Genomic DNA, 56079 nt, shown 5'->3' on the forward strand with positions numbered 1-56079 from the left:
CGGGTGGGGGGGGGGGGGGGGGGGGGGGGGCCCGGGGGGGGGGGGGGCCCCCCGGGGGGGGGGGGGGGGGGGGGGGGGGGGGGGGGGGGGGGGGGGGGGGGGGGGGGGGGGGGGGGGCCCCCGGGGCCGGGGCGGCCGGGGGCGCGTCGGGTATGGAGGGGCGCTCCCGGCCGCATCTCATGCAGAAACTCCCCTCGTCCGGGCCGGGGGTTCCGCAGTACGGGCAGTAGGACGCCATGGGCACGCTCCGAGTCCGGGGCCGGTCGGTGATCCCCCTGCTACGGGCGCGATCACGCAGTGAACGGACACATCTTCGATGCAGTCGGTTCCCGTCATCCAGACGTCCGGGCAAGGAAGTTCACCTACCGGTCGATCCGCACGGACACGCGGGCGTGCCCGCCGGCGCGCGGTGCCCCTGCCCACCTGGCGCGCGCCCGAGCGCGCGCCGGCGTTGTCAGTCCTGCTTGAAGCCCCGGTGCAGGGACACGATCCCGCCCGACAGGTTCCGCCAGGCGACCCTCGACCAGCCCGCCTCGACCAGCATCCCGGCCAACTCCGGCTGGTCCGGCCAGTCCCGGATGGACTCGGCGAGGTAGGCGTACGCCTCCGGGTTGGAGGAGACCGCTCGGGCCACCGGCGGCAGTGCGCGCATCAGGTACTCGGTGTAGACGGTGCGGAAGGGCGCCCAGGTGGGGTGGGAGAACTCGGCGATGACCACCCGCCCGCCGGGGCGGGTGACGCGCAGCAGTTCGCGCAGGGCCCGTTCGGTGCCCTGGACGTTGCGCAGCCCGAAGGAGATCGTCACCGCGTCGAAGGCGTCGTCACGGAAGGGCAGTCGGGTCGCGTCGCCGGCGGTGAACGACAGCCAGGGGTGGCGCCGCTTGCCCACCCGGAGCATGCCGAGGGAGAAGTCGCAGGGCACGACGTAGGCGCCGGCGCGGACGAACGGGAGGGAGGAGGTGGCGGTGCCGGCGGCGAGGTCCAGGACCTTCTGCCCCGGCCGTGCGTCCACCGCCCGGGTGACCTCCCGGCGCCAGATCCGGTCCTGCCCGAGGGACAGCACGTCGTTGGTGAGGTCGTAGCGTTCCGCGACGTCGTCGAACATCGAGGCGACTTCGTGCGGCTGCTTGTCCAGGGATGCGCGGGTCACGCCCCCATTGTGGCAGGGTCGCCGCGGGCGCTCCGGGGCAGGGGCGCGCCCCGCGCGGGTTCAGCGCCTGCGGTGGACGATGCGCCCCGCGCACACCGTGACGAGGCACTCCGCCCCGCCGCCGGGGGCGTCGCCGAAGGCCGTGAGGTCGGCGCGGCCCCCCTCGACGAGGACGGCGGTGCCGGCCGCGTGGTCCGGGGCGACGGCGTGCACCAGCACCCCGGCGCGTGCGGCGGCGGACCGGAGCGCCGGATCGGTGACCCGGGCGGCCAGTACGCCGGTGGCGCCGGTGGTGAGGACCGCGTGCACCCGCTCGCGGGGCGAGGGCGCCGGCGGGAGTGCGCCGGTGTGCGTCCGGCCCGGGCCGAGCACCCCCGGCCAGGAGCGCACCCGGGCCCCGGGGAACCGTTCCCGCAGGGCCTCCAGCGGGCCGACCGCGGCGATCCGGTCCCCGCGCACGGCGACCGCGCCGTCCGGCAGTGCCGGACCGGGGCCGTGCCAGGCGAGGACCAGCTCCCGACCGGTGTGCAGGGTCAACACGGGCGGCTCAGTTGGTGCTGAGGAGCTTCAGCTCGGGGTGCGCGGTGCCCCCGGCGATGGCGGTGGAGGAGATGTGCGACTGCACCCGCTCGTCCACCGGGTCCTGGGCCGGGTCCTCGTGCACGGCCAGGTGCTCGTAGGTGGTGGAGCGCTGGGCGGGGACCCGGCCGGCCTTGCGGATGAGGTCGATGATCTCCAGCCGGTTGGAGCGGTGCTTGGCCCCGGCGGAGGAGACCACGTTCTCCTCCAGCATGATCGAGCCGAGGTCGTCCGCCCCGTAGTGCAGGGAGAGTTGGCCGACCTCCTTGCCGGTGGTCAGCCAGGAACCCTGGATGTGCGCGACGTTGTCGAAGAACAGCCGGGCCACCGCGATCATGCGCAGGTACTCGAAGAGGGTGGCCTGGGTGCGGCCCTTCAGGTGGTTGTTCTCCGGCTGGTACGTGTACGGGATGAAGGCCCGGAAGCCCCCGGTGCGGTCCTGCACGTCCCGGATCATCCGCAGGTGCTCGATGCGCTCGGCGTTGGTCTCGCCGGTGCCCATCAGCATCGTGGAGGTGGACTCCACGCCCAGGCCGTGCGCGGTCTCCATGATCTCCAGCCAGCGCTCGCCGCTCTCCTTCAGCGGGGCGATCGCCTTGCGCGGGCGGGCGGGCAGCAGCTCCGCCCCGGCCCCGGCGAAGGAGTCGAGCCCCGCCGCGTGGATGCGGGTGATGGCCTCCTCCACGGAGACCCCGGAGATCCGCGCCATGTGCTCCACCTCGGAGGCGCCGAGGGAGTGGATCACGAGCTGCGGGAAGTCCTTCTTGATGGCGGCGAAGTGCTTCTCGTAGTACTCGACGCCGTAGTCGGGGTGGTGACCGCCCTGGAACATGATCTGGGTGCCGCCGAGCTCGACCGTCTCCGCGCACCGGCGCAGGATGTCGTCGAGGTCCCGGGTCCACCCCTTGGCGGTGTCCTTGGGGGCCGCGTAGAAGGCGCAGAACCGGCAGGCCGTGACGCAGACGTTGGTGTAGTTGATGTTGCGCTCGATGATGTACGTCGCGATGTGCTCGGTCCCGGCGTACCGCAGGCGGCGGGCCGCGTCGGCGGCGGCGCCCAGGGCGTGCAACGGCGCGTCCCGGTAGAGGTCGAGGGCTTCCTCGGGGGTGATCCGGCCACCGGCGGCGGCGCGGTCGAGGATGGGCTGGAGGCCGGCCTTCTCGGTCACCGGGTCGTCCCTTTCGGCAGGCGGTGGGCGGTCCGCCCCAGCCTACGCCCCGGTTTTCCGGCGTGACGGACAGGCCCCGTGCGCCCGGCGCACGGTCCGGCGCGACCGGACCGGCGCGCCGGGGCCGGGCTCAGGCTGCGCGCCCGCCGAGGAGCACGCCCACCAGCGCCCCGACGATCAGGAACGGGCCGAAGGGGATCGCGGTGCGGCGGGTCGCCCGGCGCAGCAGCACCAGCCCCGCCCCGTACAGCGCGGCCAGCAGGAACCCGGCGAAGGTGCCCACGATCACGGCGCCCCACCCGTACCAGCCGAGCACCGCGCCCAGCGCGAGGGCGAGTTTGACGTCCCCGAAGCCCATGCCCTCCGGGTTCACCAGGAAGAGGAGGAGGTAGCCGGCGCCCAGCACCAGCGCCCCGAGCAGCGCCCCCGGCCAGCTGCCCGCGTGGCCGGGCAGCAGGGCGACGGCCCCCAGCAGGGCGAGCGCGGCGGCGGCGAGCGGCAGGGTCAGCACGTCGGGGAGCCGCTTCACCGCGAGGTCCACCAGGGCGAGCAGCACCCCCGGCGGCGCCAGCAGCAGCCACACCGCGAGTTCCGGTCGGGGCCCGGTGGCCGCCCCGAGCAGCCCGCAGACGACGGCCGTCACGCCGGCCACCGCCGGGGTGCCGGGGCCGAACCGGTCGCCGTGCGCACAGCGCGCCGGGCCGAGCCAGCCGCGGGCGCCGGCGGCCAACGGCCGCCCGTGCGGGCACTCCCCGCGCCAGGGCTCGCCGGGTTCCACCGCGAACCGGTACGCGGGCCGCGGCAGGAGCACCCCGACGGCCAGGCCCCACACCACCGCGACCGCGGTCAGGACCGCCTCGCCCGTTCCCATGTGCTTCCCCGTCCCCCGTTCCCGCCTCCCGGGGTCCTTCCCCGCTCCCCGGACCGCGACCGCCGTGGCCGGTGGCGGAGCCCCCGTTCACCCTGCCACCCGCCCGTCGCACCGCCCCGAACGGGAGCGGACCTTGGCCGAAACCGCACTGTCGCGGCCGGACGCAACCGAGTGGGCCCCGGTGACGTCACCCTGCACGGAACGAGCCGGACGGGGACGGACGGCCCACGGGGCGAGGAGGGGCGCATGCGCACGGTGACGACGGAACCGGGCCGCCGGGACGGCGGTCGGTCGACGGGGCGCACCGGACCACGGGCCGCCGGAGGCGTGCTGGCCGCGGCCCTGCTCCTGACGGGCTGCGCGGGCGCCGACGGCGACACCGGGGACGCCGGCGCGCGCACCACCACCCCGGCCCCGTCGGGTGCGCCGGCGACCTCGATCGCCACCCCGAGCGCCCCGCGGCACCTGGCGCGCCCCGACGTCCGGCTCCCCCGTGACCTCACCGAACGGTTCGACGAGTGGTTCACCGAGGAGCCGGAGAAGGATCTGGTGCTGTCCGATGCCGGCCAGGCCCAGGGTGCGGTGCTGGACGCGCTCGTGAGGGGGTCGGCGGACACCGCAGCGGTGCGCTTCTTCTTCACCGGCGAGGCCCGGTCCGCGGTGGGTGCGTATGTGCGCGACCACGCCCGCACCAGGAACGTGCCGACCGGTTTCGTCCGTTACCACAGCCCCGAACTCGGCTTGCCGGACGCGCACTTGGAGGTTCCCACGGAGGGACGCGCCTCGCTGTCCTTCTGCGTGGACGAGTCACGCCTGCACACCAAGGACCTCGCCGGCGAGGTCGACCGGACCCCGCGGGGGGCCGAGGCCCACGTCCGTTACGACACCCGGCTCAGGTTGAGCGCGCGGGGGGTGTGGCAAACGTACGAACTCGCCACGGAACGCGGAACCGGGAAGTGCCGGCCGTGACGGCACGGAAGGCCACAGCGCCGGTCGCGCCGTCAACTACCCCGTCGGAAGAAACGGGTTGACACCCGTGGGCGCTTCGCCCCGCAAATGATCCGTGCAATTGCCGGGGTCCGTATTGCACGGAGAACGAGACCGACCGATCCTCCGCACCACCGCCCGAGAGCGGAGAAGACGGGCAGGGCGGAATTCCGGTGACGATTCGTTGAATTCCCGGGTGCTCCGATCCGATCAAAGCCCCTTCCGGGGAATCCGCCCGCCGCTCTCCGTGAATTCGGTACCACTCAGTTCCATCGGGTGGACGGTCCCGACTCAGGGCTCCAGGAGGCGCACCCGGACGTCCGCGGGGAACCCGGTCGTCGGCCCGACCCGACGCGCGAACTCGGCGACCGCCGCCAACTGGGGCGCCGCGAAACGGAAGTCAAGGGTGCGGAAGTACCGTTCCAGCACCTCCGCGTCGAACTCCTCCCAACGGGCCGCCTGCTCGGCGACCTTGGGCACCTCCTCCAACGACAGGTCCCGGGAGGCCAGGAACGCCTCGTGCACCTGGCGCACCACCTCGGGCTCGCGCTCCAGGTAGTCGCGGCGGGCCGCCCACACCGCGAACACGAAGGGCAGTCCCGTCCACTCCTTCCACAGCGTGCCCAGGTCGTACACCCGGAGCCCGAGGCGCGGCGCGTAGTGCAGGTTCGCCCGCAGCGCCGCGTCCCCGATCAGGACCGCCGCCTCGGCCTCCTGCATCATCACGCCCAGGTCCGGGGGGCAGCTGTAGTAGTCAGGGCGGACGCCGAAGCGCTCGGCCAGCAGGAGCTGCGCCAGGCGCACGGAGGTCCGGGAGGTGGAGCCGAGGGCGACCCGCGCCCCGTCCAGCCGGTCCAGCGGCACCTGGGAGACGATCACGCAGGACATGACCGGGCCGTCGCAGCCCACGGCGATGTCGGGCAGGGCCACCAGGTCGTCCGCGTTCTTCAGGAACTCGACCAGGGTGATCGGCGCGACGTCCAGCTCCCCCGCCACCAGCCGCTCGCTGAGCTTCTCCGGGCTGTCCTTCAGCAGCTCGAAGTCCAGGAGCGCCCCGGTCCGCGCCAGCCCCCAGTACAGGGGGACGCAGTTCAGGAACTGGATGTGCCCGACGCGGGGACGGGTCCGCCCGGCCGCCGGCCGGGCCGGGTCGTCCTGGGACGGCAGGGGTACCGCGGGAGAATTGTCCACATCGTGAGGCTAGCCCGCCCCCGCCGGCGGGCGGCGCAGGGGGCACCCGGTACGGTGAGCCGGTACCCGCGGCGCGGAGCCCAGCGCCCGGGCGGGCCCCCGTCGACGGGCCGCCGCGAACGCGCACCGAGCGGCTTATCCCCGTCCCTTCGCCCCCTTATCGGGACGCGTGCGTCAAGGACGGCGCCCGGACTCAAACATCCGGGTGACGTGATCTTGACCTCTATCGCTTTCCCGCGCCCGCGTGCTAAGCTCGACGCAAGTTGCAGTTTGGTTTCCCTTGCAGTACAGAGCCTGCGGAGCATGTGACCCGCAGGCTTTCGTCGTTTTCAGACTTTTGCAGTTGTTACAACAGCAGGTTCTGGAGCAGGGCAACCCTTTGGCCCAAGGAGGGCTTATGGCTACCGGAACCGTGAAGTGGTTCAACGCCGAAAAGGGCTTTGGTTTCATCGCCCAGGAAGGCGGGGGCCCCGACGTCTTCGTCCACTACTCCGCGATCAACTCGTCCGGGTTCCGCTCCCTTGAGGAGAACCAGGCCGTGTCCTTCGACGTCACGCAGGGCCCGAAGGGTCCGCAGGCGGAGAACGTCACCCCGCTGTAGCGGGGCTCCCGGGGCGACCCGGGAACCGACGATCCGGAACGGATAGCAGTACCCAAGGAGCCCCGCTCCCCCGCGCCACCCGCGCGGGGAACCGGGGCTCCTGCCTTTTCTCCCGCCCTCCACCGGGGTCAGCCGGTGCGGGGCGGGATCGCCGTTTCCGGCCCCCCGCCCCGGCACCCGCGGCGCCCCGGCGGGTCTCAGTCGGGAGTCGTCCGCCCTTCCGCGCGCTCCGCCTCCTCGGCGTCCTGGGCGTCGGCGGGACACGAACCGCCGCTCCCGCCGCCCGGCAGGTCCCCTTCGAGGAAGAACGCGTCCACGGCCCGCCGCACGCACTTCGACGAGGTGTAGCCGCCGTGCCCCTCGCCCCGGTTGTCCAGCACCACCGCCGAGTCACCGAGCCGCCGTGCGGTCTCCACCGTCCAGCGGTACGGGGTCGCCGGGTCACCGCGCGTGCCCACCAGCAGCATCTTCGGCGTCGGCACGTCGTGGATCGACCGGATGAAGTCGCTGCCCGGCGGATACCCCGCGCACAGCAGCACCTGACTCAACTGGGCCGGCCCGAAGATCGGCGAAGCCGCCGTGTACCGGGCCAGCAACCGTTCGTAGGCGGCCGGGGTGAGGTCGGCCGCGGTCAGCCGGTCCGGGTCGTCGGCACAGTTGACAGCGGTCAGCGCGACCAGCATGTTGTCGGCTGGCACGGGGGGTGCGACGGGTCCGGTGCGGGTGGTCCGCGGATGCGCCGCCGCCCCGGTCCCCGCACGGGCCCCGGGGGCCGGGCGGACCGCGGTCACCGGTACCGGCATCGAGGTCGCCAGCAGCGGAATCGGGTCGTCGTCCTCGATCAACGAGGCCAGCGCCAGGGACAGGGAGGGCCAGTTCGCCCGGCTGTACAGCGCCGCCGACAGCGCCGCCACCAGGGTGTCGACCGTGAACTGCGAACCGTCGTAGAGGGTGATCGGGTGCTCCGACACCCGCTCGACCAGCCGCGCCACGTTCCGCTTGGCGTCCCGCGCGTTGTCCCCCAGCGGACAGTCCGCACGGGTGGCGCACCAGGTCGCGAAGTCGTCCAGCGCGGTCTGCCGGCCCTCCGCGGTCACCAGCCCCTGTTCCACCAGCGGCTCCACCAGGGTGTCCACCCCGTCCAGGACCATCCGGCCCACCCGGCGCGGGAACTCGGCCGCATAGGCCGCACCGAGCCGGGTCCCGTACGAGAACCCCAGGTAGTTCAACCGGTCGTCGCCGAGGGCGGCCCGGATGACGTCCAGGTCACGGGCCACGTTGACGGTCCCGACGTACGGCAGCACCGGGCCCGAGGCGCGCAGACAGCGCTGGTAGTGGGCCTCCGCCTCGCGGAGGAACGCCTCCGGATCCGCCCCGGTGAACTCGGGGGGCGGGGCGTGGTCACAGGTCACCGGGGAACTCCGACCCACCCCGCGCGGGTCGAAGGTGACCACGTCGTAGGCGTTGGTGAAGGTGTTGAAGGTCCGCCCGAACCCGGCGAGGTTGACGATGCCCGGGTCCCCCGGCCCCCCGAAGTTCAGCAGCACCGAACCCTTGGGGTCGCCGGTGGTCGCCGCGATCCTGGCCAGCGCGAGGCGCAGGGTGCCCCGCTCGGGCGCCGCGTAGTCCAGCGGCACGGTCACCTCGGCGCAGGTCATGCCCTCCGGGTTCTGCGGCAGGTCGGCACACTCGCCCCAGGTGGGGCGCTGGTCGTAGAACCGCCGCAGGTCGGGCTGGGCCGCCGCCTCGCCGGCCCGTCTGCCGGCCTGCCCGGTGCGGGTGCCCTCGCCCCTTTCGGTACCGGGGGCGGAGAGGTGCGGGGCGGTCGGCTCCGGCCCGGTGGGGGCGGTGGCGGTGGGGTGCCGGTCGGGGGGTGGCGTGGGCGGCGAGGTGGTGGCGGGCGGTGCGGTGAACGCCGGGAGGCGGGGTGCGCCCGGCGGGTGGGTCAGGGGGGCGGCCACCGCTGCGGGGTCCCCGTCCCTGTCCCCGGCGGCGGTGCTGCGGCTCGGGCCGGTGGGCGGTGCGGCCCCGGTGCGGGTGGGTGACCCCGTGGCCGGCCCGGCCGCCGGGGCGACCAGGGCGAGCAGGGCCACCGCCACGGCCGCGTACCGTGCTCGCCCACGCGGCACGGCCCGCCTGTCCGTCGCGCCCATCGCGCCCATCGCGCCCTCCAGGGCCAGAGGTGCACCTCCGGCCACGATAGGCCCGGGGTTGCGGGGGGCGCTTGCCGGGCGGGGCGGGCCGGGCCCGCCGCCGGCCGGGTCTCAGGCGATGGCTGCGATGTCCCCGTCGTCGAAGTAGATGGCCTGATGCAGCCGCCCGCCCAAGGCCACCGCGAAGCGGGCAAGGACGTCCTGTCCCGAGACGTGCCCCCGCTCGATCTGCGACACACGCCCCTTGGTGACGCCCATGCGGTCGGCCACTTCCTGCTGGGTCAGCCCTCGCGCACGCCGCAACTCGGCGAGGCGGCGGCCGGTCATCTCAGCGAGCAGCTCTTCCTTGCCCGCCCGCACGGCCTCCTCGCCTCCGGCACGGGCGACATGCTCAGCACGGATGTCCTGCCAACGCGTGTAGCCGCTCACGATCGTTCTCCTTCCACCCGGGATCGTTCCTTCACATAGGTCTCGTAGCGCTCCTCCGCCAGGGGAATGGCCTCCCGGTACCAGTCGTTCCACCGGCCTGCCTTGTCCCCTGCCACCAACAGGATGCTGCATCTCCACGGGTCAAAGGCGAACAAGATGCGCACCGTACCGGGGCGCAGTTCCTTCAGATTCGCCATCGATGAGCCGTGGATGGTGTCGACCAGCGGGCGCCCGAGTCCAGGTACCCCCTCTGCCAAGGCATCCAGCGCCTTCACCACCCGAGCATGTGCAAGGTCATCAAGGTCTGCGATCCAGTCGCGGACCTCGTTGACCAGGAAGATTTCCCACTCGCCGTCCACAGCAGCGAGTATAGCGTTCGCTACACTCGCTGCTGTGGACAGCCCGGTCACCCCGTGACGAGGCGGTCCCCCGCGATCCCCGCCCGGTCGGGGCGGTAGTAGTCCCGGATGCCCTCCGCCCACACGGCGACGGGGACCCGGTCGCCCTCCACCGGGCCGAAGGCGTCGAACAGCGCCTCGATGTGGGCCGGTGCGAAGCCGATGGCGATCATCAGCGCGAGGAAGTCGGGCCGCTCGACCAGCCCGTCGCCGTCCGTGTCGCCCATCGCGGACAGGGCGACTGCGAACGCCTCGACGGCCGCGTCGAACCGCTGCGGGTCGAGGACGACCGCGGCGAACTCCTCCGGGCTGATCCGCCCGTCGCCGTCCGTGTCCAACTCCGTGGTCAGGGTGGCGCCGTATCCGCGGAAGGCGTCGAGCAGCGCCTGCCCGGCCTCCTCCCGGGCGGCCGGCAGGGCCGCGACCGTCCGGCGACCCATCAGGTCGAAGTCCGTCGGTTCGAGATAGCCGTTGCCGTCCGCGTCGAAGAGGGTGAACACGAGTTGGGCACGGGCGGCGGCCTCGGTGGTGGGCATGGCGGAACACCTCTGTTTCCGAGTGGGGACGAGGGAGGACCGGGGACGTGTCCCGGCGGTCGCCCCACTATCCGGCGGCCCGCCTGCCCGGTCCGTCGAAAGCCCCGCGGCGCCACCCGAACGAGGGCAATCCCCCGGTGCCGCGCATGGCGCGCGGGACCGGGGGAAATGCGGGCGCCCGACCGGACACAGGTCACGAACTGCTGGCCCCGTCACCGATCGTCTCGAAAGCCGACGCTGCGGTGAGGGTGTTCGGGGCCGGGGTCGAGTTCGTCGCGTATCGGGGCCGGGGTGAGGCTCACCGCGCAGTGGGGGCAGGCGTTTATGGTCGTGGTGCTGCCGCCGGGGCGTCGCGGGACGCGGACGGGGAGGGGCGCGAGGGTACGGCGGTGGCAGGCGCAGCAGGTGGCGTCACGGTCCACGGGGCGGGGCGCGGTGAGGGCCTCGGGGATCACGCGGAGGCTCCCACCCGGGGGCGCGAGTCGGCAGCGGAGTACGGGACCGTCGTCCGCACGGGGAGTTGCTCCGCCCAATCCGCTTCCTGGCGGGCGATCCAGTCGCGGAGGTAGGGCGGGACGCGGTGGCCCCAGGGGGACGGGGCGGTACGGGCCAGGACGTGGGGCGGGAGGGGGAGGCGTGCCGTGCAGATGACCGTGGGCGGGAGCGCCGCGGGGGGTGTGAGGTGGGCGCACGTGTGGCGGCCGGGGCGGGGGCGGGGGCGGCGGGTCAGCGGGAAGACGTTGAGCATCCGCACCAGGGCACGGGAGATACGATCGCGCATACGTCGGGTCAGCTCCTCGGAAGCTGGTTCGGTGAGCCCCAGTGGACCGTTGGCGCGGTCCACCGGGGTGCTTTGCGTCCGTGCGGGAGGGACCGTGGTGCTCCCTGACGGGCGGGAGGCGCGTGCAGTCGTCAAGGAGGGGGCGCGAGGCGCAGCGCGACACCGAATCGGGGAAGGACGTCGATGGCCTCGACCGCTTCGGTGATCGTCGGCAGGGGCTGGCGTCCTCGGCCGATGCGGCGCAGGCACTCCACCTGCCAGCCCTCCGGGAGGGACGCGAACCGTTGGACGGCTTCGCCGCCCTCTCCGGTCGGGGACTCCTCGCGGCCGATGCGGCGTTGGACGTCCGCGAGGGCGTCCCAGACGCAGGACGGTTGGGCCCAGTCGGCCGGGCCCGGGTCTGCGACCGGACACGGGTCGACGTCCAGGACGTGGAAGACCTCGGCGCGCCAGGCGGGGCGGAGGTCGTGGAGCCAGGCCAGTTGGTGGTGGGCGGCTTCGCGTTGCTCGTGTCGCCCCTCGGCCTCGGGCCAGCGGTCCGGGCGGTGTGGTTCGCCGTGGGTGGCGAAGTACGCGCAGTCCCGCACCAGTTCGGTCAGAGCCGGCCGGCGGACGGCCGGCTCGGGGGGACGGCCGGCGTGGAGGCGGTGGCCGGAGGCCAGGGCCCAGTACAGGGCGGCCCGGTCGGCGGGGGTCAGCTTGTCCCACGCACCGGTGGCCTTCAACTCCTCCCACGCCAGGGGGACGGCGCGGCCCGCGAACTGCCGCGCCTCGGACCAGGGGAGGTCAGCGGAGGGGTCGGCCAAGGCGTCGAGCACGGTACGGAGTTCGCCCAGGCCCGGCCGGATGGCGATGGATCGGTTGGTCATGGTTCCCCGTGGATGAGGGTGGCGGGTGTCGATCGGTTCCCGAGGGGGCAGCGGCTCGGTCAGGTGGTGGTGCCGGGCAGGGTGCCCGGGTCGACGTCCCGGGGCGGGTCCCACTGGACGGTGTCGAACAGGACCCGGTCGTAACGGCGGTGGCCGGTCGCCCGTAGGTGGCCCTCCACCCAGGCGAGGGCCTCCTCCGGGGTGCGGTTCTCCAGCCCGGACGGAGGGGTCTCCCGACACGGCGGCGTCCCGGAGACGCACTGCACGTGCGCCCTGATCCCCAGGGACTCCACCTGCTTCAAGGTCCACTCGATGTGACGGAAACGCCTGGTCATTCCCATGCCGCGCCCCGTCCGCCGCACGGCCCGGAGTTGGTCGACACGGGTCGGACCCGACCGGTGGTCGTCCCCAGACGGACATGCGCAAGGAACGCGTCCGATGCAGCTCCCTCGCCTTGCGACAGGAGCCACCAGCGGCCTCCGACCGCGTTTCGCAACGCGCCGAGTCTGCTGGAGGCCGCATCGCGCAGCAGCGTCACCACCTCCGCTGGGGCATTCTCCGCAGCGTGCCGCCCGGTTGCGGCATTGCTGATCCTTCTGCGAGGGGATCTGTCCGCGGCGGTGGATCTGGTGGTCATCGCGCTCCCCAGTTCGTGTGGCGGGTCACGACGACCGTAGATCGATGACCAAGCATCAGACCACGGACGGAGCACGAGACTTCACTCAGCGTAGTCATGCAACTGTCGCGGAGCGTGGTACTTACTCGACGACGCCCAGGTAGTTCGCCATCTCCCGCATCTCCCGCGTCAAGGTCCTCTTGCGGGACCTGAGGATGTCCGTGGTCACGCGCCGTGCCATGGGCTGGTGCTTGATCCACTCCGAGCCGGACACCCGAATGCCCGTGAGTTCGTCCATGGCTTCCTGGTGTGCGCCCAGCAGCGTGTGCGCACGGGCCACGTCCAAGCGGTGACGGAACCAGTCGGCCCCCTCGGCGGGGTGTCCGAGCTTGGCGAGTGCCTTCGGTTCCAGCACTCCCTGACCCGTGCGTCTGAGCACTTCCCTCGCGTCTGCCTTGCCGTGGCCCAGGACCAAGCAGTCCTCGATGGACTTGACCGCTGCCTTCACCGGCCCGAAGCCACCCCAGGTCGTCGGGAACGTCCGGTCCTCCCGGTCCATGCCGCCGGCCGCCCGCCCGACCATCCTCCTGGCGTGCCGGGCGTCATCGGGACGGTTGTCCCGGACGGCCGCTGCAGCCGCACGCATCCACAACTCACCCCAGAGTCCGAGGCGGGCGCCGTCCGCATCGGAGAGCCGCGGCTCCATCCGCTCTGCGGTCGTCACAGCCAGGCGGTAGCACTCGTCGAACCTGTCCTGCCGCAGCAGGAGCCAGCCGAGCCCGACGATGCCCGTTCCCACGACCTGTCGGGCGTCCACGTCCCTCGCGAGGCGGATTCCCTCGGCGAGCGCGTGGTAGGCCATGTCGTACTGACGCATCTGGGTGAGGTACTTGCCTGCCACCAACAGCGCCAGCGCGCGCGTCACGGTGGCGGCGCGTCGATCCGCGCCGCCCGCCGTCAACCTCGTGGACTCCGTCTCACGCAGAAGGTCGGGGAGCCCCGCGGCCACCGAGCCGAACTCGTCGGCGCGGTAAAGCGTGTGCGTGTCGAGAACCCGCCGCCGCAGGCCCGGGCCGTTCGGCTCCGGATCGACCGCCGGCGGGCACGGGCCGTCCAACCCCACAGGGGGCATGAGGGCCCTGCGGATGGGGACGAGGTTCTGTCGGCTCGCCGCGTCGTCCGCGACCGGGGCCGGCGAGTCGGCGACGAACAACACACTCGTAGGGACGTTGAGCCCTCGGGCGACCGCATGCAGGGTCTCGGTGCGCGCGGCGCCGCCCTGCTCGATCTTCCGTACCGTGGAGACGGACAGATCCGAGGACTCCGCGAGTGCCTCCTGGGACATTCCCGCCTTGCGCCGGTACCTCTTGACGTTCTTCGCCAGCTCCGACATCAGTACACCACCTCTCGCACCACGGTACGCCGTGCGACGATCCGTGCACGTACGGTTCCCGTCCGCTGTCGATCGACTCCGCCGGGGCGGGACCGATCACCCTGCTTGCCTGGCACGATATGGGGACCGGACACCGAAGAGCAGGGGGAGTTGCTCCCATGCCGACCCGCGAACCGAACGAACGCCTGACCCTCCTGTTCCGGGAAACCGGTTGGACGGAACGGCAGTTGGCCCAGGCCGTGAACCGTGTCGGCGTCGAACTGGGAGTGCCGACCCGGTACAGGCAGTCCTCCGCCCACCAGTGGTTGAACGGCTGCTTGCCCAAGGCGGTGGCCCGACCCCTGATCCTCGAAGCGCTCGCCCGTAGGCTCCGGCGGCCCGTCACCCGCTCGATGGCGGGGTTTCCGGAGGGCGAACCACCGGAGACCGGCGCGCCGAGCCCCATCGACGGGATCGTGGATCTGGGTCTTCAGGACCTGTCGCCCTCGCGGCGCGCGGTCGTGGGAGCGACGCTCTTCTCGGTGGCGCTGTCCGTCCCCGACTGGCCCGAAGTCGCCGGTCGTACGAGCCTCGTTCAGCAGGGTGACGCCCGCCGCATCGGCATGCCCGAGGTCGACATGGTCGGCCAGGTGACCGAACGGCTCAATGCGCTCTACGACGATTTCGGTGGGCGGCACGCCCGACCCATGGCGGCTGCGTTCCTGGTGAACACGGTGACGCCGTACCTTCGGGTCGACGCGACCGAGAGTGTGCGGAACGCGATGGTCTCCGCGGCAGCCCTGCTCTGCTGCCTCACCGGCTGGATGGCCGTGGACGAAGGGCTGCACGGCCTGGCCCAGCGCTACTACGTCAAGGGCCTGGAACTCGCCGGGGCGAGCGCCGACCACACCACGTACTGCCACATCCTGCGGGGCATGTCGGTGCAGGCGGCCGACCTCGGGCACGGCGCGCCCGCCGTACGCCTGGCTACCGCCGCCTCCGCCGCCGCACCTGCGAGGAGGAGTGCGCCGTGAAGCCCACCCAGGACATCACCGTCGAACCGCTGGACGGAGCGGGGGCGGCACGCGCCGCCGACGCGTTCACGCTCGTGTACGCCGAGGCCTTCGCCGAGCCGCCCTACCGGAAGACGGCGGCCGAGGTGCGGGCGAACGCCCAGCGGTTCGGGGTCCAGACGCGCAAGGCGACGTTCCGGGCGGCCCTCGCCCGGGCCGCCGACGGCACGCCCGTGGGCATCGCCTACGGGATCCGCTCGGCCCTCGAACCGGCTGGTGGGACCGGCTGACCACGCCGGTCCCCGCCGACCTGCGGCGGGAGGACGGGAGCCGCACCTTCGGCCTGATCGAGTTGGCGGTGCGGGCGCCCTGGCGTCGGGGCGGCGTGGCCGCCCGCCTCCACCGTGCGGTGCTCGACGGGGCCGCAGAGGAGCGCGTGCTCCTCAACGCCCGTCCCGAGGCCGGAGCCGCGCAGGCCGCGTACCGGTCCTGGGGCTACCGCAAGGTGGGCGAGGCCCGTCCCTGGGACGGGGCAGCGCTCCACGACGTGCTGGTGCTCCGGCTCGGTCCCCGGTAACGCACGGGCCGGGGGCGGCCGTTGACGTCGTTAGGGACGTGAACGGCCGGCCCCGGTGCGGTCAGAACGACCCGCGGTAGCCGGTCAGGTCGGCCTCCGCGCAGGCGATGCTGCCGACCAGGCAGCGCGCGTCGGCGTACTTGCGGGTGTAGACGTTGGTGACCCGGCCGCCGTCGTAGAGGTAGATGTGGTGGTTGGGCATGAGCCGGTGCTTGCCCGAACGGATGGCGTAGTTGCCGCTCTTGGTGAGGTTCATGGTGAGGGCGCCGCTGATGGCGCCCTTCACCCCGCCGAGTCCGCGGCAGAACGGGTTGGTGGCGTGCAGGGTCATCCGGATGTCGACGTGGTTGGCGCCGGACCCGAGCTTCTTGACCTTCATGCCGCCGGTGCCGGCCGTCTTCGTCGCGATCTTCCGGCCGTCGCTCTTGCGGTAGACGGTGGTCGAGCCGACGCTCTGGTGACCGGACACCGCCTTGGAACGCCAGGTGACGACGGCGTTGAGCGAGGTGCGGTACTTGCTGGAGCGCCAGTCGAAGTTGGAGCGGCCGTCGCCGCCGAACTGGAAGTTGGGCCCGTAGTCGCAGCCGGCCGTGGGGGCGGCCACCTTCGCCTGCGGGATGAAGGTGGTCCAGGTCAGGGTGGAGGTGGCGGCGGTGCCCGCGGCGGCGGCCAGGGCGGACGCCTGCTTGCGGAGGCCGGTGAGGGAACCGGAGGCGGGCACGGACGCCTTCACCCCCCACAGTCGGGCCCGGGGGTCGCCGCCCTCCGGCAGGACCGGGGCGACCTGGTAGTGGTGGACGCGGCCCGACCGCACGGTCGTGTCGCGGAACGAGACCGCGCCGGGCGGCAGTTGGGCCACCGGGCGGCCGTCACGGGTGACGACGTAGCGGGCGTCCGCGGCATAACCCTTCCAGGACAGTTCCACGAAGGACGGGCCGGTCGCCGTGGTGATGCCTTCGTGGGCGCTGGAGCGGTCGACGACGGCCGTCCGGCCGGACGGCGCCTTCATGACGGCGAAGCCCTGGGCCTTCAACTGCCGGCCGGTGGCGCTGTCCGCGGCGACGCCCGACACGTCGGTGAGGGCGCCGGCGGCCAGGAAGGAGGCGGCGGCGGGCGTGGCGGGCGTGCGGTCCGCTGCTGATGCCGGCAGCACGCCCGCGACGAGCGCGAGCGTGGACGCCGACAGCACGGTGGTCATCCCCCCGGACTTCTTCATGTGTGTGTTCCTCTCCCCGTGTTGCCCCGTGACGGGACGTGGTGCGCCCCGGTGACGGGGCACGCGTCGCCGGACGGCGGACACGTGTCAACACGCTCCGACCGCCTGGCAGGTCTGCGTCAATTGTCGGAGACGAAGGCACTGTGGATCAAGGGGAATTCGGCGCGGACCCACGGGGGCCCGCCCCGCCGGGAACGCGGCGGGCCCCCGTGGGTGGGGGACGCCGGGCTCAGGCGGTGACGAGGGACATCAGGAACAGGGGGTAGAGCACGCTCAGCGCACCGGTGACGGTCCCCACCAGGCAGGCGGGGCGGCTGAGTCCGCGCCCCAGGCCGAGGAGGCCGAAGGTGACCGCCAGGACTCCGGCGAGCACCGGGATGGCGGCCCCGATGTACCCCGCGAACACCGCGGAGACGACGCCGATCACGCCCAGGAAGGCCGAGGCGGGCCCGTACAGGGTCGCGGGGCTGTCGGCGGGTTCGACGGTCATCACGCAGTCCTCGTGGTGGGGGGTCGGGTGCCCGGCCGCCGGACGGCGGCGGGCAGGGTTACTCGTGCCTCATCATCGCACTCCCCTTCCGGCCGCTCCGCGGCGCTCCCCCGTGCGGCAGGCCGAAGGCCCCGCGACTCCGGGGGGAGTTGGCGGGGCCTTCGGGTCGGACGGGAACGGCGGGGGCGTCAGCCCGCGGCCGGGACCGGCACCGCGTCGCGCGGGGCGGCGGGCTCGTCGGCGTCGATCGGGGACGCGGAGGCGTTGTCGTAGGCGTCGTGGTCGAGGATCTTCTCGCGGGCCGAGACGATCACCGGGACGAGCGCCTGGCCGGCGACGTTGGTGGCGGTGCGGATCATGTCGATGATCGGGTCGATCGCGATCAGCAGGCCCACGCCCTCCATGGGCAGGCCCAGGGTGGACAGGGTCAGCGTCAGCATGACCGTGGCGCCGGTGAGGCCGGCGGTGGCGGCGGAGCCGACCACCGAGACGAAGGCGATCAGGATGTAGTCACCGACGTTGAGGTCGACCTTGAAGATCTCGGCGACGAAGATCGCGGCGATGGCCGGGTAGATGGCGGCGCAGCCGTCCATCTTGGTGGTGGCGCCGAACGGGACGGCGAAGGACGCGTACTCCTTGGGGACGCCGAGACGCTCGGTGACCCGCTGGGTGAGCGGCATGGTGCCGACCGAGGAGCGGGAGACGAAGGCCAGCTGGATCGCGGGCCAGGCGCCCTTGAAGAACTGGATCGGGTTGACCTTGGCGACCAGGGCGAGCAGCAGCGGGTAGACGCCGAACAGCACCAGGAGGCAGCCGATGTACACGTCGGCGGTGAACACGGCGTAGTCGCCGATCAGGTCCCAGCCGTAGGTGGCGATGGCGTAGCCGATGAGGCCGACGGTGCCGAGCGGGGCGAGCCGGATGACCCACCACAGGGCCTTCTGGAGGAGTTCGAGGACGGCCTCGCTGAGGCTGAGGATCGGCTTGGCGCGGTCGCCCAGCTTGAGGGCGGCGATGCCGGCGACGGCGGCCAGGAAGACGATCTGGAGGACGTTCAGCTCGGTGAACGGGGTGATGACGTCGGTCGGGACGATCCCGGTGAGGAAGTCGATCCAGGAGCCGGTGGCCTTCGGCTCGCCGCCGTCCGCGCTGGTCAGGCCGGTGCCCGAGCCGGGGTTGGTGATCAGGCCGATGAACAGGCCGATCGCCACCGCGATCAGCGAGGTGATCATGAACCAGAGGAGGGTGCGGGAGGCCAGCCGGGCGGCGTTGTTGACCTTCCGGAGGTTGGTGATCGACACCAGGATGGCGAAGAACACCAGGGGGCCCACGGCCAGCTTCAGCAGCCCGACGAAGATGCCGCCGACCTTCTCCAGCGTGGTCACCAGCCACGAGACGTCGAAGTGACGGGCCGCCCAGCCCAGGGCCACGCCGAGCAGGAGACCGATGAGTATCTGGGCCCAGAAGGGCACCGGGAACTGCCGCTTGGCCGGGGCGACCGGCTGCGACGGCGTGTTCGTGGCGGGGACGGACACGGGGGACACACTCCCTTGGGGGGTGAGGGGGACGGGGGGTCGGGCTGAGGGGGGGTGCGCTGGTGCCCGGGAGCGGGCACCCGGGGGTCCGGATGAACGGGGCGGGGTCGCCGGCGGTGCGGTGCCGGTTCGCGCACGGGGTGCCGGACGGGCCCTGGGACGGGGCGTTGGGTCCGGCGGGGGCGTCAGAAGCGGCGACAGACCGCGAGGGGGGTACGACACGCCGCGGAGAGGCAGCGGCACAGGTCCACGTGCAGGCGCGCCACGAGCGGGAGGCCCATGGTGGTCATGGGCCTCGGACCCATGACGGAGCGGCGCGCGGCGGTGGACTTCATGCCGCACACGCTAACACTTGTACTTTGAGGTCCTCAAAGACCCACTTTGACCCCGGAGCGGGGCGGCGCGCTCTCGGTTCCATGCCTTGATGGTCCCCAACACCCCGTGCACGCACACCACATGGAACCGGCCGGCCCCACGCGTTCGACGAGGGGCCGGCCGGTTCGCCGGAGCGTTCTGAGACGTACTTCACGCCCTGCCGGGGCAGGGGCCGGGTGGAATTGACCGGCCCGGGATCAACCCTGGGTCGGTGTGGTGGGGGTGTGGGCGCGGGCGCGGCCACCGGTCGTCCTGGTCGCGGGCTGGGCGGCGGGCGCCTCGGCGGAGTCGAGGAGGTGGTCCTCCTGGCTCGCGGACTTGGCGAACCCGACCTTGGCGCGGTCGACGCGGGTGACGATGTTCTCGGAGGCCGCGTCCCGCTGCTTGCGCAGGGCGACGAAGCTGATCGGCGCGGAGATCACCAGGGAGAGCAGCAGGACCCACAGGCCGTTGGACTCGCCGAGCCCGCGCGGGAGCAGGCCCGCGTAGACGAGGGCCCAGACGGCCGCGAAGCAGCCCACGAAGATCGCCAGGCGCAGCAGTGTGTAGCGGAGCATGATCCGACTCTTCCGTTCCGACAATGGGCGCATATCAGTGAAGCACCTCGTGCGGCGCGTCCCTCAGCCGGGTCGCTCGGCGGTCTCCGGGAGGCCCTCGCGGGAACCCGACCGGCGCAGCGGAAGCAGCATGAGGACCTCGTCGCGGTCGTCCCCGGGGGCGACCCGGACGGCGGCGGGGACGCGGCCCACCTCCCGGTAGCCGCAGGAGGCGTAGAAGCGTTCGAGGCCGAGGCCGCCGCGGCAGCTGAGCCGGACGGCTTCGATGCCGGGGGTGTCGCGGGCGAGGTCGGCGGCGGCGGCCATGAGGTCGCGCCCGCGGCCCCCGCCCTGGAGCTTGGGGTGGACCATCACCGTGTAGAGCGAGGCCCAGTGGGCGGTCAGCGGGTGGGAGTCGAGGGAGAGGAAGGCGGTGGCGGCCGGGCGGCCGTGTTCGTCGCGGCCGAGCAGCAGTCGGGTGCGGCCTTCGGCGAGCGCGGCGGCGTAGGCGTCCACCGCGGGCCGGATCTGGGCGGCGGCCACGGGGGCGAGGAAGCCGACCGCGCCGCCGGCGTTGGTCACGTCCACCCACAGGTCCACCAGGGCGTCGGCCAGGGCGTCGTCCATGGCCGGATCACGCTCAAAGGTAAGGGTCATTCATGAATCTTACTTATTACTCCCAGCGGGGTTCGCCCACCGCCGGGGGCGCCTCGGACGGCCGGCGAACGGGCGCGGCCCCCGACGCTCGACTGCGCACGGGGGCCACGGAGCCCGACCGCCCCGGACCGGCGGGACGGAAACGGGAACGGGAACGGGAACGGGACGGGACGGGGACGGGAACGGGACTCAGACCCGCATCGGCTGCGGGGACTCCCGGCGCCCCGCGTCCGGGCCGTCGTACTCGCGGATGACCTCGTAGCGGGTGTTGCGCTCCACCGGGCGGAAGCCGGCGTCCCGGATCAGCTCCAGCAGGTCCTCGCGGGTCAGCTTGTTCGGCGTGCCGAAGTCGTCGGCGTCATGGGTGATCTTGTACTCGACGACCGAGCCGTCCATGTCGTCGGCGCCGTGCTGGAGGGCGAGCTGGGCGGTGTGCAGGCCGTGCATCACCCAGAAGACCTTCACGTGCGGGACGTTGTCGAAGAGCAGCCGGGAGACCGCGAAGGTCTTCAGCGCCTCGGCGCCGGTGGCCATCGTGGTCCGCTCCTGGAGCCGGTTGCGGACCTTGCCGTCCTTCACGTCCACGAAGTCGTGCTGGTAGCGCAGCGGGATGAAGACCTGGAAGCCGCCGGTCTCGTCCTGGAGTTCGCGCAGCCGCAGCACGTGGTCCACCCGGTGCCGAGGCTCCTCGATGTGGCCGTACAGCATCGTGGCGGGGGTCTTCAGACCCTTCTCGTGGGCCAGCCGGTGGATGCGGGACCAGTCCTCCCAGTGGGTGCGGTGGTCCACGATGTGCTGGCGCACCTCCCAGTCGAAGATCTCCGCGCCGCCGCCGGTCAGCGACTCCAGGCCGGCGTCGATCAGCTCGTCCAGGATCTCGCTCGCGCTCAGCTTGGAGATCGTCTCGAAGTGGTGGATCTCCGTCGCGGTGAACGCCTTCAGCCCGACGTTCGGCAGGGCCTCCTTCAGCGCCCGCAGCGACCGCGGGTAGTACCGCCACGGCAGGCTGGGGTGCAGCCCGTTGACGATGTGGAGCTCGGTGAGGTTCTCCGACTCCATCTCCGTGGCGAGCTTCACCGCCTCCTCGATGCGCATCGTGTACGCGTCCTTCTCCCCCGGCTTGCGCTGGAAGGAGCAGTACGCGCACGAGGCGGTGCACACATTGGTCATGTTGAGGTGCCGGTTGACATTGAAGTGGACCACGTCACCGTTCTTGCGGGTGCGCACCTCGTGCGCGAGGCCGCCCAACCAGGCCAGGTCGTCGGACCCGTACAGCGCGATCCCGTCCTCGCGGGACAGCCGCTCGCCGGCGAGGACCTTCGCCTCCAGTTCACGCTTCAGTCCGACGTCCATGTCCTGCCGCCCTTGCCTCTCTCGTCCGACGGCCGTGCTCGCCACGGCCTCGACTCCCACCGGTTCACCGTAGCCGCGCGGGCCCTACAACTCCTCGGGGAGGTCCCCGGAACGGTTCTCCCACTTGGTGGAGAGCACGATCGTGGTGCGGGTGCGGGAGACCCCCTTGGTGCCGGACAGCCGGCGGATCGTCTTCTCCAGCCCGTCCACGTCACCGACCCGGACCTTCAGCATGAACGAGTCGTCGCCCGCGATGAACCAGCAGTCCTCGATCTCGTGGAGGTCCCGCAGCCGCTGCGCCACGTCCTCGTGGTCGGCCGCGTCGGAGAGCGAGATGCCGATCAGCGCGGTGACCCCGAGGCCCAGCGAGGCGGAGTCCACGGTCGCCCGGTAGCCGGTGATCACACCGGCCGCCTCCAGCCGGTTGATGCGGTCGGTCACGCTGGGACCGGAGAGTCCCACGAGGCGCCCCAGCTCGGCGTAGGAGGCCCTGCCGTTCTCGCGCAGGGCCTGGATGAGCTGCCTGTCCACAGCGTCCATAGGTCCAAAGCCTTTCATTATTCAGAAGTCCCGCGAGTTTACGTCTGGGATCGAAGGCGCGTGCGCCGGACACCCTACGATCTCGCCCCTTGGACGTCTGGTGGGGGATGCGCCCGCCCGGGGCGCGGAGGGGGGTCGTTCAGGCGGTGCCGGGGGCGGGACGGGCAGCGGCCCCCAGTTCCCCGTCCCAGCGCCGGTACAGCCGGTGCGGTACGCCCACCGCGTCCAGGGCCCGCCCGGCGACGAAGTCCACCAGGTCCTGGATGTGGCGGGCCCCGGCGTAGAAGGCGGGCGAGGCCGGGAGGACCACCGCACCCGCCTCGTCCAGCGCCACCAGGTGCCGGAGCGTCTGCCCGGCCAGCGGGGTCTCGCGCACCGCGACCACCAGCGGCCGGCCCTCCTTCAGGGTGACGCTCGCGGTCCGCTGGAGCAGGTCCTTGGAGAGCCCCAGGGCCACCCCCGCCACGCACGCCGTGGACGCCGGCACCACGATCATGCCGCGGGCCGGGTACGAGCCCGAGGACGGACCGGCCGCGAGGTCCCCGGCCGCCCAGTACCGCACGTCGTCCAGGGGCGGCGGCGCGAAGGCGTCGGGGCTGCCGTCCGCACCGCGCGCCAACCACCGGGTGAGGTCGTCGCGCCAGTGGGCGTCCCGGAAGGAGATGCCCGTCTCGTCGAGCAGGGTCAGCCGCGAGGCCCGCGACACCACGAGGTCGACGCTCTCGCCCGCCGCGAGCAGCGCCCGCAGCACGGACGCCGCGTACGGCGTGCCCGACGCGCCCGACACCCCCACGATCCAGGGGCGCCGGCGGCTCTTCTCTGGCTGCTCCACACCGTCGAGCCTATCCGGCGGCCCTCCGGCCGCCCGCGCCCGGTGGGCTCACGCCGCGGGAACCGGGAACGCACGGCCCGCCCGGGGCGTTGCACGTGCACGGACGCGCCCGGCGGGGCAGCCTCCGAGGGACCGCGCACCGGGGGACGGCACGACGGTCCACGGGGGCCGAGCGGCCGAACGACGACCGGAAAGCACGGGGAGGAGTCGTACGCATGGCCGTCGACACGCCCAAGACCGAACCGGCGTACGCCGGTGCACTGCCCGCCGCCAAGCTGATGCTGTGGTGGGTGGCCTTCCTCTGGGTGCTGGAGGCCGTGGACACGGCCCTCGGCCACTCCCTGGACTCCTACGGCATCACCCCGCGGATCGGGGGCGAACTGCGGGACGTGGTCCCGGCGGCGTTCCTGCACGCCGGCTGGGACCACCTCGCCTCGAACACGGTCCCGCTGCTGGTCCTCGGCTTCCTCACCGCCGCCGCGGGGCTGCGCACCTTCCTCGGGGTGGTCCTGACGATCATCGTGGTCAGCGGGCTGGGGGTGTGGCTGGCCTCCCCGCCGAACACGGTCACCCTCGGCGCCTCGGGCGTGGTCTTCGGCCTGCTGGGCTACCTGCTGGTGCGCGGGCTGGTCGACCGCCGGCTGTGGGACCTGGCGATCGGCGTGGTGGTCGCGGTGCTGTACGGCTCGCTGCTGTGGGGCGTGCTGCCCACCGACTCCGGGGTCAGCTGGCAGGGCCACCTGCTCGGGCTGGTCGGCGGCGTCCTCGCGGCCTTCCTCTTCCGCCGCAGCCGTGCCGCCTGACCCCTCCCCTCCTACGGGGTGAGCCCGCGCACCACCAGGTCGAGCAGGGCGAAGCCGAAGAGGGCGATGCCGATGATCCCGTTGACCGTGAAGAAGGCGCGGTTCAGCCGGGACAGGTCGTGCGGGCGGACCACCCGGTGCTCGTAGCCGAAGGCGACCACGACCAGCAGCAGGCCCAGCCAGAGGAAGGGGCCGCCGTCGACGAGGACCGCGTACCAGGCGAACAGGGCCGTGGTCACCGCGTGGCAGACCCGGGCGCCCCAGAGCGCGGCGGGCACCCCGAAGCGGGCCGGGAAGGACAGCACGCCCTGCTCCCGGTCCGACTCCACGTCCTGGCAGGCGTAGATCAGGTCGAAGCCGCCGATCCAGATGCCGACGGCCAGGCCCAGCACCACCGCGTCCCAGGACCAGGCCCCGGTGACGGCGAGCCAGGCGCCGATCGGGCCCATCGCCTGCGCCAGGCCCAGGATGGCGTGCGGGAAGTGGGTGAACCGCTTGCCGTACGGGTACACCACCATCGGCACCACGGCGACCGGGGCCAGCGCCAGGCAGAGCGGGTTGAGCAGGGCCGCCGCGCCGAGGAACACCACCAGCGCGACGGCCGCACCGGTCCACGCGGAGCGCACCGACACCGCGCCGGTCACCAGTTCGCGGCCGGCGGTGCGCGGATTGCGGGCGTCGACCTCGCGGTCGATGATCCGGTTGGCGGCCATCGCGAAGGTCCGCAGCCCCACCATCGCCAGCGTGATCAGCAGCAGCGTCAGCCACTGCACGCCCCCGCCCTGCTGGAACATCGCGGTCAGCGCCGCCATGTACGCGAACGGCAGCGCGAAGACCGAGTGCTCGATCATCACCAGCCGCAGGAACGCCCGGACCCGACCGACCTCCGCGGGCCCGCGCCCGTCGAGGACGCCTCCGGCCGCCGACATCAGCGGTCCCCGCCCGGGCGGGGGGTGCGCACGGGGGTGCTCACAGCCCGTACTCCTTCCAACGGCGGTCGACCTTGGCCGCGGTCTCCGGATCGGAGGAGACCATCTCCGGCCAACCGCCGTCGCGGGTGTACCCCTCCTCGGGGAGCTTGCGGGTGGCGTCCAGCCCCAGCTTGCCGCCCCAGAACTTCTGGTAGGAGGCGTGGTCGAGGTGGTCGACGGGGCCCTCCACCAGGCTGATGTCCCGGGAGTAGTCGACGTTGCCCAGCGCCCGCCAGGCGACCTGTTCCAGGTCGTGGACGTCGCAGTCGGCGTCGACCACCACGATCAGCTTGGTCAGCGACATCATGTGGGCGCCCCAGATGGCGTGCATGACCTTCTGCGCGTGCTTCGGGTACTTCTTGTCGATCGCGACGATCGCGCAGTTGTGGAAGACGCCCGCCTCCGGCAGGTGGTAGTCCACGATGTCCGGCACGACGATCTTCAGCAGCGGCAGGAAGAACCGTTCGGTGGCCCGGCCCAGCGGACCGTCCTCGGTCGGCGGGCGGCCCACCACGATCGACTGGAGCAACGGGCGCTTGCGCATGGTGACGCAGTCGATGGTGAGCGCCGGGAAGTCCTCCTGCGGGGTGTAGAACCCGGTGTGGTCGCCGAAGGGGCCCTCCGGCAGCATCCGGCCCGGCTCCAGCCAGCCCTCCAGCACCACCTCCGCCTGCGCGGGCACCTGGAGCGGCACCGTCTTGCAGTCGACCATCTCCACCCGCTTGCCCTGGAGGAACCCGGCCAACAGGTACTCGTCGATGTCGCCGGGCAGCGGCGCCGAGGAGGCGTACGTCACGGCCGGCGGACAGCCGAAGGCAATGGCCACCGGCAGCCGTTCGCCGCGCCGGGCGGCCACCTGGTAGTGGTTGCGGCTGTCCTTGTGGATCTGCCAGTGCATGCCGATGGTGCGCTTATCGTGCCGCTGGAGCCGGTACAGGCCCAGGTTGCGCACCCCGCTCTCGGGGTCCTTGGTGTGGGTGAGGCCCAGGTTGAAGAAGGAGCCGCCGTCCTTCGGCCAGGTGAACAGGGCCGGCAGGGCGTCGAGGTCCACCTCGTCGCCGTGCAGCACGACCTCCTGGACGGGCCCCTCCTTGACCTTCCGCGGCGGCACGTGGGTCATCGCGCCCAGCTTGCCGAACGCCTCCCGCACCCCGACGAACCCGTTGGGCAGCTCGGGCTTCAGCAGCCCGCCGATCTTCTCGGTGATCTCCGTGTACGACTTCAGCCCCAGGGCCTTCAGCAGCCGGCGGTCCGTCCCGAAGACGTTCATCGCCAGCGGCATCGACGAGCCCTTGACGTTCTCGAAGAGCAGGGCCGGACCCTGGGCCTTCTGCACCCGGTCGACGATCTCGCCGACCTCCAGGTACGGATCGACCTCCGCCTTGATCCTCTTGAGATCGCCTTCGCGTTCGAGCGCCCTGAGCAGAGACCGGAGATCGTCGTAAGCCATGCTGTCCAGTATCCGGTACCGGTTACCCTGGCCCCGTCACCGGGGCCGCTACCACGGCTCTCCGCCGTTCGATGGGGATTTCGCCACATGCTCAGGTACCTGCCGTTCCTCCTCGTCCTGGCGCTGTGGATCTACGCGTTCATCGACTGCCTGAACACGCCGGAGGAGGAGGTCAAGCACCTCCCCAAGGTGGTCTGGGTGATCATCGTGCTGCTCTTCGGTCAGGTGCTCATCGGCCCGATCGCCTGGTTCGCGGCGGGCAAGGTCCGCAAGGGCGCGGGCGCCGGCGGCGGCCCGGGGCTGCGGGGGCGCGGAAGCCGCCCGCAGTGGGTGGCGCCCGACGACAACCCCGAGTTCCTCAAGTCCCTCGGCGAGGAGAACCGCCGCAGGGAAGCCCAGGCCCCCCGTGAGGAAGACACCGACGAAGGCACTCAGGACCCGGACGGCGACGCCCCCGGCAAGGGCAAGTAGTCACGCGGCCCCGGCGGGGCCGGACGGGGGTTCGGGGCCGCTCGCATCGGCTCCGAGCCCCCTTCCGACCGGCCGCCGGGGGACTCCCCTCAGGGGTCAGGGGCGCTGCTCCACCTTGTCGACGACCTCCCGGTCGAGGACCGCGGCGGTGCCCGTCACGTCGCCCTCCTCCAGCCCGTCCTCCGTCTCGCGGGTGGCCACCACGCGCTCGCCCAGGTACTCGAAGGTCTTCGGGTTGAAGATCAGCTGGGTCTGGAGGCCGTGCTCGTCCTCCCGGCTCACCGCGACGCCGGTGCGGCCCGCGGCGTCCTTGACGTCCTTGACCACCTCGACGGCCGGCAGCTTGGCGGCGGCCCGGTAGAGCGCGGCGCCCTGCGCCGGCGGCACCAGGGACTCGCGCACCAGGTCGCCGAAGGTGATGAACGCCTGGTGGTCCTTCTGGTTGTCGCCCTGCCGGTTCTTGTAGAGCCACTTCAGCATGGCGTCGGGGTCGGTCGGCAGGGTCGTCAGGTTGCGGTAGCTGGTGTTGGTGGCGAGGCCCGGCTTCTCGGCCTCCAGCTCGGTGCGGCCGTTGCGGTTCTCCTCGACGAGCAGCCCGGGACGCTTGCCGTCGACCGCGAACCACACCTCGCGGTCGTGCACCGGGTCCAGCTCGGGCTTCGAGGGCTTCTGGTCCGAGGCGGTGAGCTGCTGCGAGGAGTAGGCCACCCGGCTCTTGACGTACACGTACTGGTCGTCGCGGATCTCCGGGGCGTCCCGCTTGGCGGTCGCCAGGGCGATGTCCTCCAGCAGCGCCACCGCCTCGTCGGAGGTGTGCTTCACCGCGGTGTTCTGCTCGGCGCCGGAGGGCAGCGCCACCAGCACCCCACCGGCGACGGCGGCGGCTGCCGCACCGACCAGCACCGGTCGCAGCCAGGGGCGGCGGGCACGGGCGGTGCGCTCGGCGCGCGGGGTTTCCTGCCGGATCTCGGTCATCAGATGCTCCTTGAGGAGTCGGTGACGGCCCGGCGGAAGGTCCTTCTCGGGAAGTTCGCTCATCGGTTCCCCTCCTGGGTGGGCCCGGCCGCGGAGACGCGGCCACCTCTCATCTGTCCGTGGCGCACGAGGGGTTCCCGCGGTGCGGGAACCTCCGCGCCGACCTCGCCGACCGCCGCGGCGAGCTTCTTGCGGGCCCGCGACAGCCGGGACCGCACGGTCCCCACCGGCACCCCGAGGGCGGCAGCGGCGGAGGCGTAGTCGAGGCCCGACCACACGCACAGCGCCAGCACCTCCCGTTCCGCGCGGCGCAGCTTGGCGAGGGCGGCCCGCACCAGCGCCAGTTGCCGGGCGTCGTCGATGCGGTCGGCCAGCTCGTCGGCGAAGTCGGGCACCGCCTCGGCGCGCGGCAGCCGGGCGACGGCCGCCGCGTGCCGGCGGGCGGTGCGCCGGGTGTTGCGGGTGACGTTGGTGGCGACGCCCAGCAGCCAGGGCCGCAGGGAGCCGCCTTCGGGGTCGATCTTGGAGCGCAGTCGCCAAGCCTCCAGGAAGGTCAGTGAGACGACGTCCTCGGCCGAGGCCCAGTTGCCCGTCAGCCGGAATCCGTGGTTGTAGACGGAGCGGGCGTACGCGTCGAAGAGTTCGCCGAAGGCATCGGCGTCCCCCTCCCGCACGCGGGCCCGCAGCCGCCGCGTGTTGGTGTCCACGTCCCCTCACCTGTCCGGGCGCCGGCCCCGGGTTCCCGCACGGACGGGGCCGTGCCCCGTGAGCTGGGTCACGGGTTCCGAACTGGCGGCCCCACGCGACGGAAGGCGCCCCCCGTGGCGGGGACGCCTTCCGTACCGTTCCCGGTGGGTTACGCCGACCCGTCCTCCCGGCGGAGGCCCGCGACGAACGCGGACCAGGCCCCGGAGCCGAGCGAGAGCATCGGGCCGGTGCGCCACTTGGTGTCGCGCACGGCCACCTCGGTCGCCTCACCGGTGGGGTGGCGGGAGCACCGGGCCTCCACACAGTTCTCGTCCGGCATCGAGTATGACGACACGGCCCACGTCTCAGTGATCATGATTCCTTGTAGCCCTTCGCTGCATCGGCCAAGGCTTGACGGGTCGCGTCCTCATCAAGCGCAGCTGACAGGATTCCCTCGAACGCCTCCTCATACTGCCGCACCTCGAACGGCTTGTCGTGGTACCAGCTACCGGCGAAGCTCTCCACGAACACCGTGGTTGGCTCGTGGATCGCGCCGCCGGGGGTCGCCGGAAACCGCAGGATGACGAAGTTGCCGCTGTAGAGCCCCGGGTGGGGACCCGCTCCCAGCGGGATCATCCGCACCGAGATGCCGGGCAGTCGGGAGACGTAGACGATGTGGGCCAACTGCGTCGCCATCATGTCCGGCCCGCCCATGGGGGTCCGGACCGCCGTCTCGGACAGCACGACGGAGAAGGCGAACGGGGGCAGTCGGCGCGTGAGGATCGCCTGCCGCGTCAGACGGAAGGCGACACGTCGTTCGACCTCTTCGGTGGGCAGCTCCGGGCGGTGCGACCGGATGACGGCCGCCGTGTAGTCAGCGGTCTGGAACAGCCCGGGGATGAGGGAGTCCTCGTAGGTGGAGATGTGATCGGCGCTCTGCTCCATCCCCGCGTAGACCGCGGTGACGCCAGGCACTTTGCTGCTCTGCCACCACGCCGCCGCGCGACTCTCCCGGGTCAGGGCGACCAGCGCCTCCATCACCTCCGGGGTCGCGCCGTAGAACCCGCACAGGACTTCCACGTCGGGTGTTTTCATCGGGGTCTGTCCGGTCTCCATCCGCCAGACGGTGACCTCGGCCTTGTCGATCCGTTTCGCCGCCGCCCGCAGGGTGATTCCGGCTGCCTCCCGTAGCGCTCTGAGGTTCCGCCCCACCTGGCGCTGCGGTACCGACGATCCCCGCATCCCGCGCCCTCCTCTTCTTTCCTTGCGTTCGCCGTGAAAGGTCGGCGCCTTCTTGGTGAAAGGCCAACCCCGTCACAGCGAAAGATCGCACTCACTTTCGGTCACTTTTCCATGGCCGACAGTCACGGAGTCTTGCACGGAGTTGAGGCTCGCGGAAGGGTGAAATCACTGCACGTGAGCAGGTGTTGACCATACGCGCACGATCAAGGGAGACGAGACGCATGGACGACGACGAAGCACGCCACGTCTTCGCGGACGCCCGGCGGAAGGAGGCCGAGGAGGTCCGTCGCCTCCTGAACACCGAGGCAGCCGCGGCCGGCGTCCACGTCCGGGCCACCGTCCAGTCCGAGCCCGGCGGCAACCGCCTCTGCATCAACCCGGGTTGGCTCAGTCTCACCGAGGCGCAGACCCTCGCCCAGGCGCTGAGCGTCTACCGCGAGTCCCGGAGGGTGAGGTGAACAGCCGCCGTCATCCGGCCGGCAGCGGGGCGCCCGCCCGTCGGGGGCCTCGTGGCGGACCGGCGGGAGCGGGCAGTTCCTCGATCTGGGCTGCGGCATTCCGCACCAGCCGAACCTTCACCACCTGGTCCCGCACGGCTCTCCCGTGATCTACGTCGACCGCGACCCCGCCCGCCGTGCAGCCCCCGACGAAGTCGCGGACATCAGCCGGGTGCCTTTGCGTGACGTTCTTCCACTACGTCCCCGACGGGTTCTATCTGCCTGTTCAGCAGTACCTCGATACCAGGTCCAGCCGTCCGGAACAGGCTGCTTCGGCGGCGGCACAGCCCTCAAGACGGGCCGATTCATGGGCGGTCCTCTGGAGGGTCGCGTTGATTTTGGTGAGGGACAGGGACCACGAAACGAGATCGGTAGGGTGACGAAGTGACTACGGTACGAGACAAGAACATTGATGAGGAAGCTGCCTCGTTGCGGGCGGCCATGGTGCGAGAGCTGCGCGATCTGGGAGCGATCACCTCTGACTCCGTCGCTGGCGCGGTAGCCGCCGTGCCCCGGCATCTGTTCGCCGTGGGTGAGCCGCTGGAGGCCGCGTACGCTGCCAACCAGGCTCTGGTGATCAAGCGCGATGAGGACGGCACGGCCCTCAGCTCGCTCTCGGCCGCCCACATTCAGGCGGTGATGCTGGAACAGGCCGGGATCGAAGCCGGTATGCGAGTCCTCGAAGTCGGCTCCGGCGGCTACAACGCCGCGCTGATCGCCGAACTCGTCGGCAAGGGAGGCGCGTCGATCTCGGTAGACATTGATGCGGAGATCGTCGAGCGCGCCCGCACGTGCCTGGACGCGGCAGGGTACGAACAGGTCGAGGTAGTGCGGGCCGATGCCGTCGCCGGGGTGCCGGAGCTGGCGCCGTTCGACCGCATCATCGTCACTGCCGGGGCCTGGGACATCCCGTCGGCGTGGCTGGACCAGCTCTCCGAGCGGGGCCGGATCGTCGTCCCGCTCCGGATGCGCGGGCTCACCCGGTCGATCGCGTTCGACGGCCCCGACGGCCCCGAGGCCGAGCTGGTCAGCGACAGCTACCGTCTGTGCGGCTTCGTCCCCATGCAGGGGGCCAGCGCGTACACCGAGCGGCTCGTCCACGTCACCGAAGGACTTGCGCTGCGGGTTGATGACCAGAAGCAGGACTTCGACATCGACGCCTTGGCCGCAGCCGTCCGCTCGCCCCGGCTGGAGGTGTGGTCGGGTGCAGCCTTCGATCTGCCGGACGAGCTGGAACTGTTCCTGGCGACGAGCACGCCGGAGATGGTGATGCTCCACGGAAGCAAGGACCTGGTCGATCAGGGCCTTCTCGCGCTGTCGGTGACGCGTGGTGTGCCGGCGCTGGTCAGCGGAGGCAGCTTCGCGTACCGCACCAAGCGGCGGAACGAGGAAACCGGCGGGTTCGAAAGCGGCGTGCTCGCCCACGGGCCCGAAGCCGAACTGGTCGCGGCTCGCTACGTCGAGTTGCTGCGCCGGTGGGCGTCGGACCATCAGCGGCGCGGCGCGGCGCGCATCTCGTACCGGCCGCTGCCCGCCGGTACGGCTGAACCGTCCCAGGGGATCGTGGCGAAGCAGCTCGGAGCCGTCGCCTTCTCCTGGTCATAGACTCCCCGCCCTCCTGCGGCATCGCCACGGGGCACGGGGCATTCGCACCACCCATCTATCAGGGAGGTTGTTGTGTCCGTTCAGCAGATAGAGAACGCCGAGGTTGCTCCGCGCCCGCAGGAGGCGGGCGAGCAGGAGAGCTTCGGGGACTGGGATCTGGATGTCTCGATCGTGGAGTCCGGCCCGTCGGCCGACCGGCTCATCAGGATGACCGACGACGGCTGCGGTGTGACCTGCGAGTCCGCCTGCTCGACCACCTGCCCGTAGCGGTCCACCGAGGTACTGAACGCGGCGCCCGGCCAGCTCGGCCGGGCGCCGCCCTCCACGATGGGAGTTGGCGGTGTACGCGCACGTCGATGCCGCGCTTCTGCGGGCCGGGGCCTGGCCTCCGGATGATCTCGTTCAACAGTGGCCCGACCCTTCGGGAGACACGAATTCCTGGCGGGCGTGGCTGGGGCACACCCTTCGGATACCCGGGTTCGCGGAGGCTCTGGAGCAGGCCAGTCCGGTGCTGGCTCGCCGTGTCCGGGACATCTGCGAGGGGCGCCACCTGCCCGGCCCCGCGGCGCGGAAGGCGACGTTCGCCGTCCTGCGGTACCTGCTGCGGGCGTCCAGCAGGGCTACCCCGTTCGGTTTCTTCGCCGGGGTGGCAACGGTGCGATTAGCTGACGCGGCGGCCGTGCGTATCGGCTCTGAGCACCGTGCAGTCGTCAGACCCGACGCGGTGTGGCTGAGCACGGTGATCGAGCAGTTAGAAGCGGATGGTGATCTCCTGCCGCTGCTGACCGTCCAGACTCATACGTTGGTGGCGGAAGAGGACGGACACCTGGTGCTCGGACACCGGGGAACCGGTGGCTCGGGCGGCGCTCCGGCCCGGGTGCAGATCCGTGCCACCCCACCCGTCAGAGCGGCCTTGGGTGCTGCCCGCCGTCCCATACGGGTCGCAGACCTCGTCTCCGAGCTGACCGGCGACTTCCCCCGCGTGCCCGCCAAGGTCATCGGCAAGCTTGTGGTGGATCTGACGGCCCAGCGCTTCCTGGTCACCAACCTCCGCTCTCCGAGCACCGTGGCCCACCCGCTGGACCACCTCCTGACCGCCCTCGACATGGCGGGAGCCGAGGACAGCCCCACCGTCACGCGGCTGCGGTCGCTGACCAACGCTCTGGCCCGGACCTGCACCACCTACTCCGAGGGTGCGGGACACCGGGCCCGGCTCTCCACCCAGATGCGGGACATCGCCCCCAGTTCTGCGGCAACGCTAGGGGTCGACCTGCGCATCGACGGAGAGGCAACGGTCCCGTCCGTGGTCGCCGACGAAGCGGCACGCGCCGCAACAGCACTCGTACGGCTGGCCCGCCAACCCTTTCTCAGCCGCGCGTGGGCAAGCTGGCACGGCCGCTTCCTGGAACGCTACGGTCCCCGTGCCTTGGTGCCGGTACTGGACGCGGTGAACGGAGATACCGGCCTGGGCTTCCCGGCCGGGTTTCTCGGCGGACCGCCCATGCCAACGAACCCTCCGTTGTCCAAGCGGGACGGGAAGCTGCTCGCACTCGCCCAGAACGCGGCCCTGCGCCGTCAGCACGAGGTCGTGGTGGACGACGCCATGATCACCGATCTCGCGGTGACCACCCCCGATACCGGTGTCCAGCCGACGACAGAGCTGATCACCCGGGTCAACGCCTCCAGCATCAAGACCCTCACGGACGGGGAGTTCACACTCGCGGTCACCGGAGTATCCCGGACAGCCGGGACGGTGACGGGACGGTTCCTCCACCTCCTCGACGCCGACGACCGCGACCGGATGACGAAGGCGTACGCGACCGCGGCGACCGCGACCGACGGTGCCCTGTCCGTACAGATCTCCGCGGCCCCGCTCCACTCGTCCACCGAGAACGTCTCCCGCGTACCGATGGTGATGCCCGCGGTCCTCGCCCTGGGCGAGTGCAGCAACCACGACGGTGAACAGGTACTCGTGGACGACATTGCGGTGACCGCCGATGTCCACCGCCTCTATCTGGTCTCGCGGTCCCGGCGCCGCCCCCTGGAATTCGTGACGCTCAATGCGGTCGAACCGGTGCACCGTACGCATCCGCTGGTTCGGTTCCTGACCGAGGCTACCCATGCGATGAGCACACCGTGCGCGGTCTTCGACTGGGGCGCCGCGACGACGCTGCCGTTCCTCCCCGCAGTGCGCTATGGCCGCACAGTCCTGTCCCCGGCCCGGTGGCTGCTCACGGCCGCCGACCTCGCCGCCCACGAGAGCGACCAACCGCAGTGGGACATTTCCCTGACCGAGTGGCGGGATCAGGTCGCCGCTCCGAGCACGGTGTACGTCGGCGACGGTGACCAGCGCCTCCGACTCGACCTGAACGAACCCGCGCACCGAGTGCTACTCCGCGCGCAAATGCAGGGTTCCGGCACCGCTGTGCTGCGCGCGGTGGCGGCGCCGGATGCAGGATGGATCGGCGGCCGGCCCCACGAACTGGTCGTCCCCCTTACTCGTACCGGACGAGGGGAAAGGGCACCGTGGTGGCTGGGAGGTGAACCGGGCCCAGGGAACAGGGACGGTCATCTTCCCGGCTGTGGCGGCCGGTTCTTCGTCAAGCTCTACGCCCGTCCCGAACGCCACGGCGGCATCCTGCGTCGGCTGCCCGAACTGTTCACAGAAATCGGGGGCACACCGCGGTGGTGGTTCCTGCCCTACCACGACCCCGACGAACACGTGCGGCTCCGCCTCGTCGTGCCAGCCGACCGTGCCGCCGACGCCCCGGAGGCGATCGGCGGCTGGACCCGCGAACTGCGCCAGGTCGGGCTGCTCTCCCGGGCACAGTGGGACACCGACTTTCCCGAGACCGCCCGCTTCGGCGGTACCACGGCGCTCGACGCCGCCGAGGCGTTCTTCGCGGCGGACTCCGAGGCCGTCATCGCACAGATCGAGTCCGGCACGGCGAGCGGTGGCCCCTCGCCCCAGGCCCTGACCGCTGCCAGCATGCTCGACCTCACCATCGGCATGGTCGGGAGCCCCGCCGACGCGATGGCCTGGCTGATCAGCCACACCCACACCACCAGCACCCCGCCCGCCCGCAGTGTGTACGAGCAAGCAGTCACCCTCAGCAACCCGTACGACCAAAGCGCCCTGGCCCGGCAGCCCGAAGGTGGGCGAATCGCTGCCCTCTGGGCCCGGCGGCGCACGGCCCTGACCCACTACAGGGCCGCGCTCGCTCGGGCAGGCATGGCCGATGCGACCGTATTCCTGCCCGAGCTGCTGCACCTGCACCACACCCGCGCCGCCGGGATCGACCTCACCGCCGAGGGTCGGTGCCTGCACCTCGCCCGTGCCGCCGCGCTGAGCTGGACCGCCCGCGGAAGGAAGGTGTCGTGAGACCGATGTCCAAGGCGCTCGCCGCCGCAGACGACCTCGCCGCCGAGCTGGCCGACCCGCGCACGGTCGGCCCTGAGACCGGCCCGGGACGTGCATGGCCACAGTCGCTGGCCGGTGGCGCGGCGGGCATCGCCTTGCTCCACGTCGTGCGGGCCCGCACCGGGCACGGCGACTGGAACGCCGCCCGCATCTGGCTGTCCCGGGCGGCTTCCGACGACCTCACCGCCGCCCCCAACGCGGGCCTCTACCTCGGCGCCCCCGCGCTCGCCTTCGTCCTGCACACCGCCGCAGGCTCGACCGGCCGCTACCGCAACGCGCTGGAAAGGCTGGACGACGCCACCATCTCGATCACCAGGCGGCGTCTGGCTGAGGCCCACGCCCGTATCGACCGTGGCGAACGGCCCGTCATGAAGGAGTTCGACCTGATCCGCGGACTCACCGGGTTCGCCGCCTACCACCTTGCCCGCCACCCGGATCACGAGATCACCGCCGACGTGCTGGCCTACCTTGCACGGCTCACCGAACCGCTGCCGGACCGGCCCGCCCTGCCCCCGTGGTGGACCGACGTGTCCCCCGACGGCGAGCCGGCCCCGGAGTTGCCCGGAGGCCACGGCAACTTCGGGATGGCCCACGGCATCGGCGCAGCCCTGTCTGTCATGTCGCTGGCGCTCCTGCACGGCTCCGGCACACCGGAACTGGCTGAGGCCGTTGGCCGGATCTGTGCCTGGACCGACCAGTGGCGGCAGTACGGCCCGACCGGGCCTTGGTGGCCTGGGTTCATCTCGGCCGAGCAGGCGATCAGGGGGCACGTCGAAGCGGGCCTCCGGCCGCGGCCATCATGGTGCTACGGCGTGAGCGGCACTGCCCGAGCACAGCAACTCGCCGGTCTCGCAATGGGCGAACCCGCCCGCGTGCGCGACGCTGAGAAGGCGATGCTCGCCGCACTGCGCGACCCGGCCCAACTGGACCAGGTTTCCGGCATCGGCCTGTGTCACGGGACGGCCGGGCTGCTCCACGCCGCGTGGCGGATGGCCGACCAGACCGGAAACCCTGCCATCACAGCCGAACTACCGCAGATCGTGCATCGGTTGACGGCCGCACTCGACCGGCCTGACCGCGACTCCGAACTACTCGACGGCACCGCCGGCGCGGCCCTGGTGCTGCACACCGTCGGCACCGGCACCGCCTCAGCACCGTACTGGGACACCTTCCTCGCTTTGGCCTGATCCCCTGGAGACGTCATGGACACCCCCGTGTGGCAGCAGGTGAACATCGCCTTCCCCGACTGGACCCGCGCCGAGACGACTGCCCTCGCCCACCTCGTCCCGCTGATCCTCACCGCTGAGGACGAAGGCTCGGTCACCGCGTGGTTCCACATCCGCAAACGCCCCTGCTGGCGCCTCCGCTACCGGCCGTCGGCCCATGCGCCCCTGCGGATCGGCCAGGGCCTGGACGCGCTGACCGGCGCCGGGCACGTCACCGGCTGGACTCCGATCGTCTACGAACCCGAAGTCCACGCTTTCGGAGGCGCCGAAGCCATGGAGACGGCCCACCGCTTCTTCCACCATGACAGCCGTGGCCTGCTCACGTACCTCCGCAACGAGGACCAGGCCGCGGGCGGGCACCGCCGGGAGAGGTCCCTCCTCCTGTGCAGCATCCTGATGCGCGCGGCCGGCCTGGACTGGTACGAACAGGGCGACGTCTGGGCACGCGTCGCAGCCCACCGACCCCTACCCGCCGGCCAGCAGCAGAGCACAGCCCGACAGCGCGCCGCCGTACACCGGCTGATCACCGTGGACGCTGAACGCGACACCGGCGAAAACCGGCTCCTGGCCCACCCCGCGAAGTGGGCTCGCGCCTACACCACGGTCGGCCAGGAACTGAACCACCTCATGGCATCCGGAGCACTCCACCGGGGACTGCGCGAAGTCGTGGCCCACCACATCATCTTCGCGTGGAACCGGATCGGGCTGCCCTACACCGCCCAAGCCGCCCTCGCCGCCACCGCCAAAACCGTCGTCTTCGGCCCGGCCCCTACCAGTGCAACCGCCACCGCGCCCGGCTCCGCCTCGACCCCCCGCTGACCAGCCTCGGCCCACCCAACCACCGAGGGGAACCCATGGACCCGTACGGCCGCGTCGCCCAGCGATTCCCGCTCGTCGCCCGACCACGTCCCGCCTGCCTACCACTGGTCGAACGTGTCCACACGCTGTGCGACCTCGCCCAGACGGCCGCCCGGCGCGACGACCCGTCGCGGGCCTCCGCCGTCTACAACCAGTCGGCTCTTCTCGCCTCCGACGTCGGCCTCCCCACCCTCGCCCGAGATCTGTGCCGCCACCACGCCGACGCCTACCTCCACGCCGGCCCGCTCCCCAGCCGAAGCGCCATCCGAGCGCTCGAACCTGTCGTCAACCTCGCCCGCCTCCACATCCGTGCCGGCAGGGGGCACACCGCCCGACAGCACCTCCTCACCCTGTACGAAGCGGTCGGAGCGAACTCGCACGCACACATCGACAGCGTCACCGTCCCCGCACACCTCACGGCGACCGCGGAAGACCGCCGCGAAGTCCGGAACTGGCTGTGGACCGTACTCCTCGCTGACGGCGCACGAGCGCTCACGACCCAAGGCCGGTGGACTGACGCACTCACCCATGTCGAGGAACACCGCGGGGTGGGCAAACGGATGCTCGACGGCCGACAGATCTCCGTTCTCGCCGCGCTCACCGCAGACGACCCGACCCGAGCCGCCGCCCTCCTCCACCGCACCATGCCTGGCGAACCCTGGGAACAGGTCGTGACAGCGTGTCTCACCGCGCTAGGTCACCGCGCCACCCGGCAAACCGCTCACCACGATGAGGACAGGCTCGTGAGCATGTACGAAGCGCTGGAACCCGGCCCCGGCACGACCGTGTTCAACATCCGCCTGGGACTGACCGTCCTGGACATCATCGGGACCGACGCCTCCACCGCACGTCGCGTCACAGACGCGCTGTATCGCCGGACAATCAAACAGAACGACGGGTACGCCGCCCTTGAGAATCTGCAGCACCCCGGCTTCACCGCTCTCGTCACCGTAGGACAGCGAGGGGAGTGCCGAGAGATCCTGGACACGTGCGCCCTCGGGGACGGCAAGCTCCCCAGCGAGCTTCGCGCACAACTCACAGCAGCACTCCATACGAGCGACCACACGATCCGGAACAGCGTCCCGACACTCAAGGTTGGCGGGCTGCGGCTGCAACGACCGTCCGACGGCTGAACCATGCCGAGCCAAGGCGTTGTCGCTGCCGGGGAGAGACAACTGACGTGTCCGCCCGCCGAGCCCCGTCCCCCGGACCTACCCTCGCTCGAATGGAGACCACCGTGACACCCGATTCCCCCTCCACCACCCTGCGCGAGGCCCTGACGGACCGCCTGGTCGACAGCGGTCACCTGCGCAGCCCTGCTGTGATCGACGCGTTCCGCACCACCAACCGCCACGAGTTCCCTGCCCGGCGTCGACCTGGAGGCGGCGTACAAGGAGGACGCGGTGCCGATCAAGCACGACGAGGACGGAGAGATGATCTCCTGCATCTCCGCGCCCTCGATCGTCGCCACCCAGCTCGAACAACTCGGCGCGCAGCCCGGGCACACGATTTTGGAGGCCGGGGCCGCCACCGGGTACAACGCCAGTCTGCTGGGTCGGCTCGTCGCCCCGGGCGGGCACGTGTGGACCGTGGACGTGGACCGGGACCTGGTGAAGGGCGCAGAGAAGAACCTGGCTCGGGCGGGGGCCGACAACGTGACCGCTGTGCTGGGTGACGGTGCCGCAGGGCTTCCTGAGCACGCTCCGTTCGACCGCATCCAGTTCACCGTGGGCGCCGGCGATATCCCGGTGAAGCTCCTCGACCAGCTCGCCCCCGGCGGCCGGCTGGTCCTGCCGATGCGCATCCGCGGCAGCATCTTCCGCAGCTTCGCCTTCGAACGCGACGGGGACGTCTGGAAGACCGTGTCCTGCGAGATGGCGACCTTCATCCCGCTGCGCAAGGGCGTCTGCGACGACATCTACACCCGCGTGCGCATGGAGGGCGAGGGCAACGTCCACCTGGAGACCTTCAGCGAACAGGAAGTGGACCGCGACGCGATCCGCACCGTGCTCGACCAGAAGCAGTCCAAGGTCTACACCGGGGTGAAGCTCCGCCAGGGCGACCCCTTCGAGTGGATGTACCTCTACCTCGCCTTCGTACTGCCGAACGGCCTGTCCCGCTTGCCCGGCTCCCGCCCCGGTTTCACGCCGCATTTCGGCTGGGGCTCCATGGCCGCGCTCGACGGTGACTCCCTCGCCTACCTGACCATCCGGGAGGGCGAGGACGACACGGGCCGGTTCTGGGAGATCGGCGTCATCGGCCACGGCTCCCGCGCCGCCGAGCTGGCCGAACACCTCGCGGGCGCGATCCGCGACTGGGAAGAAGGCTGGGGCAACACCGCACCGGACCCCACGTTCCGCATGGCCGTCGGCGACGCCCGCCACCAGCTCACGGCCGCAGACCCACGGTTCGTCATCGACAAGACCTACAGCCGCCTCACCGTCGACTGGCCCCGCAAGGGCTGACCAGCAACTCAGCTCGGTAGTCACCATTGCAGGGCTCGACAACAAACCACTCTCCGCCCGGCATGTCCACAGCATCACGAATGCCGTCGAGAAGGCCGAAGACAAGCTCGGCCGTCTCATCTGAAGGCGAACCGCCCCGAGTGAAGTGGAGACTCGATTCGAACGGGGCCGGCCCGCATGACCTGGGTCATGCGGGCCGGCCCCGGTGGCACTGTCGGCGGGTCAGACGCCCGAGTACGAGTGCTTGCTGGTGACGAAGATGTTGACGCCGTAGTAGTTGAACAGCCAGCAGCCGAAGGCGATCAGCGCCAGGTAGGCGGCCTTGCGGCCCTTCCAGCCGGCGGTGGCCCGGGCGTGCAGGTAGCAGGCGTAGGCGACCCAGGTGATGAAGGCCCAGGTCTCCTTGGGGTCCCAGCCCCAGTAGCGGCCCCAGGAGTCACCGGCCCAGATGGCGCCGGCGATGATGGTGAACGTCCAGAGCGGGAAGACGGCCGCGTTGATCCGGTAGGCGAACTTGTCGAGGGAGGCGGAGGCGGGCAGCCGCTCCAGCACCGACCGCGCGAAGGAGCCGGGCTCCCCGCCCTTGGCGAGCTTGTTCTCGTAGGAGTCGCGGAAGAGGTACAGGACCGTCGTCACGGCGCCCAGGTAGAACACGGCGCCGCAGAGGATGGCGGTGGAGACGTGGATCCACATCCAGTACGACTGGAGGGCGGGCACCAGCTGCGCGCTGTCGGTGTACAGGACGGTGACGGCGACCCCGAGGTCCAGCAGGACGACCGTGGTCAGCGGCAGTCCGATCCAGCGCACCTTCTGCCGCGCGAGCAGGAACGCCAGGTACACCCCGGTGGCCACGCAGGAGAACGTCACGTTGAACTCGTACATGTTGCCCCAGGGGGCGCGCTGCACGGAGAGGGCGCGGGTGACCACGCCGCCCGCGTGCACCAGGAACCCGACGACGCTGAGCGCGATCGCGATCCGCCCGTAGAGGTCGCCCTTGTACGTGCCGCCCGCGGCGCCCGGCCCGTCCGGGACGTCCCGGGTGCCGGCGGCGACCCGGGTGACGACCTTCGGCCGCTCCAGGGTCGTGGTGGCGCCGGCGGACTTCACGGTGACGGCGGGGGCGGCGGAGCGTGCCGTGGTGGTGAGCGAGGCGGCGGTGCGGCCGACCTTGCTGCGACTGCCGAAGATCCACTCGGCGATGTAGGTGAGGAAGGCCAGGGTGTAGACGGCCATCGCCGAGTACACCAGCACGTTGCTGGTGCTGGCGAGGTCGTGGTTGGTCGCGGCGAGGATCACGGGTTGGCCCCTTCGGCAGGATCGGCGGGGGAGGTGGCGGAGGCGTCGGCTGGGGGGTCGGTGCGTTCGGGGGCGGTGGGCGCGCGGTCGTGCAGCGCCCCGGTGAGTTCGGCGAGTTCCTCGGGGACCTTCGCGGACTCGCTGCGACCGAGCCCGGCCAGTTCCACCACGGTCACCCCGTCCGGGCCGGTGGCGGCCCGCACCCAGACCCGGCGGCGCTGGATGAACAGCGAGCCGGCGAGGCCGACGATCGCGGCGATGGAGCCGCCGAGGGCCCAGCCGCTGCCGGGCTCCCGGGTGATCTGGAACCCGGCCCACTCCTGGATCTCCTCCTCGAAGGTGATCGAGCCGGCGCCGCCGGGGAGCTTCATGGTCTCGCCGGGCCGCAGCATCTGCTTGAACAACTCGCCGTTCTCGTCCTTGAACTCCTTCATCTTCTTCTTGTTCAGCTGGTAGACGCTCTGCGGGATGCCCGAGTCGACGCCGAGGGAACCGTGGTAGGCGGAGAGGGCCATCACCGGGTAGTCCAGGGCCGGGAACTGGGAGACCATCTGGCCCATGCCGGCGCCCGCGAAGGTCGGCACGAAGAAGGCGTTGAAGCCGAGCTGCTCCTTGTCGCCCTTCTTGTTCACGTAGCCGTCCATCACCTTGATCGCGCCGGAGGAGGTGACGTTGGCGTCCAGCGGCAGCAGCGGCACCGGCTCCCGGAAGACGACCTTGCCCTTCGGGTCGCGCACCGTGACCACGGGCGCGTAGCCGTGGCTGACCAGGTACACCTTGGCGCCGTCGATCTCCAGCGGCTTGTTGACCTTGATGGTCGCCTTCTTCTCGGGCCCGTCGGCGCCCTCGCTGTAGACCACGTCGGCCTTGAAGGTGGTCGGGGTGCCGCGGGTGGGGCCGGTGCGCTCGTAGGTGCCCTCGAACTTCTCGAACCGGAAGCTGAAGGGCGTCAGGTCGTCCGGGACGAAGAGGTTGCCGGACTTGAAGTCGTCGTAGTGCAGGATCGTGTTGGAGAACCCGCCGCCCGGCACGATCAGCTTGTTGCCCTCGTAGCGCAGCAGCTGGCCGGCGCCGAAGGCCACCAGCATCACGATCAGCGACACGTGGAAGACCAGGTTGCCGGCCTCGCGCAGATAGCCCTTCTCGGCGGCGACGGCGTCCCCGACGAGGTGGGCCCGGAACCGGCGCTTCTTCAGCAGCGCCAGCGCCAGCGCGCGGACCTCCTCCGGGTCGGTCTCGGTGCGCCAGGTGGCGTACGCCGGCAGCCGGGTGAGGCGCTTGGGCGCGCCCGGCGGGCGGCTGCGGAGCTGGCCGACGAACTGCCAGGTGCGCGGGACGATGCAGCCGATCAGCGAGACGAACAGCAGGATGTAGATCGCGGAGAACCACACCGAGCCGTACACGTTGAACAGGCCCACCGCGTCGTAGAAGGACGCGAGGTTCGGGCTCTCCCTGCGGAGGTCGTCGATCCGGAAGTCGTCGGTGCCGCGCTGCGGGATCAACGAGCCGGGGATGGCGGCCAGCGACAGCAGCAGGAGCAGCAGCAGCGCCACCCGCATCGAGGTCAGCTGGCGCCAGAACCAGCGGGCCCAACCGATCACCCCGAGCGCGGGGAGGTTGGGCGCCTCCTCCCGGGGGGCCGTGCTGAGCTGCGCGCCGGCGGCGTGGAGGTCGTCGCCTCCGGGCGCGTCGGGCTTGGCCTTGGTGTCACTCATCCGTTCAGATCCCCACCGTGAAGCCGTTCGACCACACCTGCATCTGCTGGATCATGAGGTTCCAGACGCCCGTCAGCATCAGCAGACCGGTCACGATCATCATTACGCCGCCGATCCGCATCACCCAGACGTAGTGCCGCTTGACCCAGTCGAAGGCGCCCATCGCCTTGCGGAAGGCCACGGCGGCGAGGACGAGGGGCAGCCCGAGTCCGAGACAGTACGCCACGGTCAGGACGGCTCCGCGGCCGGCGCTGCCCTGTTGGAGGGAGAGCGTGGTGACGGCGGACAGTGCCGGTCCCATGCAGGGCGTCCAGCCGACGCCGAACATCGCGCCCAGCAGGGGGGCGCCGGCGAGCCCGGCGGCGGGCTTGCGGTGGAAGCGGAACTCCCGCCGGGTCAGCCAGGGCATGCCGCCCATGAAGAAGAAGCCCATCAGCACCATGACGGCGCCGAGGATCCGGTTGATGACCTCCTGTTGGGCCTGGAGGTCCTGGCCGAAGTATCCGAACAGGGCCCCGCCGGAGACGAACACCGCGGTGAAGCCGAGCACGAACAGCGAGGCCCCCGCGACCATCCGGCCGCGCTTGGCCTCGGCCAGGTCGGTGCCGCCGATGCCGGTGACGTAGCTGAGGTAGCCGGGGACCAGCGGGAGCACGCAGGGCGAGAAGAAGGAGACCAGCCCGGCGAGCAGGGCGATGGGCAGGGCGAGCAGCAGGGCGCCGCTCATGACGGTCTGGTTGGGGTCCGCGATCTCCACGGCGAGGAGGGGACCCGTGGCGAAGGAGGTCACCGGGTCACTTCTTCTCCGCGAGCACGGGGTCGATCATCTTCCGCAGCTTCTCCTCGCTGAGCGGGGTGAGCGCGCGGGCGGCGACCCGGCCCTCCCGGTCGAGCACCAGCGTGGAGGGGATGGCCTGCGGGTTGAGGGTGCCCTTGGGGAAGCGGAGCATCAGCTTCCCCATCGGGTCGTACAGGCTCGGGTAGGTGACGCCGAAGCTCTCCTCGAACGCCTTCGCCGGGGCCTGGCTGGTGTCACGGGTGTTGATGCCGACGAACTCGACGCCCTGGGACTTGGTCTCCTTGGACACCTTCTGGAAGGAGGGTGCCTCCGCCCGGCAGGGCGGGCACCAGGAGCCCCAGACGTTGAGGACGACGACCTTGCCCCGGTGGTCGGCGAGGTCGAGCCGCTCGCCCTCCAGGGTCTCGCCGTCGATCTTCGGGGCGGGCCCGCGCTCGTCGGCGGCCAGGGTGGCGATGCCGTCCTTTCCGGCCACGAAGTTGGTGCCGCCGGCCCCTCCCGCGGTGCCGCCGGAGGAGCAGGCGGTGAGCAGCAGGGCGGCGGAGGCGGTGACGGCGGTGAGCGCCGCGGCCCGGCCGCGGCGCCCGCCCGTGCCTCGGACGGCGGCCCCGGAGCGACGACGGCGAACGCCCGGGAAGGGGGTGCGGGGTGCTGCGGCTGGGCTCTGCGGGGCACGGCGGACGGCACTCATGTGAAAAGTTTCGCATGCCCGATTCGGGGATCTTCCGCACCCCCCTGGAGGGGTCGAACGCCCATGTCGGACGGGGTGCGGGGAAGGTCGACCGCCCTGCTCGGCGGGGGTTTTCGGCCCCGCGCGGAACCCGTCCGACCGGTCAGCGGCCGGTGCCGGGCGTCCGCGTGGTGGAGGTGGTGGCGGGTGTTCCCGCCAGGTGGGTGCGCCAGCCTCCGGCGGGCGGCTGGCCCACCTCCAGGGCGCGCAACCGGTCGAGGACGGCGGGCGGCTGGACGTCCAGCCAGTCCACGAGTTGCCGGAAGGAGACCAGGCGCACGTCCTTGCGGCCGGCGATGCGCTTCACCGCGTTCTCGACGGCGTCCATGTAGATGCCGCCGTTCCACTGCTCGAAGTGGTTGCCGATGAACAGGGGCGCGCGGTTGGTCTCGTAGGCGCGGCGGAAGCCGGCGAGGAAGGCGTCGGTGGCCTGTTCGCGCCAGCGGGCGCGGTGCCGGACGGGGCCGTTGGTGGCGTTGCCGGACTGGTTGACCATGAGGTTGTAGTCCATGGAGAGCACCTCGAAGCCGCGCCCGGGGAAGGGGATCGCCTGGAGCGGCAGGTCCCACAGGCCGCCCCGCTTGACCGGCCAGCGCTGGGTGCCGCCCGGGGAGGAGGAGTCGTAGCGCCAGCCCAGTGCGCGGGCGGCGGGCAGCAGGGCGTCCCGGCCGAGCAGGCACGGGGTGCGGGAGCCGACCAGTTCCTTCTCGTAGTCGAAGGGCAGCGGGGGTATGTCGTCCCAGCCGGTGTGGGTGCGCCACCGGGTGACGAAGTCCTTGGCCTGTCGGATCTCGCTGCGCCACTGGGTCGGGGTCCAGTGGGCGACGGAGCCCCGGCCGGCGCAGAAGTGGCCGTTGAAGTGGGTGCCTATCTCGTGGCCCTCGCGCCAGGCCCGGTCGACGTACTTCAGCGTCAGCCGGATGTTCTCGTCCTTCAGGTATCCGATGTCGGAGGCCCCGACGGCGTTGTTCGGCGGCTTGTACAAACGTTTCTTCGCTTCCGGCAGCAGATAGATCCCGGAGAGGAAGAAGGTCATGTGCGCCTCGTGCTCGCGGGCGAGGTCGAGGAAGTGCGGGAAGAGCCCGTTGCCCACTTCGCCGGCCCCGTCCCAGGAGAAGACCACGAACTGCGGCGGGGTCTGGCCGGGTTCCAGGGGAACGGGCGCGGGCGGCTGGTGCGGCTGCTTTCCGGTGTACGAGGTGGAACCGTCACCGATGGTCCGGGCCGGTCGGGCGGCGGGGCGGCTCTTCGTCGGCCCGGGTTCCTTTCCCCCGCGGTCGGCGGCGGCGGCCCCCTTCCCGTCGGTGCTGCATCCCGCGAGCCCGAAGGCCGCGAGCGCCCCCGCTCCCACTCCCATGGCCCGTCGTCGGTCGAGGTCCCGCATGAAATCCCCTGAGATCGTTTAGCGTCCCCCAAAGACGCATTCCGTTTGTTCGGACGCTTCTTGAGAGCGCACAACGAACCCAAGGGTTCCATTTCTGACTATTTCTCGATCGCTTCTTTACCGTGCCCGTTCGGCTCCCTCAAAGAAACGATCATTCGCCCGAGGTTCCCCCGCCACCCGGGACGGTCCTGGCGGAGTACCGGGCACCTGCCGAAAGACGCCCCGAGCCGACGCCGGAACGGGTGGTCTCCGACCGTTCGGGCCGGACCGGGCCGAACGGTCGGAGACCACCCGCGGGCCTACGCCCCGAACGCCTTCGCCGAGCCCTTGACCTTCTTGGCACCCGCCAGCAGGTGCGGCGGCACCAGGTCCCGGGCCGGCTCGGAGTAGCCCACCGAGACGATCCGGTCGCCCTCGTAGGTGAAGCTGGTCAGCGAGGCCAGGGTGCACTGCCGGCGCCGCGGGTCGTGCCACAGGTGCCGCCGCTCCAGGTAGCTGCGCACGATCCAGATCGGCAACTGGTGGCTGACCAACACCGCCTCGTGCCCCCGCGCGGCCTCCTTCGCCGCGTCCATCGCCCGCATCATCCGCACCACCTGGTCGATGTACGGCTCGCCCCAGGAGGGGCGGAAGGGGTTCGCCAGGTGGCGCCAGTTCCCCGGCCGGCGCAGCGCCCCGTCGCCCACGCCGAAGGTCTTCCCCTGGAAGACGTTGCCCGCCTCGATCAGCCGGGCGTCACTGCCCACGTCCAGCCCGTGGGCCTTGGCGACCGGCTCCGCGGTCTCCTGGGCCCGCTCCAGCGGCGAGGCCGCGACATGGGCGACGTCCCGGTCCGCGAGGTGCTCGGCGACCCGGTCGGCCATCCGCCGGCCCAGCTCGGACAGGTGGTACCCGGGCAGTCGGCCGTACAGGATGCCCTCCGGGTTCGCCACCTCCCCGTGCCGCACCAGGTGGACGACCGTGCGGTCCGACCCGCTCATGCCGCGCCCCCCGCCTGCTGCGGGGCGACGGCCCGGGCCGCGGCGCGGGCGGCGGCCGGCAGCGCGGCGGCGATCCGCTCGATCGCCCGGTCGTCGTGGGCCGTGGACACGAACCACGACTCGAAGGCGGACGGCGGCAGGTACACCCCGTGCGCGAGCATCGCGTGGAAGAACGCGGTGAAGCGGAACGCCTCCTGCCGCTTGGCCTCGGCGAAGTCGTGGACCTCGTCCTCGGTGAAGAAGACGGAGAACATGTTGGAGGCGCTCTGCACCCGGTGCACCACGCCCTCCTTGGCGAGCGCCTCGGAGACCAGGGTCCGCACCTGGTCGGCGACCCGGTCCACGGTCGCGTAGGCGGCCTCGTCCAGCAGCCGCAGCTGGGCCAGCCCGGCGGCCGTCGCCACCGGGTTCCCGGACAGGGTGCCCGCCTGGTAGACCGGCCCGGCCGGGGCCAGCGCGGCCATGACGTCCGCCCGGCCGCCGAAGGCCGCGGCGGGGAAGCCGCCGCCCATGACCTTGCCGAAGGTCATCAGGTCCGGCGCCACCCCGTCCACCCCGAACCACCCGGCGCGGGAGGTGCGGAAGCCGGTCATCACCTCGTCCGAGACGTACAGCGCGCCGTTCGCCCGGCACAGCTCCCGCAGCCCGGCGTTGAAGCCCTCGCGGGGCGGGACCACGCCCATGTTGCCGGGGGACGCCTCGGTGATCACGCAGGCGATCTCCCCGGGGTGCGCGGCGAAGGCGGCCCGGACGGCGTCGAGGTCGTTGTACGGCAGGACGAGGGTCTCCCCGGCCTGGGCACCGGTGACGCCGGGGGTGTCGGGCAGGGCGAAGGTCGCCACCCCCGATCCGGCGGCGGCGAGCAGCGCGTCCACGTGACCGTGGTAGCAACCGGCGAACTTGACCACCTTGGCCCGGCCGGTGAAGCCGCGGGCCAGCCGGATGGCGGACATGGTGGCCTCCGTGCCGCTGGACACCAGCCGCACCTGGTCCACCGGGGCCACCCGGGCCACGATCTCCTCGGCCAGCGCCACCTCGCCCTCGCCGGGCGTCCCGAAGGAGGTGCCGCGCACCACGGCCTCCTGCACGGCGGCGACGACCTCCGGGCGGGCGTGCCCGAGGATCATGGGCCCCCAGGAACACACCAGGTCCACGTACTCGCGGCCGTCCGCGTCGGTCAGGTACGGGCCGCTGCCGGACACCATGAACCGGGGCGTTCCGCCCACGGCGCGGAAGGCACGCACGGGGGAGTTCACTCCCCCCGGCGTCACCTGTGCCGCGCGGTCGAAGAGCGACTGCGAGACGGGGGCTTCATACCGATAGGGTTGTTGACTCATAACCTGCGGTTCCCTAGGGCCGAATGGGGTGGACGTCCCCCAGAGTAGAAGAAAGCCCCCGCCCCCTTCTCCGCGGGCGCCGCCGGACGGGCACCCCGTGCCCGCCTTGACGGCATCCGCCCCGGAACCCGTTTCCGGACGACCGCGCCGGGGGCCGCGCCGCCGCTCCGGGCCCGGGGCGCTCCCCGCCCCGCAAACCGGCGGGCCGGTTCACCCGGTCGACGAAACCGCCGCCCCGTCGAAGCAGCGCGTGGCCCTTGCACCCAGTCGCCCGGCGGGTTTCCGTGCGCACCGCGGAAACGGCGGGGGAATTCGCGAGCCTTCACCCCCGCGGCAACCGCACTTCCGGTACCGGATGGACGTTCTGTTTATGGTTCGGCACACGGCGCCGGAACCGATGCGTGCACCCACCACCGTACGGCGCACGGAACTCGGAATAACGACCCGCCCGGCCCTCGCGCCCGTTCTCCTCGCCCCGCACCACCCCGTCCCGGGCCCACGACCGTACGGCAGGACGCGGTGAAAGCCCCGCACGACGGACCGCCGCGGCTCCGTGCCCGCGGCGCGCCCGGCACCGCGCGCCCTCCCGGGGCGTCCGCCGGAATGGCCGGTGCACGCACCCGGCGCTTTCCCGGGCCCCGGTCCGTACGGCATTTCCGGTGGAACTCCACCCCGCGCTTTCCGGTCGACCTTCGTCCTTATCCCGATTGGGCTTTGCCCCTCCGGTATATCCTGCGGTCACCCGGAGTACGGTCGCGACCCGCTCCGGGCGACCCACCCCCTGGGCCGAGTCCAAGATCCGTAGACTACCCGGGCAGCCCGAAGCCGTGCATGATACGGAGAGCTCGCACAGCCGCGGTGACAGAGGCTTCCGACGTCCCGCGTCAGGGTGTTTCACCACACGTTTCGGCGCGTGGGCGCGGGGGAGGTCACTGACACGATGATCGGGTTGCGCGGTGCGGACCGCGCGCCTCGGAAAAGCAGTCGGGTGGAGATATGCATCGCGGTGGCGGACTGGGCGAGGGGACCGGCGACGTGGGCCCCCGGCGTGCCCGGCGGGGAAGGCACCGGCGCGAGGCGGAAGCGGCGGAGACGGCGGGAGCGCACCACCTCCCGGGCGGGACGCACGTTCCGCGGGGGCGGGGCGGCACGGATCGGGAGCACACGGGAAGCGGGAGCGGGCGGATGGGGGTGACCTACAAGTACTTCGGGGCGCCCGACGGGGCCACCGCTGCCCGGGTGCCGATCTCGATGCGCCCCGAGGAACTCGGCGGCGACGAGCTGGGCATGGGCGGCATGTTCACCCGGATCAAGCCGGAGACGATGGCCGCGATGGTCCTCACCGGCATCCAGGGCATACCCCTGCACAAGGTCCCGCCGCTCGAACTCGTCGTCCTCCACCCCGACTACGCCGTCGTCAAGCTGCCCATGACGGTCGTCGACCCGCTGCGCGGCGTGGGCGAGGAAGCGGTGGGCGCGGCGGCGTTCATATGGTCCACGGTCCCCGACCGCGGCGGCCCCCGTGACGCCTTCAACGTCTACCAACTGCTGCACGAGTGGCAGGACTTCTCGCACCGCCTGCACGAGGCCGGACACCAGCCGTACTGCCTGGTGTGGCCCTGAGCGGGCGTCGACCGCGGTGCGGGGCGGGGCCTTCGGGCTCCGCCCTCGTCGTATCTGCGGACGCGGGCCCGGACGCCAGGTGTCACCTCTCGTACCTATGACGTTGCCGGTTGTCAGGGCCATGGGTAAGAATCGAGACACGTGAGGGGGCCCGCACCGCGGACGATGCCACCCGCCGTCCGTGCACCGCCGGGGAGGTCCCGCGCGCCGGAGGGCGACGGCGGCGACGGGCTCCGCCGGAGGAAGGACACCCCGTGGCCAGCAGCGCCGACAAGGCGAGGAGAGCGGCCCCCAGCACGTCGACGCAGCCGGTCCCGGTGCTGACCGACGACCGCGTCCCCTACCTCGCGCGGCTGCCGGACGAGGCCGCCGCGGCCCTGGTCGAGGCCGGGCCCGCACTGCGGTACCCGGCGCGCACCGTCGTCCTCATGAAGGGCGAACCCTCCTCGCACGTCCTGCTGATCCTGGAGGGTTGGCTGAAGGTGACCGACGACTCCCCCGACGGCCACGAGGCGCTGCTGGCGCTGCGCGGGCCGGGCGACGTCATCGGGGAGAGCGCCGCCCTGGAGGGCACCTCCCGGTCCGCTTCGGTGACCGCCCTGGAACCGGTGCGCGCGGTGGTCGTGCCGGCCGACCGGTTCACCGCCTTCCTGGACCGGTACCCGGTCGCGGCACGCCAGTTGATGGCCGTGGTCACCGACCGGATGCGGGCCGCGGACCGCAAGCGGCTGGAACTCGCGGCCAGCGGCGTCAAGGAGCGGCTGGCCCGGCTGCTGCTGGAGCTGGCCCAGTACCACGGGGAACCCGTCGAGGAGGGCGTCCTCGTCAGAGTGCCGCTCACCCAGCAGGAGTTGGCCGGGGCGGTGGGTTCGTCCCGGGAGTCGGTCACCCGGCTCCTGCGCGAACTGCGGGAACGCGGCTGCATCAGCACCCGCCGGCAGTCCCTGGTGGTGATCAGGCCGGAGGTGCTGCGGCGGATCGGCGGCTCTGCGTAATCCGTCACATCCCCCGTGCGGCAACGGTCCTCCCGCGTCCGCCGCCACGGGTGAATCCTGGTGGTGGGGGTGGACGCGGGACCGCCCGGGGGTTGCGGTCCGGCGTCCACCCCCACCCCGCACCCCGTCCGGCCCGGCGGGTCCGGTCAGGCGCTTCCGAGGAGACACTCATGGCGGAACCCAGCAACAAGACGATCCTGCTCACCGACGTGGAGGGCTCGGGGCGGCGGCTCGACAGCGAACGGCCCGTCATGCGCCGCATGCTCTACACCGTCCTGCACGAAACGCTGCTGGCCGCCGGCGTCGAGGCGGGCCGCTACCGCTGCGAGGACCGCGGTGACGGCGTCTTCGTCCTGGTCGACCCGGACCTGCCCAAGCCGCCGCTGCTGCGGGCCCTGCTGTCGGTGACCACGGAGCGGTTGGTCAGCATCAACCGGCTGGCCGCCGCGGGGGCCGGACTCAGGCTGCGGATGGTCGTCCACGCGGGCGAGGTGGCCCTGGACGAGTACGGGGCCGCCGGCGCGGACGTCGACCACGCCTTCCGGCTCCTGGAAGCACCTTCGCTACGCGCCGAGTTGGCCGCGACGGCCGAGCCGAGCGTGCTGTGCGTGTCCGACGCGGTGTACCGGGGCGTGGTGCACCACGCCCACCCGGGCGTCCGCCGGGAGCACTTCCACCCCTTGGCGGTGGACAGCAAGGAGGGCCCGTTGCGGGGCTGGTACCACGACGCCTCGCGCCGGCACCGCGCCGAGGACGCCCGGTCGGCGCCGGCCGCGGACGCGCCGGCCGCCCCGGCCCCGGTGCTGCGGGCGCACACCGGCAACTTCTTCCTCGGCACCGCCACCATCGCCGGGGACGCCGTGGCGGGCGACAAGCACGTGGGCGTCCGCACCGCGCCGCGCCCGCGCCGCGAGCAGGAGGGGACGGGTCGGTGAAGCAGCACCCGGACCCGGCCGAGCGGCCCGCCGAGGCGGGCCCCGGGCCGACCGAGGAGAAGGACCGGGGCGCCGCGGACCCCGGGCCGGGCGCCGGCGAGCGTCCCCCGACGCCGCCCGCGGACGAGGAGCCGGCGCCGGAGGCGTGGGAGGCCGTCGAGCAGCTCTTCGCCCTCGCGCCGCACCTGCGCTCGGGGCGCGCCAACGTCATGGGCGACACCCGGGTCTCCGGTGACGTCGTCGCCGGGGACAAGCGCGTCGACCTGCACCTGCACGAAGGGGCTCCGCCCCGGTTGCACGCGGTCGGCCCCCTGCCGCCCGCCGAACTGGACCACGTGGCCGAGACCTTCGTCCCGGGCCCCCGCCACCGGGAGCTGTGCGCCCTGCTCACCGCCGGACGCGTCCTGGTGCTGCGCGGACGGACCGGCACCGGGCGCCGGACCGCCGCCCTCGCCCTGCTGCTGGAGGTCGGCGACCGGGACGGCGACACCATCGCCCTGGACCCGGGCACCGAGCCCGCGGACTTCGCCGAGCAGGTGCGGCCCGGCGGCACCCACGTGGTGGTGGACCCGGTCACCAGCCGGGACGGCCCGCTGCGCGACGTCCATCTGAACGCCGTCCGGCAACGGCTCGGCGAGGACGGGCTGTTCGTGGTCGTCACCACGCACGGCACCGCCACCCAGGAGGTGACGGCGCACGACTGGGAGCCGCCCGCGGCCCGGGACATCGCCCGGGCCCATCTGCGGCACGCCCTGCGCCTGCCGACCGCCGCGGATGGGGATGCCGAGCTCCACCGGCTCCTCGAACTCGCCTCGTCCACCCGGTACTTGGGGTCCGGGCCGGCGCCCTCCGACACGGTGGGGTTCGCCCGGCTGCTGGCCCGGCACGCCGAGGGCCACTGCGGTACGGAGGAACTCGACCGCTACGGCGACGCGCTGGCCGCGGAGGTCACCGGCGGCTGGTTCGACGAGAGCACCGGGTCGAGCGGGGTGAGCCTGCGTGACAAGGCGTTCCTCATCTCGCTCGCCGTCTTCGACGGCATGCCCTACCCGCTGGTGGCCGAACTCGGGGACCGCCTGCACCTGCTGCTGCACGCCGTCGAGGACCCCGAACGGAGCGCGGGACAAGCGGTCTTCGGCTCCTCCCTCGCCGAACGCCTGGTGCTGGCCCGGGCCGTGGAGTACGAGGACGAGGTCGACACCCCCTGGGGCCGGATGCCGGAGCGGGCCGTGGCCTTCCGCAACGCATCGGCCTGGCGGGCCGTGCTCGGGCACGTCTGGCACGGCCACCCCGCCGTGCGCAGGCCCCTGTTGGCGTGGCTGGAGACGCTGGTCGCGGACCACCGGATCGCGGTGCGGCTGAGGGCCGCGGTGGCCACCGGGGTCCTGGCGGCCACCGACTTCGGCTACGCCTTCGGCCACTACCTGGACCCCTGGGGCGCCGCGCCGGGGGCCGCCCGACGACAGCTCGCCGCCTGGGCGCTGTACACGGCGGCCGAACACGGTGCGGACACGGCGGTGCGACGGCTGCTGTCCCTGTGGAGCCGGCGCCACGACCCGGCCCGCCGGTGGACGGCCGCCCGCACCTACGCCCTGCTGGGCAGCGCCACCGCCACCAGCGCCCTGCGGGACGTGGAGCTGATGGCCTCGACCGGCCCGGAGCCCGAACCGGTGCTGCGGGCGGCCCTGGAACAGGCCCTGGAGGCACTCCTCCAGGGACCGGCGGCGGTGACCGTCCTGGAGCGCCTGGTGCAGTGGCTGGAACCGCGCGGCCCCCTGTTCGACCTGGCCGCGGCGGGCTTCCTCCGCAGTGCCCGCCGGCGGCACTGGGCCGAGGACGCCGGGGCCACCGCATGGCCGCGGCTGCTGTGGCTGGCGCACCGGGACGACCGGGCCCGGCGGTGCGTGGTCGCGCTGTGGCGGGCCCTGCTGGGCGACCGGGCCACCCGGGACCCGGCCCGGGACGAACTGGCGCGGTGGGTCCGCGCCGCGGAACGGGCGTCGGCACGGCCGCCGTGGCGCACCGCGCCCGAGGACACCGGGCCGACCCCCGGGTGGGAGCCGGAGCCGGCACCCGAGGAGCGGGTGTCGGACGTCGAAGCGGCCCTGGCCGACCTGCTCCCGCTGCTGGTCAAAACGGAGAACGACCGGGCGCGGTTGGACTACCTGCTGCGCCGGCACCCCGACCTGGCGGACGCCGCGGGCCCCACCACCACCCGGCTGCGGGCCGCCCTCGCCGACTGACCCCCGGGCCGCGCCCTCCCCGCGGGGCCGCGCCCGCACCATCCGATCCCCGCACTCCACCGCCGCGGGCGGTGTCCCGACCGCAGGAGCAGCACATGCCGATCGTCAACGACCCGGTGCGTCAGGTACGGAACCTGGGCCGCTTCGAGTTCGTCCGCAACCGACCGCCGACCTACGCCGAGCGCGCCCTGGTGTTCCTCACCTCCGGCGGTCGGCCCCGGACGTACCTGCCCAACCGGCAGCCCACCCGGGGCGAGTTGCTGAACAGCAACTTCCGGACCCTGTACGAGGTGGACATGGCGCTTCAGCGCATGTCGCTGGAGCACCGGCTGCCGAGCGAGGGGGACGCCGCGTTCTTCACCGCGGAGACCGATCTGACCTGGCGGGTCGTGGAGCCGGCCACCGTGGTGGAGCACCAGGTGCGGGACGTGCGGGCGCTGTTGGAGCCGCGGATGCTGACCCGGATGCGCCGGGCGAGCCGGCGGTACGCCATCGAGGAGAGCGCGGCGGCGGAGGTCGCGGTCGCGGAGGCCCTGGCCGCGGAGCCGCTCGCCGAGGACCTGGGGCTGCACGTCCTGTGCGAGGTGCGGCTCGGTCTGGACACCGAGGCGGTGGACCAGCTGTCCTCGCTGCGCGCCCTCGACTACACCAAGGACCGCACGCGCAGCGAGCACGAGTTGACCCGGTTGCGCACCGACAACGAGCAGGAGGTCATGGAGGCGCGCAGCACCTTCTACGCCCGGTTGCTGTCGCAGGGCGAGTTCGAGCGCTGGGGCGCCCACCTGGCGCAGAACCCGGCGGACATCCCGTTGGCGATCGAGTCCATCCGCGACGACGAGCGGGAGGCCAGCGCCAACCAGATCCGGGTCATCGAGCGGGTCCTGGACTCGGGGGCGGTGGAGGACCACATGGTGGAGGACGCCGCCCGGGCGGCGCTGGCGGCGGTGAAGGAGCGGCTGAACGACGCCGGCCGCGGCCGGACCCGCAAGCAGCCCCTGTACCGGGAGCAGTTGGAGCAGGGTCCCGCCCGCCCGGACGAGGAGACGGACGCCCCCCAGGACCCGCGGTGAACGGCTTCGCGGAGTACGAGGCGCTGGTCCTGCCCGCCCTGGTGGCCGGCATCGCCGGGTACGTGCTGTTGCGGTGGGCGGCGGTCCCGCTGCTGAACCATGCGCTGACCGGTCTGGAGTACCTGGTGAACGTGCTGGTCGCGGGGGTGCTGCTGCCCGAGTACTACTGGACCCGGGCCCAGCGCCGGTTGTCCGGCCACGCCGCGCCCTTCGCCTACGCCTACGGGGACGCGGTGTGCGCGGTCGCGAGCGCCGGGCAGCGCTGTGCGGGCACGGTGCTGGGCGCGTTGCGCGAGGCGGCCGGGCGGCTGGGGCACCGGGGCTCGCTCTGCGGCGGGCTGTTGCTGGCGGCCGTGCTGGTGTGGTCCGGTCGGTCGTGAACCGGGGTGGAGCGGTGTCGACGGCCGACTCCGTCCACCGGTGGGCGACGCCGCGGAGGCGGGACGACGGGGCCGCCGAACGAGAAGGCACCGAACGACGGGCCGCGGGACGAGAAGGCACGGGACGAGGAGGACCGACGATGACGGACGCCACACTTTCGACGGCCGGGGCCGGCGCGGGCGACCCGTGCCCCACCGGGGCCGCAGCGGGCGCGGACGCCGCCGTCCCCGTCCTCCCGGCCGCCGGGGCGCAGACGGCGGAGCGGCTGCTGTCCGAGGTGCGGGCCGAGATCGGGCGGGCCGACACCAAGGCGTCGGTGCTCATCGGCGCCCTGGGGATGTGCGCGGGGGTCGTCCTCACCACCTACTGGAGCCATGTGCCGGTGAGCGGGCTGAGCCGCTTCATGGGCATGGCGGCCCTGCTGACCTGGGCCTGTGCCCTGGGCTTCCTGTTGTTCGCGACGGCTCCCCGCTATCGGGCGAGCCGTTGGAGCAGCGGCACCCCCCTGACGTACTTCCTGGACATCCGTCGGGCGGCGGGGTCCGGGGTGCTCGCCGACGCCCTGCGCACCACGGAGCGGGAGCCGTTGGCGGGGTTGGTGATAGCGCTGCGCGACACCAGCGACATCGCGGCGGCCAAGCACCGGTGGATCAGGACGGGGCTGGTGTGCTTCCTGGTGGGGGCGGTCGCCCTGGCGGGGAGCGCGCTGGCCGCGGTCTGACCCGGGGGCGCACGCCCCGGTGGGACGGGGCCCGGCGCGGATGCTCCCCGTCGCCGCCGTCCGCGGCTCGTAACCCGATCCCGTCGAAGGGCGTTCCAGGGGTGTACGCCGTGCGCCCCTGCGCGGGCGTGCTGGGACGTGTGCGCGTGTGGTGCGCGGCGCGGTGGGAAGCGGGAGGCAGCACGTGCAACGACCGAAGTGTCGAGACGGGGGCGCACGCGCCGTGCCGGCCCGCGCACCGGCCGGCGCGGACGGCCGGCGCCCGCGGCGGGGCCCGCGGGACAGCTCGGGACGGGGGCGCCGCCCGTGAGGATCACCTTCCTGCTGCACAACGCGTACGCGATCGGCGGCACCATCCGCACCACCTACAACCT

The 56079-nt window shown here is 72.2% G+C and carries 57 protein-coding genes and 1 pseudogene (1 of these 58 only partly in view); 23 read left to right on the forward strand and 35 right to left on the reverse strand.

Translation table 11 applies throughout. The features are described 5' to 3' along the window. Window positions 1–454 precede the first annotated feature (454 nt). The 4 genes from ABT092_RS22580 to ABT092_RS22595 all read right to left on the reverse strand — a co-directional run bounded on the left by ABT092_RS22580 (window position 455) and on the right by ABT092_RS22595 (window position 3768). Window positions 455–1150, reverse strand: coding sequence for a demethylmenaquinone methyltransferase (locus ABT092_RS22580; protein ID WP_351246619.1), 696 nt, complete (start codon window positions 1148–1150; stop codon window positions 455–457). Window positions 1151–1210: 60 nt separating this feature from the next. Next, window positions 1211–1690 (reverse strand): imidazolonepropionase-like domain-containing protein, encoded by a 480-nt coding sequence (locus ABT092_RS22585; protein WP_351246621.1) that lies wholly within the window; start codon window positions 1688–1690, stop codon window positions 1211–1213. Between the two features lie 7 nt (window positions 1691–1697). Beyond that, window positions 1698–2897 carry a cyclic dehypoxanthinyl futalosine synthase gene (gene mqnC, locus ABT092_RS22590; protein ID WP_351246623.1) on the reverse strand — a complete coding sequence of 400 codons (1200 nt, stop codon included), beginning with the start codon at window positions 2895–2897 and terminating at the stop codon, window positions 1698–1700. Window positions 2898–3027: 130 nt separating this feature from the next. Further along, entirely contained in the window at window positions 3028–3768 is a 741-nt protein-coding gene (locus ABT092_RS22595; RefSeq protein WP_351246625.1) for a prepilin peptidase, read from the reverse strand. Window positions 3769–4014: 246 nt separating this feature from the next. Here ABT092_RS22595 and ABT092_RS22600 point away from each other — a divergent pair, with 246 nt between their 5' ends. Next, window positions 4015–4737, forward strand: coding sequence for a hypothetical protein (locus tag ABT092_RS22600; protein ID WP_351246627.1), 723 nt, complete (start codon window positions 4015–4017; stop codon window positions 4735–4737). 309 nt (window positions 4738–5046) lie between these two features. Here ABT092_RS22600 and ABT092_RS22605 read toward each other — a convergent pair whose 3' ends face one another. Then, window positions 5047–5922, reverse strand: coding sequence for a menaquinone biosynthetic enzyme MqnA/MqnD family protein (locus ABT092_RS22605; RefSeq protein WP_351246736.1), 876 nt, complete (start codon window positions 5920–5922; stop codon window positions 5047–5049). Between the two features lie 421 nt (window positions 5923–6343). Here ABT092_RS22605 and ABT092_RS22610 point away from each other — a divergent pair, with 421 nt between their 5' ends. Beyond that, window positions 6344–6547 (forward strand): cold-shock protein, encoded by a 204-nt coding sequence (locus ABT092_RS22610; RefSeq protein ID WP_351246629.1) that lies wholly within the window; start codon window positions 6344–6346, stop codon window positions 6545–6547. A 197-nt stretch (window positions 6548–6744) separates the two neighbouring features. Here the strand turns inward: ABT092_RS22610 and ABT092_RS22615 are convergent, their stop codons facing one another. From ABT092_RS22615 to ABT092_RS22650, 8 genes are all read right to left on the reverse strand, one after another. Then, a complete protein-coding gene (locus tag ABT092_RS22615; protein WP_351246631.1) occupies window positions 6745–8646 on the reverse strand; it encodes an alpha/beta hydrolase in 1902 nt (633 codons plus the stop codon). Window positions 8647–8811: 165 nt separating this feature from the next. Further along, window positions 8812–9129 carry a helix-turn-helix domain-containing protein gene (locus ABT092_RS22620; RefSeq protein WP_351246633.1) on the reverse strand — a complete coding sequence of 106 codons (318 nt, stop codon included), beginning with the start codon at window positions 9127–9129 and terminating at the stop codon, window positions 8812–8814. Further along, the gene (locus ABT092_RS22625; protein ID WP_351246635.1) at window positions 9126–9488 is read right to left on the reverse strand and encodes a type II toxin-antitoxin system RelE/ParE family toxin; all 363 of its coding nucleotides are present in this window, start codon (window positions 9486–9488) and stop codon (window positions 9126–9128) included. The genes ABT092_RS22620 and ABT092_RS22625 overlap by 4 nt, the downstream gene beginning before the upstream one ends. A 47-nt stretch (window positions 9489–9535) precedes the next feature. After that, the gene (locus ABT092_RS22630; RefSeq protein ID WP_351246637.1) at window positions 9536–10063 is read right to left on the reverse strand and encodes an EF-hand domain-containing protein; all 528 of its coding nucleotides are present in this window, start codon (window positions 10061–10063) and stop codon (window positions 9536–9538) included. 451 nt (window positions 10064–10514) lie between these two features. After that, complete coding sequence (locus ABT092_RS22635) at window positions 10515–10844, reverse strand: hypothetical protein (RefSeq protein WP_351246639.1); 330 nt, start codon at window positions 10842–10844, stop codon at window positions 10515–10517. Window positions 10845–10975: 131 nt separating this feature from the next. Then, window positions 10976–11713, reverse strand: coding sequence for a hypothetical protein (locus ABT092_RS22640; protein WP_351246641.1), 738 nt, complete (start codon window positions 11711–11713; stop codon window positions 10976–10978). 59 nt (window positions 11714–11772) lie between these two features. After that, window positions 11773–12048, reverse strand: coding sequence for a DUF7848 domain-containing protein (locus tag ABT092_RS22645; RefSeq protein WP_351246643.1), 276 nt, complete (start codon window positions 12046–12048; stop codon window positions 11773–11775). 423 nt (window positions 12049–12471) lie between these two features. Then, the gene (locus ABT092_RS22650) at window positions 12472–13722 is read right to left on the reverse strand and encodes a helix-turn-helix domain-containing protein (protein WP_351246645.1); all 1251 of its coding nucleotides are present in this window, start codon (window positions 13720–13722) and stop codon (window positions 12472–12474) included. A 158-nt stretch (window positions 13723–13880) separates the two neighbouring features. Between ABT092_RS22650 and ABT092_RS22655 the strand changes: the two genes are divergently transcribed. Next, window positions 13881–14735 carry an NsdA family TPR-like regulatory protein gene (locus ABT092_RS22655; protein ID WP_351246647.1) on the forward strand — a complete coding sequence of 285 codons (855 nt, stop codon included), beginning with the start codon at window positions 13881–13883 and terminating at the stop codon, window positions 14733–14735. Then, window positions 14732–15291: pseudogene (locus ABT092_RS22660) on the forward strand (GNAT family N-acetyltransferase). Before ABT092_RS22655 ends, ABT092_RS22660 begins: the two are co-directional and overlap by 4 nt. Before the next feature lie 61 nt (window positions 15292–15352). On the opposite strand, the gene ABT092_RS22665 reads toward ABT092_RS22660, so the two are convergent. The 9 genes from ABT092_RS22665 to ABT092_RS22705 form a co-directional block, all read right to left on the reverse strand. After that, window positions 15353–16507, reverse strand: coding sequence for a hypothetical protein (locus tag ABT092_RS22665; protein WP_351246649.1), 1155 nt, complete (start codon window positions 16505–16507; stop codon window positions 15353–15355). 229 nt (window positions 16508–16736) lie between these two features. Beyond that, window positions 16737–16997, reverse strand: coding sequence for a hypothetical protein (locus tag ABT092_RS22670; protein WP_351246651.1), 261 nt, complete (start codon window positions 16995–16997; stop codon window positions 16737–16739). A gap of 188 nt (window positions 16998–17185) precedes the next feature. Continuing rightward, entirely contained in the window at window positions 17186–18532 is a 1347-nt protein-coding gene (locus tag ABT092_RS22675) for a dicarboxylate/amino acid:cation symporter (RefSeq protein ID WP_502968486.1), read from the reverse strand. A 185-nt stretch (window positions 18533–18717) separates the two neighbouring features. After that, window positions 18718–18867, reverse strand: coding sequence for a hypothetical protein (locus tag ABT092_RS22680; RefSeq protein WP_351246746.1), 150 nt, complete (start codon window positions 18865–18867; stop codon window positions 18718–18720). 237 nt (window positions 18868–19104) lie between these two features. After that, window positions 19105–19464, reverse strand: a complete 360-nt coding sequence (locus ABT092_RS22685; RefSeq protein WP_351246653.1) for a DUF4229 domain-containing protein — start codon at window positions 19462–19464, stop codon at window positions 19105–19107. A gap of 63 nt (window positions 19465–19527) precedes the next feature. After that, window positions 19528–20100 carry a GNAT family N-acetyltransferase gene (locus tag ABT092_RS22690; RefSeq protein ID WP_351246655.1) on the reverse strand — a complete coding sequence of 191 codons (573 nt, stop codon included), beginning with the start codon at window positions 20098–20100 and terminating at the stop codon, window positions 19528–19530. Between the two features lie 189 nt (window positions 20101–20289). After that, the gene (mqnE, locus tag ABT092_RS22695; RefSeq protein WP_351246657.1) at window positions 20290–21453 is read right to left on the reverse strand and encodes an aminofutalosine synthase MqnE; all 1164 of its coding nucleotides are present in this window, start codon (window positions 21451–21453) and stop codon (window positions 20290–20292) included. A gap of 84 nt (window positions 21454–21537) precedes the next feature. Then, window positions 21538–21993, reverse strand: coding sequence for an Lrp/AsnC family transcriptional regulator (locus tag ABT092_RS22700; RefSeq protein WP_351246659.1), 456 nt, complete (start codon window positions 21991–21993; stop codon window positions 21538–21540). A 139-nt stretch (window positions 21994–22132) separates the two neighbouring features. After that, the gene (locus ABT092_RS22705) at window positions 22133–22825 is read right to left on the reverse strand and encodes a UbiX family flavin prenyltransferase (protein WP_351246661.1); all 693 of its coding nucleotides are present in this window, start codon (window positions 22823–22825) and stop codon (window positions 22133–22135) included. A gap of 215 nt (window positions 22826–23040) precedes the next feature. On the opposite strand from ABT092_RS22705, the gene ABT092_RS22710 reads away from it, so the two are divergent. After that, on the forward strand, window positions 23041–23628 hold the full coding sequence (locus ABT092_RS22710) for a rhomboid family intramembrane serine protease (protein WP_351246663.1): 588 nt from the start codon (window positions 23041–23043) through the stop codon (window positions 23626–23628). Window positions 23629–23639: 11 nt separating this feature from the next. Here the strand turns inward: ABT092_RS22710 and mqnP are convergent, their stop codons facing one another. Both mqnP and ABT092_RS22720 read right to left on the reverse strand, forming a co-directional pair. Then, entirely contained in the window at window positions 23640–24557 is a 918-nt protein-coding gene (mqnP, locus tag ABT092_RS22715; protein WP_351246666.1) for a menaquinone biosynthesis prenyltransferase MqnP, read from the reverse strand. Between the two features lie 40 nt (window positions 24558–24597). Continuing rightward, complete coding sequence (locus ABT092_RS22720; RefSeq protein ID WP_351246668.1) at window positions 24598–26049, reverse strand: menaquinone biosynthesis decarboxylase; 1452 nt, start codon at window positions 26047–26049, stop codon at window positions 24598–24600. 87 nt (window positions 26050–26136) lie between these two features. On the opposite strand from ABT092_RS22720, the gene ABT092_RS22725 reads away from it, so the two are divergent. Then, complete coding sequence (locus ABT092_RS22725) at window positions 26137–26520, forward strand: PLD nuclease N-terminal domain-containing protein (protein WP_351246670.1); 384 nt, start codon at window positions 26137–26139, stop codon at window positions 26518–26520. 96 nt (window positions 26521–26616) lie between these two features. Here ABT092_RS22725 and ABT092_RS22730 read toward each other — a convergent pair whose 3' ends face one another. The 4 genes from ABT092_RS22730 to ABT092_RS22745 form a co-directional block, all read right to left on the reverse strand. Beyond that, window positions 26617–27558 carry a CU044_5270 family protein gene (locus ABT092_RS22730; protein ID WP_351246672.1) on the reverse strand — a complete coding sequence of 314 codons (942 nt, stop codon included), beginning with the start codon at window positions 27556–27558 and terminating at the stop codon, window positions 26617–26619. Beyond that, window positions 27555–28202, reverse strand: coding sequence for an RNA polymerase sigma factor (locus ABT092_RS22735; RefSeq protein ID WP_351246674.1), 648 nt, complete (start codon window positions 28200–28202; stop codon window positions 27555–27557). The genes ABT092_RS22730 and ABT092_RS22735 overlap by 4 nt, the downstream gene beginning before the upstream one ends. A gap of 149 nt (window positions 28203–28351) precedes the next feature. After that, window positions 28352–28558 carry a DUF397 domain-containing protein gene (locus ABT092_RS22740; protein ID WP_351246676.1) on the reverse strand — a complete coding sequence of 69 codons (207 nt, stop codon included), beginning with the start codon at window positions 28556–28558 and terminating at the stop codon, window positions 28352–28354. Continuing rightward, on the reverse strand, window positions 28555–29424 hold the full coding sequence (locus ABT092_RS22745; protein WP_351246678.1) for a helix-turn-helix domain-containing protein: 870 nt from the start codon (window positions 29422–29424) through the stop codon (window positions 28555–28557). The genes ABT092_RS22740 and ABT092_RS22745 overlap by 4 nt, the downstream gene beginning before the upstream one ends. A 221-nt stretch (window positions 29425–29645) precedes the next feature. Here ABT092_RS22745 and ABT092_RS22750 point away from each other — a divergent pair, with 221 nt between their 5' ends. The 9 genes from ABT092_RS22750 to fxlM (ABT092_RS22790) all read left to right on the forward strand — a co-directional run bounded on the left by ABT092_RS22750 (window position 29646) and on the right by fxlM (ABT092_RS22790) (window position 39496). Beyond that, the gene (locus tag ABT092_RS22750; RefSeq protein WP_351246680.1) at window positions 29646–29882 is read left to right on the forward strand and encodes a hypothetical protein; all 237 of its coding nucleotides are present in this window, start codon (window positions 29646–29648) and stop codon (window positions 29880–29882) included. Window positions 29883–29979: 97 nt separating this feature from the next. Further along, on the forward strand, window positions 29980–30309 hold the full coding sequence (locus ABT092_RS22755; protein ID WP_351246740.1) for a hypothetical protein: 330 nt from the start codon (window positions 29980–29982) through the stop codon (window positions 30307–30309). Continuing rightward, on the forward strand, window positions 30306–31526 hold the full coding sequence (fxlM, locus tag ABT092_RS22760; RefSeq protein ID WP_351246682.1) for a methyltransferase, FxLD system: 1221 nt from the start codon (window positions 30306–30308) through the stop codon (window positions 31524–31526). Before ABT092_RS22755 ends, fxlM (ABT092_RS22760) begins: the two co-directional genes overlap by 4 nt. Before the next feature lie 72 nt (window positions 31527–31598). Continuing rightward, the gene (locus ABT092_RS22765) at window positions 31599–31793 is read left to right on the forward strand and encodes an FxLD family lanthipeptide (RefSeq protein WP_351246684.1); all 195 of its coding nucleotides are present in this window, start codon (window positions 31599–31601) and stop codon (window positions 31791–31793) included. 241 nt (window positions 31794–32034) lie between these two features. Continuing rightward, window positions 32035–34908, forward strand: coding sequence for a lantibiotic dehydratase (locus tag ABT092_RS22770; protein ID WP_351246686.1), 2874 nt, complete (start codon window positions 32035–32037; stop codon window positions 34906–34908). 5 nt (window positions 34909–34913) lie between these two features. Further along, window positions 34914–36134 carry a lanthionine synthetase C family protein gene (locus ABT092_RS22775; RefSeq protein ID WP_351246688.1) on the forward strand — a complete coding sequence of 407 codons (1221 nt, stop codon included), beginning with the start codon at window positions 34914–34916 and terminating at the stop codon, window positions 36132–36134. Window positions 36135–36149: 15 nt separating this feature from the next. After that, on the forward strand, window positions 36150–36992 hold the full coding sequence (locus tag ABT092_RS22780) for a thiopeptide-type bacteriocin biosynthesis protein (protein ID WP_351246690.1): 843 nt from the start codon (window positions 36150–36152) through the stop codon (window positions 36990–36992). A 35-nt stretch (window positions 36993–37027) separates the two neighbouring features. Continuing rightward, window positions 37028–38164 (forward strand): hypothetical protein, encoded by a 1137-nt coding sequence (locus ABT092_RS22785; RefSeq protein WP_351246692.1) that lies wholly within the window; start codon window positions 37028–37030, stop codon window positions 38162–38164. Between the two features lie 270 nt (window positions 38165–38434). Next, window positions 38435–39496: a methyltransferase, FxLD system gene (gene fxlM, locus ABT092_RS22790; protein WP_351246694.1), complete on the forward strand. Its 1062-nt coding sequence runs from the start codon at window positions 38435–38437 to the stop codon at window positions 39494–39496. 222 nt (window positions 39497–39718) lie between these two features. Here fxlM (ABT092_RS22790) and ccsB read toward each other — a convergent pair whose 3' ends face one another. From ccsB to hemL, 7 genes are all read right to left on the reverse strand, one after another. After that, a complete protein-coding gene (gene ccsB / locus ABT092_RS22795; RefSeq protein WP_351246742.1) occupies window positions 39719–40729 on the reverse strand; it encodes a c-type cytochrome biogenesis protein CcsB in 1011 nt (336 codons plus the stop codon). Window positions 40730–40788: 59 nt separating this feature from the next. Continuing rightward, window positions 40789–42507 (reverse strand): cytochrome c biogenesis protein ResB, encoded by a 1719-nt coding sequence (resB, locus tag ABT092_RS22800; RefSeq protein WP_351246696.1) that lies wholly within the window; start codon window positions 42505–42507, stop codon window positions 40789–40791. Between the two features lie 4 nt (window positions 42508–42511). After that, a complete protein-coding gene (locus tag ABT092_RS22805) occupies window positions 42512–43234 on the reverse strand; it encodes a cytochrome c biogenesis CcdA family protein (RefSeq protein ID WP_351246744.1) in 723 nt (240 codons plus the stop codon). Between the two features lie 67 nt (window positions 43235–43301). Further along, window positions 43302–43997, reverse strand: coding sequence for a TlpA family protein disulfide reductase (locus tag ABT092_RS22810; RefSeq protein WP_351246698.1), 696 nt, complete (start codon window positions 43995–43997; stop codon window positions 43302–43304). A gap of 142 nt (window positions 43998–44139) precedes the next feature. Next, window positions 44140–45420 carry a polysaccharide deacetylase family protein gene (locus tag ABT092_RS22815; protein WP_351246700.1) on the reverse strand — a complete coding sequence of 427 codons (1281 nt, stop codon included), beginning with the start codon at window positions 45418–45420 and terminating at the stop codon, window positions 44140–44142. A gap of 299 nt (window positions 45421–45719) precedes the next feature. Further along, the gene (locus ABT092_RS22820; protein ID WP_351246702.1) at window positions 45720–46400 is read right to left on the reverse strand and encodes a histidine phosphatase family protein; all 681 of its coding nucleotides are present in this window, start codon (window positions 46398–46400) and stop codon (window positions 45720–45722) included. Further along, complete coding sequence (gene hemL / locus ABT092_RS22825; RefSeq protein WP_351246704.1) at window positions 46397–47737, reverse strand: glutamate-1-semialdehyde 2,1-aminomutase; 1341 nt, start codon at window positions 47735–47737, stop codon at window positions 46397–46399. Before hemL ends, ABT092_RS22820 begins: the two co-directional genes overlap by 4 nt. A gap of 996 nt (window positions 47738–48733) precedes the next feature. Between hemL and ABT092_RS22830 the strand changes: the two genes are divergently transcribed. The 8 genes from ABT092_RS22830 to ABT092_RS22865 all read left to right on the forward strand — a co-directional run. Next, entirely contained in the window at window positions 48734–49360 is a 627-nt protein-coding gene (locus ABT092_RS22830) for a hypothetical protein (protein WP_351246706.1), read from the forward strand. 254 nt (window positions 49361–49614) lie between these two features. Continuing rightward, complete coding sequence (locus tag ABT092_RS22835) at window positions 49615–50355, forward strand: Crp/Fnr family transcriptional regulator (RefSeq protein ID WP_351246708.1); 741 nt, start codon at window positions 49615–49617, stop codon at window positions 50353–50355. 170 nt (window positions 50356–50525) lie between these two features. Further along, a complete protein-coding gene (locus ABT092_RS22840; RefSeq protein ID WP_351246710.1) occupies window positions 50526–51290 on the forward strand; it encodes a hypothetical protein in 765 nt (254 codons plus the stop codon). Continuing rightward, window positions 51287–53533 (forward strand): ATP-binding protein, encoded by a 2247-nt coding sequence (locus ABT092_RS22845; RefSeq protein WP_351246712.1) that lies wholly within the window; start codon window positions 51287–51289, stop codon window positions 53531–53533. The genes ABT092_RS22840 and ABT092_RS22845 overlap by 4 nt, the downstream gene beginning before the upstream one ends. Window positions 53534–53628: 95 nt before the next feature. After that, window positions 53629–54603: a hypothetical protein gene (locus tag ABT092_RS22850; RefSeq protein ID WP_351246714.1), complete on the forward strand. Its 975-nt coding sequence runs from the start codon at window positions 53629–53631 to the stop codon at window positions 54601–54603. After that, entirely contained in the window at window positions 54600–54983 is a 384-nt protein-coding gene (locus ABT092_RS22855; RefSeq protein ID WP_351246716.1) for a hypothetical protein, read from the forward strand. Before ABT092_RS22850 ends, ABT092_RS22855 begins: the two co-directional genes overlap by 4 nt. A gap of 140 nt (window positions 54984–55123) precedes the next feature. Next, window positions 55124–55705, forward strand: coding sequence for a Pycsar system effector family protein (locus ABT092_RS22860; protein ID WP_351246718.1), 582 nt, complete (start codon window positions 55124–55126; stop codon window positions 55703–55705). A 306-nt stretch (window positions 55706–56011) separates the two neighbouring features. Next, window positions 56012–56079, forward strand: the 5' portion of a protein-coding gene (locus ABT092_RS22865) for a glycosyltransferase family 4 protein (protein WP_351246720.1). It continues 1234 nt past the right edge of the window; only the first 68 of its 1302 coding nucleotides appear in the window; its start codon is at window positions 56012–56014; the stop codon falls past the right edge of the window.

This window comes from Streptomyces sp. NPDC002490 (assembly GCF_040296045.1).
Classification (GTDB): Bacteria; Actinomycetota; Actinomycetes; order Streptomycetales; family Streptomycetaceae; genus Streptomyces.

Coding starts and splice junctions, on each gene's coding strand:
- ABT092_RS22595 (WP_351246625.1), bottom strand. CDS start 3,768: ATGGGAACGGGCGAGGCGGTCCTGACCGCGGTCGCGGTGGTGTGGGGC.
- ABT092_RS22600 (WP_351246627.1), top strand. CDS start 4,015: ATGCGCACGGTGACGACGGAACCGGGCCGCCGGGACGGCGGTCGGTCG.
- ABT092_RS22610 (WP_351246629.1), top strand. CDS start 6,344: ATGGCTACCGGAACCGTGAAGTGGTTCAACGCCGAAAAGGGCTTTGGT.
- ABT092_RS22630 (WP_351246637.1), bottom strand. CDS start 10,063: ATGCCCACCACCGAGGCCGCCGCCCGTGCCCAACTCGTGTTCACCCTC.
- ABT092_RS22635 (WP_351246639.1), bottom strand. CDS start 10,844: ATGCGCGATCGTATCTCCCGTGCCCTGGTGCGGATGCTCAACGTCTTC.
- ABT092_RS22640 (WP_351246641.1), bottom strand. CDS start 11,713: ATGACCAACCGATCCATCGCCATCCGGCCGGGCCTGGGCGAACTCCGT.
- ABT092_RS22645 (WP_351246643.1), bottom strand. CDS start 12,048: ATGACCAGGCGTTTCCGTCACATCGAGTGGACCTTGAAGCAGGTGGAG.
- ABT092_RS22650 (WP_351246645.1), bottom strand. CDS start 13,722: ATGTCGGAGCTGGCGAAGAACGTCAAGAGGTACCGGCGCAAGGCGGGA.
- ABT092_RS22655 (WP_351246647.1), top strand. CDS start 13,881: ATGCCGACCCGCGAACCGAACGAACGCCTGACCCTCCTGTTCCGGGAA.
- ABT092_RS22665 (WP_351246649.1), bottom strand. CDS start 16,507: ATGAAGAAGTCCGGGGGGATGACCACCGTGCTGTCGGCGTCCACGCTC.
- ABT092_RS22670 (WP_351246651.1), bottom strand. CDS start 16,997: ATGACCGTCGAACCCGCCGACAGCCCCGCGACCCTGTACGGGCCCGCC.
- ABT092_RS22680 (WP_351246746.1), bottom strand. CDS start 18,867: ATGAAGTCCACCGCCGCGCGCCGCTCCGTCATGGGTCCGAGGCCCATG.
- ABT092_RS22685 (WP_351246653.1), bottom strand. CDS start 19,464: ATGCTCCGCTACACACTGCTGCGCCTGGCGATCTTCGTGGGCTGCTTC.
- ABT092_RS22690 (WP_351246655.1), bottom strand. CDS start 20,100: ATGACCCTTACCTTTGAGCGTGATCCGGCCATGGACGACGCCCTGGCC.
- mqnE (WP_351246657.1), bottom strand. CDS start 21,453: ATGGACGTCGGACTGAAGCGTGAACTGGAGGCGAAGGTCCTCGCCGGC.
- ABT092_RS22700 (WP_351246659.1), bottom strand. CDS start 21,993: ATGGACGCTGTGGACAGGCAGCTCATCCAGGCCCTGCGCGAGAACGGC.
- ABT092_RS22710 (WP_351246663.1), top strand. CDS start 23,041: ATGGCCGTCGACACGCCCAAGACCGAACCGGCGTACGCCGGTGCACTG.
- mqnP (WP_351246666.1), bottom strand. CDS start 24,557: ATGTCGGCGGCCGGAGGCGTCCTCGACGGGCGCGGGCCCGCGGAGGTC.
- ABT092_RS22720 (WP_351246668.1), bottom strand. CDS start 26,049: ATGGCTTACGACGATCTCCGGTCTCTGCTCAGGGCGCTCGAACGCGAA.
- ABT092_RS22725 (WP_351246670.1), top strand. CDS start 26,137: ATGCTCAGGTACCTGCCGTTCCTCCTCGTCCTGGCGCTGTGGATCTAC.
- ABT092_RS22730 (WP_351246672.1), bottom strand. CDS start 27,558: ATGAGCGAACTTCCCGAGAAGGACCTTCCGCCGGGCCGTCACCGACTC.
- ABT092_RS22740 (WP_351246676.1), bottom strand. CDS start 28,558: ATGATCACTGAGACGTGGGCCGTGTCGTCATACTCGATGCCGGACGAG.
- ABT092_RS22745 (WP_351246678.1), bottom strand. CDS start 29,424: ATGCGGGGATCGTCGGTACCGCAGCGCCAGGTGGGGCGGAACCTCAGA.
- ABT092_RS22750 (WP_351246680.1), top strand. CDS start 29,646: ATGGACGACGACGAAGCACGCCACGTCTTCGCGGACGCCCGGCGGAAG.
- ABT092_RS22775 (WP_351246688.1), top strand. CDS start 34,914: ATGTCCAAGGCGCTCGCCGCCGCAGACGACCTCGCCGCCGAGCTGGCC.
- ABT092_RS22780 (WP_351246690.1), top strand. CDS start 36,150: ATGGACACCCCCGTGTGGCAGCAGGTGAACATCGCCTTCCCCGACTGG.
- ABT092_RS22785 (WP_351246692.1), top strand. CDS start 37,028: ATGGACCCGTACGGCCGCGTCGCCCAGCGATTCCCGCTCGTCGCCCGA.
- ccsB (WP_351246742.1), bottom strand. CDS start 40,729: ATGGCCGTCTACACCCTGGCCTTCCTCACCTACATCGCCGAGTGGATC.
- resB (WP_351246696.1), bottom strand. CDS start 42,507: ATGAGTGACACCAAGGCCAAGCCCGACGCGCCCGGAGGCGACGACCTC.
- ABT092_RS22805 (WP_351246744.1), bottom strand. CDS start 43,234: ATGAGCGGCGCCCTGCTGCTCGCCCTGCCCATCGCCCTGCTCGCCGGG.
- ABT092_RS22810 (WP_351246698.1), bottom strand. CDS start 43,997: ATGAGTGCCGTCCGCCGTGCCCCGCAGAGCCCAGCCGCAGCACCCCGC.
- ABT092_RS22815 (WP_351246700.1), bottom strand. CDS start 45,420: ATGCGGGACCTCGACCGACGACGGGCCATGGGAGTGGGAGCGGGGGCG.
- ABT092_RS22820 (WP_351246702.1), bottom strand. CDS start 46,400: ATGAGCGGGTCGGACCGCACGGTCGTCCACCTGGTGCGGCACGGGGAG.
- hemL (WP_351246704.1), bottom strand. CDS start 47,737: ATGAGTCAACAACCCTATCGGTATGAAGCCCCCGTCTCGCAGTCGCTC.
- ABT092_RS22830 (WP_351246706.1), top strand. CDS start 48,734: ATGCATCGCGGTGGCGGACTGGGCGAGGGGACCGGCGACGTGGGCCCC.
- ABT092_RS22840 (WP_351246710.1), top strand. CDS start 50,526: ATGGCGGAACCCAGCAACAAGACGATCCTGCTCACCGACGTGGAGGGC.
- ABT092_RS22850 (WP_351246714.1), top strand. CDS start 53,629: ATGCCGATCGTCAACGACCCGGTGCGTCAGGTACGGAACCTGGGCCGC.
- ABT092_RS22860 (WP_351246718.1), top strand. CDS start 55,124: ATGACGGACGCCACACTTTCGACGGCCGGGGCCGGCGCGGGCGACCCG.